Annotated in this window: 45 protein-coding genes; 29 read left to right on the forward strand and 16 right to left on the reverse strand. The window is 67.6% G+C overall.

What is annotated here, in order from left to right; all coding sequences use genetic code 11:
• The 3 genes from NY1_RS38730 to NY1_RS38740 all read left to right on the forward strand — a co-directional run.
• Window positions 1–408 (forward strand): SDR family NAD(P)-dependent oxidoreductase (locus NY1_RS38730; RefSeq protein ID WP_157762764.1); only part of this gene is annotated, 408 nt, incomplete at its 5' end.
• Window positions 409–410: 2 nt separating this feature from the next.
• A complete protein-coding gene (locus NY1_RS38735) occupies window positions 411–1283 on the forward strand; it encodes a UbiA family prenyltransferase (protein WP_067722601.1) in 873 nt (290 codons plus the stop codon).
• A gap of 25 nt (window positions 1284–1308) precedes the next feature.
• Window positions 1309–2661 (forward strand): cytochrome P450, encoded by a 1353-nt coding sequence (locus tag NY1_RS38740; protein ID WP_067722532.1) that lies wholly within the window; start codon window positions 1309–1311, stop codon window positions 2659–2661.
• On the opposite strand, the gene NY1_RS38745 is transcribed toward NY1_RS38740, so the two are convergent.
• The 5 genes from NY1_RS38745 to NY1_RS38765 all read right to left on the reverse strand — a co-directional run bounded on the left by NY1_RS38745 (window position 2646) and on the right by NY1_RS38765 (window position 7510).
• Window positions 2646–3197: a dihydrofolate reductase family protein gene (locus NY1_RS38745; RefSeq protein ID WP_067722534.1), complete on the reverse strand. Its 552-nt coding sequence runs from the start codon at window positions 3195–3197 to the stop codon at window positions 2646–2648. The genes NY1_RS38740 and NY1_RS38745 overlap by 16 nt on opposite strands.
• A 93-nt stretch (window positions 3198–3290) precedes the next feature.
• Window positions 3291–4073, reverse strand: a complete 783-nt coding sequence (locus NY1_RS38750) for a 3-oxoacyl-ACP reductase (protein WP_439956071.1) — start codon at window positions 4071–4073, stop codon at window positions 3291–3293.
• A 2-nt stretch (window positions 4074–4075) separates the two neighbouring features.
• Entirely contained in the window at window positions 4076–5431 is a 1356-nt protein-coding gene (locus NY1_RS38755; RefSeq protein ID WP_067722537.1) for an aldehyde dehydrogenase family protein, read from the reverse strand.
• Window positions 5428–6171: a gamma-glutamyl-gamma-aminobutyrate hydrolase family protein gene (locus NY1_RS38760; RefSeq protein ID WP_369690471.1), complete on the reverse strand. Its 744-nt coding sequence runs from the start codon at window positions 6169–6171 to the stop codon at window positions 5428–5430. The genes NY1_RS38755 and NY1_RS38760 overlap by 4 nt, the downstream gene beginning before the upstream one ends.
• Window positions 6152–7510, reverse strand: coding sequence for a glutamine synthetase family protein (locus NY1_RS38765; RefSeq protein ID WP_067722542.1), 1359 nt, complete (start codon window positions 7508–7510; stop codon window positions 6152–6154). Before NY1_RS38765 ends, NY1_RS38760 begins: the two co-directional genes overlap by 20 nt.
• 374 nt (window positions 7511–7884) lie before the next feature.
• Between NY1_RS38765 and NY1_RS38770 the strand changes: the two genes are divergently transcribed.
• Complete coding sequence (locus NY1_RS38770; protein ID WP_067722544.1) at window positions 7885–8544, forward strand: M23 family metallopeptidase; 660 nt, start codon at window positions 7885–7887, stop codon at window positions 8542–8544.
• A 52-nt stretch (window positions 8545–8596) separates the two neighbouring features.
• On the opposite strand, the gene NY1_RS38775 is transcribed toward NY1_RS38770, so the two are convergent.
• The gene (locus NY1_RS38775; RefSeq protein WP_218028550.1) at window positions 8597–9247 is read right to left on the reverse strand and encodes a class I SAM-dependent methyltransferase; all 651 of its coding nucleotides are present in this window, start codon (window positions 9245–9247) and stop codon (window positions 8597–8599) included.
• Window positions 9248–9381: 134 nt separating this feature from the next.
• Here NY1_RS38775 and NY1_RS38780 point away from each other — a divergent pair, with 134 nt between their 5' ends.
• Window positions 9382–10263 carry an alpha/beta fold hydrolase gene (locus NY1_RS38780; protein ID WP_084536188.1) on the forward strand — a complete coding sequence of 294 codons (882 nt, stop codon included), beginning with the start codon at window positions 9382–9384 and terminating at the stop codon, window positions 10261–10263.
• Here NY1_RS38780 and NY1_RS38785 read toward each other — a convergent pair.
• Both NY1_RS38785 and NY1_RS38790 read right to left on the reverse strand, forming a co-directional pair.
• Window positions 10260–10838 carry a TetR/AcrR family transcriptional regulator gene (locus tag NY1_RS38785; RefSeq protein ID WP_067722548.1) on the reverse strand — a complete coding sequence of 193 codons (579 nt, stop codon included), beginning with the start codon at window positions 10836–10838 and terminating at the stop codon, window positions 10260–10262. The two genes, NY1_RS38780 and NY1_RS38785, sit on opposite strands and share 4 nt — an antisense overlap.
• A 45-nt stretch (window positions 10839–10883) precedes the next feature.
• Window positions 10884–12401, reverse strand: coding sequence for an FAD-dependent oxidoreductase (locus tag NY1_RS38790; protein WP_067722550.1), 1518 nt, complete (start codon window positions 12399–12401; stop codon window positions 10884–10886).
• Window positions 12402–12450: 49 nt separating this feature from the next.
• Here NY1_RS38790 and NY1_RS38795 point away from each other — a divergent pair, with 49 nt between their 5' ends.
• Window positions 12451–13209: a group II truncated hemoglobin gene (locus NY1_RS38795; RefSeq protein ID WP_067722552.1), complete on the forward strand. Its 759-nt coding sequence runs from the start codon at window positions 12451–12453 to the stop codon at window positions 13207–13209.
• Between the two features lie 24 nt (window positions 13210–13233).
• Window positions 13234–13842 (forward strand): TenA family protein, encoded by a 609-nt coding sequence (locus tag NY1_RS38800; RefSeq protein WP_067722554.1) that lies wholly within the window; start codon window positions 13234–13236, stop codon window positions 13840–13842.
• A gap of 5 nt (window positions 13843–13847) precedes the next feature.
• Here NY1_RS38800 and NY1_RS38805 read toward each other — a convergent pair whose 3' ends face one another.
• Window positions 13848–14279 (reverse strand): hypothetical protein, encoded by a 432-nt coding sequence (locus tag NY1_RS38805; protein WP_157762765.1) that lies wholly within the window; start codon window positions 14277–14279, stop codon window positions 13848–13850.
• Between the two features lie 96 nt (window positions 14280–14375).
• The gene (locus NY1_RS38810) at window positions 14376–15272 is read right to left on the reverse strand and encodes an alpha/beta fold hydrolase (protein WP_084536189.1); all 897 of its coding nucleotides are present in this window, start codon (window positions 15270–15272) and stop codon (window positions 14376–14378) included.
• A 292-nt stretch (window positions 15273–15564) separates the two neighbouring features.
• Between NY1_RS38810 and NY1_RS38815 the strand changes: the two genes are divergently transcribed.
• Both NY1_RS38815 and NY1_RS38820 read left to right on the forward strand, forming a co-directional pair.
• Window positions 15565–17781: a SulP family inorganic anion transporter gene (locus NY1_RS38815; RefSeq protein ID WP_067722558.1), complete on the forward strand. Its 2217-nt coding sequence runs from the start codon at window positions 15565–15567 to the stop codon at window positions 17779–17781.
• 224 nt (window positions 17782–18005) lie between these two features.
• Entirely contained in the window at window positions 18006–20213 is a 2208-nt protein-coding gene (locus NY1_RS38820) for a SulP family inorganic anion transporter (protein ID WP_067722560.1), read from the forward strand.
• 62 nt (window positions 20214–20275) lie between these two features.
• Here NY1_RS38820 and NY1_RS38825 read toward each other — a convergent pair whose 3' ends face one another.
• Window positions 20276–21217, reverse strand: a complete 942-nt coding sequence (locus NY1_RS38825) for a hypothetical protein (RefSeq protein ID WP_067722562.1) — start codon at window positions 21215–21217, stop codon at window positions 20276–20278.
• Window positions 21218–21394: 177 nt separating this feature from the next.
• On the opposite strand from NY1_RS38825, the gene NY1_RS38830 reads away from it, so the two are divergent.
• The gene (locus NY1_RS38830) at window positions 21395–22279 is read left to right on the forward strand and encodes an alpha/beta fold hydrolase (protein WP_067722564.1); all 885 of its coding nucleotides are present in this window, start codon (window positions 21395–21397) and stop codon (window positions 22277–22279) included.
• Window position 22280: 1 nt separating this feature from the next.
• On the opposite strand, the gene NY1_RS38835 is transcribed toward NY1_RS38830, so the two are convergent.
• Window positions 22281–22748 carry a hypothetical protein gene (locus tag NY1_RS38835; protein WP_067722566.1) on the reverse strand — a complete coding sequence of 156 codons (468 nt, stop codon included), beginning with the start codon at window positions 22746–22748 and terminating at the stop codon, window positions 22281–22283.
• A 283-nt stretch (window positions 22749–23031) separates the two neighbouring features.
• On the opposite strand from NY1_RS38835, the gene NY1_RS38840 reads away from it, so the two are divergent.
• From NY1_RS38840 to NY1_RS38875, 8 genes are all read left to right on the forward strand, one after another.
• On the forward strand, window positions 23032–23673 hold the full coding sequence (locus tag NY1_RS38840; protein ID WP_233434679.1) for a (2Fe-2S)-binding protein: 642 nt from the start codon (window positions 23032–23034) through the stop codon (window positions 23671–23673).
• Between the two features lie 123 nt (window positions 23674–23796).
• Complete coding sequence (gene thrS, locus NY1_RS38845; RefSeq protein WP_067722568.1) at window positions 23797–25848, forward strand: threonine--tRNA ligase; 2052 nt, start codon at window positions 23797–23799, stop codon at window positions 25846–25848.
• Window positions 25849–25851: 3 nt separating this feature from the next.
• The gene (locus NY1_RS38850) at window positions 25852–26463 is read left to right on the forward strand and encodes an ATP adenylyltransferase (RefSeq protein ID WP_084536193.1); all 612 of its coding nucleotides are present in this window, start codon (window positions 25852–25854) and stop codon (window positions 26461–26463) included.
• 1 nt (window position 26464) lies between these two features.
• Window positions 26465–27136 (forward strand): phosphatidylinositol phosphate synthase, encoded by a 672-nt coding sequence (gene pgsA, locus NY1_RS38855; RefSeq protein WP_067722570.1) that lies wholly within the window; start codon window positions 26465–26467, stop codon window positions 27134–27136.
• Window positions 27133–28140: a phosphatidylinositol mannoside acyltransferase gene (locus tag NY1_RS38860; RefSeq protein ID WP_067722572.1), complete on the forward strand. Its 1008-nt coding sequence runs from the start codon at window positions 27133–27135 to the stop codon at window positions 28138–28140. The genes pgsA and NY1_RS38860 overlap by 4 nt, the downstream gene beginning before the upstream one ends.
• On the forward strand, window positions 28137–29261 hold the full coding sequence (locus NY1_RS38865) for a glycosyltransferase family 4 protein (RefSeq protein ID WP_067722574.1): 1125 nt from the start codon (window positions 28137–28139) through the stop codon (window positions 29259–29261). Before NY1_RS38860 ends, NY1_RS38865 begins: the two co-directional genes overlap by 4 nt.
• A gap of 91 nt (window positions 29262–29352) precedes the next feature.
• Window positions 29353–30393, forward strand: a complete 1041-nt coding sequence (locus NY1_RS38870; RefSeq protein WP_067722612.1) for an NUDIX hydrolase — start codon at window positions 29353–29355, stop codon at window positions 30391–30393.
• Window positions 30394–30410: 17 nt separating this feature from the next.
• Complete coding sequence (locus NY1_RS38875; protein ID WP_233434680.1) at window positions 30411–31163, forward strand: hypothetical protein; 753 nt, start codon at window positions 30411–30413, stop codon at window positions 31161–31163.
• Window positions 31164–31181: 18 nt separating this feature from the next.
• On the opposite strand, the gene NY1_RS38880 is transcribed toward NY1_RS38875, so the two are convergent.
• The 3 genes from NY1_RS38880 to NY1_RS38890 form a co-directional block, all read right to left on the reverse strand.
• Entirely contained in the window at window positions 31182–31943 is a 762-nt protein-coding gene (locus NY1_RS38880) for a dienelactone hydrolase family protein (protein ID WP_067722576.1), read from the reverse strand.
• 203 nt (window positions 31944–32146) lie between these two features.
• Window positions 32147–33421: a tetratricopeptide repeat protein gene (locus tag NY1_RS38885; RefSeq protein ID WP_067722578.1), complete on the reverse strand. Its 1275-nt coding sequence runs from the start codon at window positions 33419–33421 to the stop codon at window positions 32147–32149.
• Window positions 33422–33482: 61 nt separating this feature from the next.
• Window positions 33483–34313 carry a 2OG-Fe(II) oxygenase gene (locus tag NY1_RS38890; RefSeq protein WP_218028551.1) on the reverse strand — a complete coding sequence of 277 codons (831 nt, stop codon included), beginning with the start codon at window positions 34311–34313 and terminating at the stop codon, window positions 33483–33485.
• A 169-nt stretch (window positions 34314–34482) separates the two neighbouring features.
• Between NY1_RS38890 and NY1_RS38895 the strand changes: the two genes are divergently transcribed.
• From NY1_RS38895 to NY1_RS38920, 6 genes are all read left to right on the forward strand, one after another.
• Window positions 34483–37596, forward strand: coding sequence for a non-ribosomal peptide synthetase (locus NY1_RS38895; RefSeq protein ID WP_174567259.1), 3114 nt, complete (start codon window positions 34483–34485; stop codon window positions 37594–37596).
• Complete coding sequence (locus NY1_RS38900) at window positions 37593–38306, forward strand: formyltransferase family protein (protein WP_067722583.1); 714 nt, start codon at window positions 37593–37595, stop codon at window positions 38304–38306. The genes NY1_RS38895 and NY1_RS38900 overlap by 4 nt, the downstream gene beginning before the upstream one ends.
• 285 nt (window positions 38307–38591) lie before the next feature.
• Window positions 38592–39494 carry a pyridoxal 5'-phosphate synthase lyase subunit PdxS gene (pdxS, locus tag NY1_RS38905; protein ID WP_067722585.1) on the forward strand — a complete coding sequence of 301 codons (903 nt, stop codon included), beginning with the start codon at window positions 38592–38594 and terminating at the stop codon, window positions 39492–39494.
• 315 nt (window positions 39495–39809) lie between these two features.
• Window positions 39810–40655, forward strand: a complete 846-nt coding sequence (locus NY1_RS38910) for an MHYT domain-containing protein (RefSeq protein WP_084536194.1) — start codon at window positions 39810–39812, stop codon at window positions 40653–40655.
• Between the two features lie 295 nt (window positions 40656–40950).
• Complete coding sequence (locus NY1_RS38915) at window positions 40951–41559, forward strand: hypothetical protein (protein WP_157762766.1); 609 nt, start codon at window positions 40951–40953, stop codon at window positions 41557–41559.
• The gene (locus NY1_RS38920; protein WP_067722589.1) at window positions 41556–42575 is read left to right on the forward strand and encodes a DUF6545 domain-containing protein; all 1020 of its coding nucleotides are present in this window, start codon (window positions 41556–41558) and stop codon (window positions 42573–42575) included. Before NY1_RS38915 ends, NY1_RS38920 begins: the two co-directional genes overlap by 4 nt.
• 7 nt (window positions 42576–42582) lie before the next feature.
• Here NY1_RS38920 and NY1_RS38925 read toward each other — a convergent pair whose 3' ends face one another.
• Window positions 42583–43014, reverse strand: coding sequence for a helix-turn-helix transcriptional regulator (locus tag NY1_RS38925; RefSeq protein ID WP_067722591.1), 432 nt, complete (start codon window positions 43012–43014; stop codon window positions 42583–42585).
• A 485-nt stretch (window positions 43015–43499) separates the two neighbouring features.
• Between NY1_RS38925 and NY1_RS38930 the strand changes: the two genes are divergently transcribed.
• From NY1_RS38930 to NY1_RS38950, 5 genes are all read left to right on the forward strand, one after another.
• Window positions 43500–44414: a winged helix-turn-helix transcriptional regulator gene (locus NY1_RS38930; RefSeq protein ID WP_084536196.1), complete on the forward strand. Its 915-nt coding sequence runs from the start codon at window positions 43500–43502 to the stop codon at window positions 44412–44414.
• A gap of 109 nt (window positions 44415–44523) precedes the next feature.
• Window positions 44524–45363, forward strand: coding sequence for a crotonase/enoyl-CoA hydratase family protein (locus tag NY1_RS38935; protein WP_067722595.1), 840 nt, complete (start codon window positions 44524–44526; stop codon window positions 45361–45363).
• A gap of 60 nt (window positions 45364–45423) precedes the next feature.
• On the forward strand, window positions 45424–46941 hold the full coding sequence (locus NY1_RS38940; RefSeq protein ID WP_067722597.1) for a DHA2 family efflux MFS transporter permease subunit: 1518 nt from the start codon (window positions 45424–45426) through the stop codon (window positions 46939–46941).
• A gap of 178 nt (window positions 46942–47119) precedes the next feature.
• Window positions 47120–48337 (forward strand): cytochrome P450, encoded by a 1218-nt coding sequence (locus tag NY1_RS38945; RefSeq protein ID WP_067722599.1) that lies wholly within the window; start codon window positions 47120–47122, stop codon window positions 48335–48337.
• A 96-nt stretch (window positions 48338–48433) separates the two neighbouring features.
• Window positions 48434–52926: type I polyketide synthase (locus tag NY1_RS38950; RefSeq protein WP_157762767.1), on the forward strand; the 4493-nt coding region annotated here is incomplete at its 3' end.

Genomic DNA, 52926 nt, shown 5'->3' on the forward strand with positions numbered 1-52926 from the left:
GGGGGTGGGGAGATCGTGTTGTTCGGGTCGATCGGGGGGTGGATTCCGGTGCCCGGGGGTGGGGCTTATGCGGCGGGGAAGGCGGCCGTGCACATGTATGCGGAGGTGCTGGGGCTGGAGTGTGCGGGGATGGGGGTGCGGGTGGTGTGTGCGTGTCCGGGGATGGTCGAGACGCCGATGCTGGCGGCGATTCGGGCGTCGGCGCCGGAATTGTTCGGGAAGCGGAAGGGGGTGGCGCCGGAGGTGGTGCTGGATTCGATCGAGCGGGCTCTGCGGCGAGGGGAGTTGTGGGCGTTTCCGGATCGGGCGACGCGGGCCATCTGGACCGTGCATCGGATGTTTCCGGCCGCTACGCGCGGGCTGGTCGCCAGGAAGGTGCTCGGGGGGCGTCAGGGGAAGCGGGTGTGAGCATGGTTGTCGCCGAGCGAGCAGGGGTTTCGGGGCGGATCGGCGGGGAGATTCGGTTGACCGGTCGGTTCTTGCGATATGACCTGTTCACCGGGGTGGTGCCGCCGTTGTGCATGACGATCGGGGTCGCCGTGTCCTCGGGGCGAACCGAGCGAATCGTCTTGGCCGTGCCCTATTTCCTGCTCTACCTGTACGGGTTCGTGGTCGGGAATCAGCTGGCGGGGGAGGCCGAGGATCGGATCAACAAGCCGGATCGCCCATTGGTGCGGGGACTGGTCTCGCGGCGCGGCGCGTGGATTCGGCTGATCGTGGCGGAGTCGGCCTTCCTGGCTTACGGGCTATGGCTGGGAGTGGGAGTCTGGGCCGCCGTCTGGGTGGCAGTCACCGTGCTGCACAACCAATTTCATTGGGCATGGCATTGGTGCGGCAAGGACCTGATCATGGGTATCGGGACGTTCGTACAGCTGGCCGCCGCATGGGAGATCGTGCGGCCCTTGGACGGAACCGGATGGCTGTGGTGCACGACGTTCGGGCTCGTCATGACCGTGCTTGTGCCCTTGCAGGATCTGCGTGACCAGCCCGGCGACGCCGCGGTGGGACGCCGGACCTTCCCGCTGGTATTCGGTGACCGGGCGACGAGATGGTTTGTGGCGGTGGGGTTCTCGCTCCTGCCTGCAGCAACCGCGGTGACGATCTACCGTGAGGCGTCGCATCCGGTGGCCGGTCTGGGAATTCAAGCGGTGGCCCTGGCGATCTGCGGTGCAATCGCCGTCCGCGTGATCACCTTGCGCCGCAGCCTCCAGGACCATCTGACCTATCGAATGTTCGGGTATTGGTACACCTGGACTCTCGCGTGCTCGTTTCTCGTTCTGTGAAGCAGCCTTGGACCAAGGAGTCGGTATGAGCCTGGCAGCGGTCGACCGGATTCCCCTCGCGGCGGGGGCCCGCCCGCTCGTCGGGCACGGCCTGGAACTGTTCCGAAACCCGGTGGGCCTGTTGTCCGCCCTGGCGAAACAAGGACCGCTGTGCCGGATTCGGGTGGGCCCGCAGCACATCGTGATCGCCACGGATATCGCCGCCGCCTGGCAGGTCTACCGCGATGACCGGACCTTCGACAAGGGCGGCCCGTTCTACGATCGCGCCCGCGAAATCGCCGGAAACGGTTTGGGCACTTGCTCTTACAGCGCACACCGCCGGCAACGCCGATTGTGCCAGCCCGCGTTCAAAGCCGATCGGGTCGGCGCGTACAGCCACCTGATGACCGGACCGATCGAGGAGATGGCCGCCGGCTGGACCGACGGGCAGACCATCGACATCGGCGCGGAACTGTCCGCGATGACGTTCGCGATCATCACCCGCACCATGTTCTCGACTTCCCTGTCCGAGAACGTGACCCGGCAACTGTCCGCCGACCTGCAAGCGCTCGGCAGCGGGCTCTTCCGCCGGATGATCCTGCCGCCCGCACTCACCCGGCTGCCCGTACCACCCAATCGCCGATATGCCGAAGCGGCACAACGAATGCGGCGGACGGCGAGCGAGGTGATCGCTGACCGGCTGCACAGCGGCGAGGATCGCGGCGACCTCATGTCGGCGCTGCTCCAGGCCAGCGCATCCGACCAGCAGGACGGATGGCTGTCCGACGACGAACTGATCGACCAGATCTTCACCTTCTTCCTGGCCGGCGCCGACACCACCGCCGGCACCATGGCCTGGGCATTGCGACTGCTCGACCAGCACCCCGAGGTGCGGCACCGAGTGCACAAGGAAGTCGACCAGGTCCTGGACGGCAAAACCCCTGTGACACAGCAGGTTCTGGCCGATCTACCCGAACTGCACCGCGTCATCGCCGAGACACTCCGGCTGTACCCGCCCGCCTGGCTGGTCACCAGGCTCGTCACCACGGACACCGACCTGGCGGGCTATCGCCTGCCGCCCGGAACCGCGGTCGCCTTGAGCCCATACACGATTCACCGCGACCCCCACCATTACCCGAGCCCCGACGAGTTCGTGCCCGACCGCTGGCGCGACACCGAACCCGGCTCCGGCACCTATCTCCCCTTCGGCGCCGGCGCCCGCAATTGCATAGGCGAACGCTTCGGCCTGCTCGAGGTCGCGATGACCCTGGCGACCGTCACCCGCCGCTGGCGGCTCGCCGCGACGAGCCGCCCCGGCGCGGTCACGCTAGCCCAGATCCACGCCCCGAAAGGCCTGCGCATGCGAGCAACCCGCCGCGCGAATCACTCCACGACGTAGCGCTGCAGCGTCACCGTGCTGAACTGCCTGGTCTCGACCAAGCGCAGCGGAATCCGCTTCTCCAGCGCCGGGAACATCGGCGTGCCACCGCCGAGCAGCACCGGCGCGATATAGACCTGGTACTCGTCGATGAGATCGTGCGGTATCAGCGAGGCCGCCAGATCCGCGCCGCCGACCTCGATGACCCCGTCACCGTCCGCTTTGATGGCCCGTACTTCCTCGACCGCGTTGTCCCGCACCAGCCGGCTGTTCCAGTGCACTTCCGGCAGCGTCCGCGAGAACACCACCTTCGGCTTGTTCGTCCACAGCTCCCCGAACTCCCGCATGATCGGCGAAGCGTCCGCGGGCACCGTCGGCCAGTAGTCGGCCATAAGCTCGTAGAGCCGCCGCCCGTGTATCCCGACCTCGAGTTCGCGATACCTGTCGTTGTGGAACTGGTGCAGTTCGTCATCCGGTTCGGTCCAGTCGATCCGGCCGTCCCGATCGTTGATGTAGCCGTCCAGAGACACGGTTATCCCGTAGATCAGTTTCCTCATGCTGGGTAGACCTCCTGGGCGCGCGAGATTCATCGGTGCGCGATGGGTGAACTCGCCGGCGGCCCACCACCACCGCCGGCGAGCCGAGCCGGATCAGAGCGGGGTGACGTAGGCCCCGGAGATGCCGCCGTCCACCAGGAACTGCGAGGCGGTGATGAAGGAGGAGTCGTCGCTGGCGAGGAAGGCCACGGCGGCGGCGATCTCCTCCGGTTCGGCGAAGCGACCGGTCGGGATGTGAACGAGGCGGCGGGCGGCCCGTTCGGGATCCTTGGCGAAGAGTTCCTGCAGCAGGGGCGTATTGACCGGACCGGGGCACAGAGCATTGACGCGAATGCCCTGCCGCGCGAATTGCACGCCCAGTTCGCGGCTCATGGACAGCACGCCGCCCTTGGACGCGGTGTAGGAGATCTGGGAGGTGGCCGCGCCCATGACAGCCACGAAGGACGCGGTATTGATGATCGAGCCCTTGCCCCGCTCGAGCATGTGCTGAATGGCGTACTTGCTGCACAGGTACACCGACGTGAGATTCACGTCCTGTACGCGCCGCCACGCCTCGAGCCCGGTGGTGAGAATGGAATCGTCGTCGGGCGGCGAGATTCCGGCATTGTTGAAGGCGATGTCGAGGCCGCCGTAAGCGTCCACCGCCGTCTGGAACATCGCCTCCACCTGGGTCTCGTCGGTGACGTCGACCTTGACGTACAAACCGCCGACCTCGGCCGCGGCGGCCTCCCCGGACGTGGCGTCGATATCGGCGACGACGACTTTCGCGCCTTCGGCCGCGAATCGCCGGGCGGTGGCGAGGCCGATGCCGCTGCCGCCGCCGGTGATTACCGCGACCCGATCCTGTAAGCGCTGCAACGTATCTCCTTCTCGGATGGTTAGTCGGTGGCGATGAAGACGTTCTTGGTTTCGGTGAACGCGCGGGCCGCGTCGGGGCCGAGTTCGCGGCCGAGACCGGACTGCTTGTAGCCGCCGAACGGGGTCCAATACCGCACGGAGGAATGCGAATTCACCGACAGATTGCCCGCTTCCACACCGCGCGCGACCCGCAGCGCGCGGCCCACGTCGGAGGTCCAGATGGAGCCGGACAGCCCGTACTCGGAATCGTTGGCGATGCGCAGCGCATCGGCCTCGTCGTCGAACGGCAGGACCGCCACGACCGGGCCGAAGATCTCCTCGGTCAGCACCCGGTCCCGCGGCCCGGACGGCAGCACCACCGTCGGCGGGAACCAGAATCCGGGGCCTTCGGGACGCGTGCCGGTGAAGGCGATCTTCGTCGACGGCTCCAGGAACGAGGCGACCCGTTCGCGGTGCGCCGCGGAGATGAGCGGACCCATCTCGGTGTCCTGATCGCCCGGATCGCCGACCTTGACGCCCTGTACCGCCGGTTCGAGCAGCTCCAGGAAGCGATCGAAAACACTGCGCTGCACCAGGATTCGAGAGCGCGCACAGCAGTCCTGCCCGGCATTGTCGAACACCCCGTACGGCGCGGTGGCGGCGGCCTTCTCGATATCGGCGTCCGCGAACACGATATTGGCGCTCTTGCCGCCCAATTCGAGGGTCACCCGCTTCACCTGTTCGGCGCAGCCGGCCATGATCTGCTTGCCGACCTCGGTGGACCCGGTGAACACCACCTTGCGCACCGCGGGATGGGTGACGAACCGCGCCCCGACCACCGAACCGCGCCCGGGAATCACCTGGAAGACGTGCTCCGGCAGACCCGCTTCCAGGGCCAGCTCACCCAGCCGGATGGCGGTCAGCGGCGTCAGCTCGGCGGGTTTGAGCACCACCGTGTTCCCGGCCGCCAGCGCGGGCCCGAAACCCCACGCCGCGATCGGCATCGGGAAGTTCCAGGGCACGATGATGCCGACCACGCCGAGCGGTTCGCAGAACGTGACGTCCACGCCCCCGGCGACCGGAATCTGATTGCCCAGCAGGCGTTCCGGCATCCCGGCGCTGAAGTGCAGCACATCGCGCACATTGCCCGCCTCCCACCGCGCATTGCCGATGGTGTGGCCGGCGTTGCGCACCTCGAGCTCCGCGAGCCGTTCCAGGTCGGCGTCCACCGCCTCGGCGAACCGCCGCAGCAGCCGCGCCCGATCACCCGGCGCTACGGCCCGCCAGCCCGGCAGCGCCCGCTGCGCCCGTTCGATGGCGGCGTCCGTCGCGGCCGCGTCGGCCGCTTCGACGGTGGCCACCAGCTCTTCGGTCGCCGGATTGAACACCTGCGTCACCGATTCCGCTCCCTTCCATAGTTTTCCGCCTGCTCCACCAGCGCCGACATGAGCCGGTGGTCGGTCGCGTTCTCCTCCGGATGCCATTGCACGCCGACCAGGAACGGTCCCTCGCTGGTTTCGGCGGCTTCGACGGTGCCGTCGGGCGCGTGCGCCGACACCACCAGTCCGGCCGCCAGTTCATCGATCGCCTGATGGTGGTGGCAGTGCGCGTCCAGTTCCGGTCCGGCGATGGCCGCCACCCGGCTGCCCGGCACCGTCGTGACCGTCGTGACCCCGAAGACCCCCGGCGCGCGCCCGTGCCCGGTGTGCCCCAGCACGTCCGGCAGATGCTGCACCAGCGTCCCGCCCAGCGCCACGTTCACCAATTGCAGGCCGCGGCACACCGCCAGCACCGGCATCCTGGCTTTCCGCGCCAGCTCGAACAGCGAGAATTCGAATTCGTCCCGATCCGGCCGGGTGCCTTTGGTCGCCGGATGCGGTTGCGCGTGATACCGCGCCGGTTCCAGATCCGCCCCGCCGGTCAGCACCAGCCCGTCCAGGCGTTCCAGTAATTCCGGCCGCGCAATACCCATGGGCGGCAGCAGTACCGGAATTCCCCCGGCGCGCTCGACCATATCCGGGTAGGTGCGCGGCAGCACCGCCGCGTCCACGTCCCAATGCCCGAACCGGGTGCGTTCGGCATAGGTCGGCAGCCCGATCACCGGCCGCCGCCGCATTTCAGAGTCGTTCGAAGCCACGCACCCGCTCCCAGTCGGTCACCGCGGCGTCGTAGGCATCCAATTCCACCTGCGCCGCATTCCGGTAATGCCGCACCACTTCCTCGCCGAACGCCTTGCGCGCGATCTTGCTCTCGCCGAACAATTCCGCCGCTTCCCGCAGCGTACGCGGGACGCGCGGGCGCTGCGAGCGATAGGCGTTGCCGTGGAATTCCGGTTCCAGCGGCAGCTGTTGCTCGATGCCGTGCAGCCCGGCCGCGATGGTCGCCGCCACCGCCAGATAGGGGTTGACGTCCCCGCCCGGCACCCGGTTCTCCAGCCGCAGCCCCGCCCCGTGCCCGACCACGCGCAGCGCGCAGGTCCGATTGTCCTGTCCCCAGGCGACGGCGGTCGGCGCGAAACTGCCCTCCTGGAAACGTTTGTAGGAATTGATGTTCGGTGCCAGGAAATAGGTGAACTCGCGCAGGCAATCCAGCTGGCCGGCGATGAAATTCCGGAACAGTTCCGAGGGGCCGTCGCCGTCGCTGAACACCGGCTCGCCCGCGGCATTCCGGAAACTCATGTGGATATGACACGAATTGCCCTCACGTTCATTGTATTTCGCCATGAACGTGATGCTGCGACCCTCCTGCGCCGCGATCTCCTTGGCCCCGGTCTTGTAGATACTGTGATTGTCACAGGTGACCAGGGCCTCGTCGTAGCGGAAGGCGATCTCGTGCTGGCCCGGATTGCATTCACCCTTGGCCGATTCCACGTACATGCCCGCGCCGTCCATCTCGTTGCGGATGCGGCGCAGCAACGGCTCGATGCGGGCGGTCCCCAGCATCGAATAGTCGACGTTGTATTGATTGGCCGGCGTCAGCGACCGGTATCCGTCGTTGAACGCCGCCTCGTAACTGTCGTCGAACACCAGGAATTCGAGCTCGGTCCCGACATAGGCGTACAGCCCGTGCTCGGCGAGCCTGTCCAACTGCGCGCGCAGCACCTGCCGCGGCGAGGCCACCACCGGTTTCGCCTCGGCCCCCACCTGTTCCACATCGCACAGCACCAGGGCGGTGCCCGGCCACCACGGCACCAGGCGCAGCGTGCTCACGTCGGGGCGCAGGACGAAGTCCCCGTACCCGGTGTCCCAGGACGACATGGCGAACCCGTCGACGGTGGCCATCTCCACATCCACCGCGAGCAGATAGTTACACGCCTCGGTGGCGTGGTTCAGCACCTCGTCGACGAAAAACCGTGCCGAGCAACGTTTTCCCTGCAATCTGCCCTGCATGTCGGTCATGGCGACCAGGACCGTGTCCAGCATTCCCGCCTCGACCCGCTGCACCAGATCGGCAACGGTCAGCATCCCGGTTCGCATCAAGGGCCCCTCTCGACGGCAACTCGCTCACGCTAAGCGAACTAGGGGCCGCACGTGTCCGAATCGGCCAGGAGTCTCCCGGCGGGTCGCAGTTCCGCTGCCGCGATCCGCGCGCGTGTCGCGCGGCCGGGCGTTCACAGGTTCGGGTGGTAGGGTCCTGCACCCGGATGAGGGCGATCGGTCGGTTGTGCCGGGTGGGCCGCGGGCGATCGCCGGAGAGTGTGGCGTAGGAGGGTTCGGTTCTGTTGCAGGGCAATGCTTTCCGGGATGAGTGGGCTGATGGAGGGGACGATCGGCGCGGGCGCGGGGGTGCGCGCCGCCGGGGCGCGCATCGGCGGCCGTCGGCCCTGAGCCGGTTGCGCGGGCGAGCGGTCATGGCGGCCGTGGCGGCGGGCGCTGCCGTGGCGGCGGTGCAGGCCGGGTTGCAGGAGCAGGCGGCCGAAGCCGAGATCCATACCGCGGCACAGGAGATCGCGGCCATGCCGCAGTCCAGCGCGGCGGGGACCGACGCGCACTTCCCGGAGATCCTCGACGCCGCTCCGGTCGAGGACCTCGCCCAGTTCCAGGACATCCTGCGCAATGGCGAGCATTTCGCCGCCGACGACCAGGCGCGCGCCGAGGCGGGATTGCGCCCGCTGTTCACCAAATTCGCCCAAGGCGTCTTCACCTCGGGTTTCGGAGCCCGCTGGGGCGTGGAACATCTGGGCGTGGATGTGGCCGCCCCGATCGGCACGCCCATCTACGCGGTCGAGGACGGCCGCGTGATCAGCGCCGGACCGGCCTCCGGATTCGGTATGTGGGTGCGGCTGCTGCACGACGACGGCACCATCACCGTCTACGGGCACGTCGATACCGCCACGGTGTCGGTCGGTCAGCGAGTATTGGCGGGCGACCAGATCGCCACGGTCGGCAACCGCGGCTTCTCCACCGGCCCGCACTGCCATTTCGAAGTCTGGCTGAACGGCGCGAACAAGGTCGACCCGCTGCCCTGGCTCGCCAGCCGCGGCATTTCCCTGGGCCCCGAACGGGACTGACCAGCCCGCACCCGTACGACCCAGCCCGGCAACACCTGTCAGGATCGCCCTCTCAGCACGCGTAATGCGCGTTGACGCCATCCTGCCCCGTGTAGTTCGGCCCGGCATGATCGTCCGCGCCCAGGTAGGCGAATTCCCAGTGCGGTACGCCGTGCCCGTCCCGTGCGATGCGCCGGTTCCGGGAGTCGTATCGGAACCCGTTGTCCCGCAGCGCGGCGGTCAGCTTCCGGCCCATCGGCGATCCGTCCGCGCGCAGTACCGAAGCGGTGTCGAAGTTGGCGGTGAACCGGCCGTCAGCGGTCAGCCAGGACGCGATCCGGCTCAGCGCCCCCAGTTTGTCGCCCACGTAATGCAGCACGTGAACGCCGGTCACGAGATCCACCGGCCGGTCCGGCGCATAGTCGAGCACCGATCCGATCACCAGCTCGATGCCCGGCCGCGCCGCCCCACGGAAGTATCCCACCAGATCCAATCCGATGATCTCGGCTCGCCCGGACAGTGTTTCGGCCGCCTCGAACAGCGCCAGCCCGCTGCCGCATCCCACATCCAGCCAGCGCTGCGGTCCCGGGCGCGCGGCCAGCCAGGCCACCGGATCGAATCCCAGCTCGCGCCGGTACCCGGCCAGCCGCCGCTCCCGGTTCATCTCGGAATTGGCCACCACCGCGGACTGTTCCAGACCGGCGTCATCGAGCAATTCGTGCACTCGACCATCCTGCCCGCCGCTCGTCTACGCGCAACGCATCGGGACCCGAAATCACAACAAACCCACCGGTCGGGCGGGTCCGCTCGTACGGTGTCTAGTGCAACTGAACGCTCGTGGCCTCGTAACCTGCTGCCATGACCTCGATTCCACCGTCGATGATCACCCTGCCGGACCGTCCCGTCGGCGTCGCCGAATACGGCAGTATCACCGGTGAACCGGTGATGTTCTGTCATGGATTGCCCGGATCACATGTGGAGGCAGCGGCTTTCGACGAGGCGGCCGCCGCCGCGGATATGCGGATCATCGCGATCGACCGGCCGGGTATCGGCGCGTCGCCGCTGGCGCGGCGGGAACGGGTGGCCGATTGGTCCGGAACGGTCGCGGCGGTGGCCGATCAGCTGGGGCTGGATCGTTTTGCGGTACTGGGTGTTTCCGGCGGCGGCCCGTACGCGCTGGCCTGTGCGCACGGGCTGCCCGCGCGGGTCACGGCGACGGTGCTGGTCAGCGCACCGGCCCCGTTCGATCACGAGGCCGCCGCGTCGGGTGAGAGCGCCCGGCAGCGCGGTATCGGATTGCGCTTGATGCACCGGTTCCCGTTCCTGGCCCGCCCGGTCGCGGCGCGCATGTCCACGCTGGTCCGCAAGCCGAGCGGGCTGGCGGCACTGATCGCCCAGATGGCCCCGGTCGACCGGACCCGGCTCGAAGATCCCGCGCTGGCCGCCGAACTCGAGGCCAATCTGACCCAGGCGTTCGCGAGCGGCAGTCGCGGCGTGGCGGTGGACACGCTGCTGTTGTTCGCGCGCCCGTGGGGCTTCGATCTGGCGGATATCACTGTGCCCGTGCATATCTGGCACGGCGACGCCGACAACAATGTCCCGGTCGCCGACGGCCGGCAGCTGGCGGCGGCGCTGCCGAACCACACCCTGAACATCGTGGCGGGCGCGGGCCATCTGATGTTCGTCGATCATGCCGCCGCCATCCTGAACTCGATCCGCGCCGGCGAGACGCGCGGCTAATCGGAGTAGGCGGGCCAGTCCGACAGCGTGCGATGCAGCGCGTCGACGAGATGCGGCCAGGTGTCGTCGGGGGAACGCGAGTGGGCGAATCCTCCGGCGGCCTCCAGGGTCGCGAATCCGTGAAAGGTGCTGCGCAGCAGGCGCGCCGCGTCCAGGGCCTCGGCGTCGCCCAGGTGATAGCCGCGCAGGATGGCGGTGGTCAATTCGATACTGCGCAACAGCGCGGGCTCCCCGGCCACCTCGGCCGGATCCATCCGAATCTGGGTGGCCGCGTAGCGCTCCGGATACTCCAGGACGTACCCGCGATACGCTCCGGCGAAGGCCACCAGCGCCTCCCGCCCCGACCGCCCCGCCACCGCCGCGCCGATCCGATCGTTGAGTTCCGCGCTCGCCAGCAGTGCCACCTTCACCCGCAGGTCGTGCAGATTCCGGACGTGGACGTACAGGCTCGGATCCTTCACCCCGAACTTGCGGGCGACCGCGGACAGCGTCAGCTTCTCGAAGCCGATCTCGTCGGCCAGCGCGGCCGCGGCGGCGACGACCCGTTCGGTGCTCAAACCTGCCCGGGGCGACATGCCCACCTCCCTGCGATGACTAGGCCGAAACCTAATCATCGTAGGTCATGGCTGCTGTGGCGCCTGGATCTGCTTGTGCAGGAGCGGCAGCGATTCGGTGGCCGGGCCTTCCAGGAGGGTGCCGTCGGCGGCGAACCGGGAACCGTGCAGCGGGCAATCCCAGGACCGCTCGGCGGCGTTCCAGCGGACGATGCCGTACAGGTGCGGGCAGACCGCCGAGAGCTGGGTCGTCACCCCGCCGACCGTGCAGGTCGCGGTGGGCCGCAGCAGGCGGCGTTCGACCCGGCCGCAGCCCTCCGGCGGCGGGACGTCGTCGGCCGCGGTGCGGGCCAGGCGGATCCAGCCGGTCGAAAGACTCTGCGCGACAGCGGCATTGGTGGCCGCGGTGTGGGGGAGGGAAGCCAGATCGGAGCGCCGCCACGAGGCCAGCACCGGTGACCATTCGGGCGGCTTGCCGGTCAGGCGGCCGGACAGCGCGAGGGCGGCGGCGATCGCATTGGTCATGCCCCACTTGGCGTACCCGGTGCCGACCAGAATGCCGTTCACGCCCGGCAGGATCGGGCCGACATAGGGCAGTTCGCCGGTGGGCTCGTAATCCTGGGCCGACCAGTTGGTGATCGGCTCGATCGAGGGGAACCAATGACGCGTCCACTCGATCAGATCGTTCACGCACTCCTCGGTGTGCGTCTCGCGGCCCACCACATGACCGTTGCCGCCGACCAGCAGGATGTCGCCGTCCGGATCGGGGACGTAGCGCAGCGACCGGGTGGGCTCGCCCGCACTGAGGTACATGCCGTGCGGCAGCGGATCGGTGGTGCGGAAGGCGGCCAGATACGACCGCTGCGGAATCAGCCGCGCGAAGAACCCGCCGCGATCCAGAATCGGTGTGCCCGTGGCCAATACGACCGTCTCGGCATGCAGCGGCCCGTGCTCGGTATCGACGACGTGATCGCCGCCCCGGCCGAACCCGACGCCCAGCACCCGGCTCGACTCGTAGATCGGCACGCCCCGGGCCTCGATATCGGCGGCCAGCATGGACAGCAGCCCCATCGGATTCAGCTGGGCCTGCCCGGCCAGCCGGACCGCGCCGAACGACGGGAACGGCGTGTCGATCCGCTCCAGATACTCGACCGGCAGCCCCGCCGCGCGCAGCACCTCGTGCTCGGCGCGCACCGCACCCACCTCGCTCTCGGCCTGCGCGTAGGTGAGCGCATCGGCCAACTGGAAGGGGATGTCGTTCGCCTCGCAGTAGGTGAGCAGCCACTGCTGGGCCGCCGCATTGGCGTCCAGATACTGCCGCAGCGCCGCGCCGGAATGCCGCTCCCGGATCCGCTGAGCGCGAACACCCTGCAGCAGCGACACTTTCGCGGTGGTCGCGCCGGTCGTGCCGTCGCCGATGCGCCGGGCCTCGACCACCGCCACCCGCACCCCGCTCTGGGCCAGCAGCAATGCGGTCGTCAGCCCGGTCAATCCCGCGCCCACCACGACCACGTCGAAACGCAGCCCGGGCGTCACGGGTAGCCGGGCCGGGGTCGGGGTGTCGATCAACCACAGAGATGTCATAGCTCGGCCATAACCATCGCGGTGCGCCCGAAACGCCTACCTTGGTTTCATGATCATCGAATACCTCCGATACCGGATTCCCGCCGACCGGGCCGCCGGCTTCGAAACGGCGTATTCCCGTGCGGCACAGCAGCTCGCGGCGGCGCCCGAATGCGTGGACTACGAGCTGGCGCGTTCGGTGGACGAACCCGGATGTTTCATCCTGCGCATCACCTGGACCTCCGCGCAGGATCATCTGAAGGGTTTCCGGGAAGGGGAGCATTTCCCGCCGTTCCTGGCCGAGATCGAGCCGTACATCGAGAACCTCGAGGAGATGCGGCACTACGAGCGGACCCCGGTGCACGGCAGCGGCGGTTCGGTGCCGACCCTGTATGAATGGGCCGGCGGGGCCGAGGCATTCGATCGCCTGACCGACGTCTTCTATCGCAAGGTGCACGCCGACGAGCTGATCGGGCCGCTGTTCGCGCACATGAACCCGGACCATCCGCACTTCGTGGCGCTGTGGCTCGGCGAGGTGCTGGGCGGCCCGGCCGCCTACAGCGCCGAACGCGGCGATTACCGGCACATGGTCTCCGCGCACCTCGGCAAGCACATCGCCGAACCGCAGCGCCGCCGGTGGATCAACCTGCTCATGGATGCCGCCGACGAGGTGGGACTGCCCGCCGATCCGGAGTTCCGCGCCGCCTTCGCCTCCTATATCGAATGGGGCACCCGGCTGGCCGTGATCAACTCCGCGCCGGGCGTGGAAGCCTACGACGCGCCGATCCCGCACTGGGGCTGGGGCGTGACGCCGCCGTACCGCGGCTGACCCCCCGCCTGCTTGACTCGGGGCATGAGCCTTTCCGCGCACCTCGAGAAACTGGGACGCCCCCTGGTCGATCAGCAGCTCGCCCACCCCACCGTGGCCGGCATCGCCACGGGCGAGCTGCCGGAACCGATCTTCCGGTCCTGGCTGGAACAGGACTACCTGTTCCTGCTCGACTATGTGCGCGTGTTCTCCCGCCTGGCCTGGCAGGCGCCCGCCGCGCACCTGGGCGATCTGGTGGACCTGGCGCACGCCACCTTCCACGACGAGTTGTCGCTGCACCGTTCCCTGGCCGCGGAATTCGGGGCCGACCTGGACGGCGCGGTGAAAGGCGAACCGTGCCGGGCGTATACGGCGTTCCTGCTCGATGCCGCCGCCTCGTACACCGACGGTATCGCCGCTCTGTACCCGTGCATGTGGGGCTATTCCACGCTGGGCAAGCTACTGGCCGAGAACCTTCCCGAGGACCCGCGCTACCGCCGCTGGATCGACACCTATTCCGATCCCGGCTTCGCCGCGCTGACCCGCCGCTGCGCCCAGATGCTCGACGAATCGGACGCCGATCCCGTTCGCGCGGAACGTTTCTTCCTCGCGGGCATGCGCCACGAACTGGCGTTCTGGGATGTGCCCGCCTGATCGAGCTAGCGCGGGCTGACCCGCACGTAGTCGAAGGTGCGGCTCTGCCGATCCAGCGCGGTGAACGAGCTCACCACCGAACTCGGCGCGTCGCAATGGAACGTGGTGCTCTTGAAAGCCTGTGTGGCGCTTTCGGGTTGGGGACCCTCGGTGCCGAAGTCCGACATGGTCACGGCGGACAGGAAACCGCCGGACGGAACCACCGCGTAGGGCCCGGTCCCGGTGCCGTGCTCGGCGCTGCTGAAGGTCAGCCCGCCGTTGCCGTCGAACACCAGCGAATTGGACGGTTCGTTCGGCACGGTGAACTCGCCCCCGAAATCGGTGAGGCTGGTCCCGCAGGTCGCGGCGCTGGACGGGGCCATGCCCGTCACGGCCGCGGCCGCGACGACCACGAAGGCGGTGAGCACGGCGGTTTTCGGCGATGCTGCGGAAAGCATGTGCGTCCCTCCCGGATCCGAACGATGGTCGATGCGGTCGCGCGCACCCACTGAACCGCACCGGGCCCACGCACCGGGAGCCGACACGCCGGACCGTTACCGAGGTGAGGGCGTATCGAGGAACCCGGTGATCAGCGGCAGCAGCAGATCGGGCCGGTACATGAGGTCGTAGTGGGTGGTGCCGGGCACGATCTGCAGCGCGGTCTTGCTGATCCGTGCCGCCAGCTCCTCCGAATGCGGGCGCAGCACGGCATCGTTTTCGGCATTGATCACCAGCGCCCGGGCCTTCACGGCCGCGAGATCCTTTGTCCAGTCGTAGTTCTCGCCCAGCAGCTGGCGCGTCTTGGTGACCAGCGCGGTCCAGCCGGCCGGATCGGGAGCGGTCTGGACGTACATCTCGTGCAAGGGCGTGGCCTGCATGGCGACCGGGTCCATGGCGGCCATGCCCGCGCGTGATTCCGCCGACCAGCCGTCGCTGCGGAAGGGCGCGGACGTGAGGATCAGCCGGTTCACGGCATCCGGATGCCGGGCGCTCAGCTGCAGCGCGACGCCCCCGCCGAGCGAGTAGCCGAAGACGTCCGCTTTACCGAGGTTCAGATGGGTGATCAGGCCGGCGATATCGTCGGCCATCGATTCGAATCGCATCGGGCGGTCGGCGTCCGGGGTGTGGCCGTGCGCCTGCAGATCGACCGTGATGACCTTGCGGGTCTTGGCGAGCTCGGGCACGTACGCGGCGAAGGTGGAATCGGCCGCGACCAGACCGCCGTGCAGCAGGATGATCGGATCGCCGGTGCCCTGGACGGTGTAGAAGAAGCGCACATTGTTGACGTTCGCGTAGAAGCCCTTGCCGTCGGCGCTCGGGGCGTCCGCGGCGGTCGCCTGAATGCTGGAGACGCTCGCCGACTGCTCCTCGGTGCTGCTGCAGCCTGCGCTCAGCAAGCTCGAAACCGCTAGTGCCGCAACAATACTCACTGCCTTGATGGTGTTGTTCATGTCTCCGCCTTCGCGTCTTCGGGGTACGTCCATCCAGACGGCGCAGGCTCGCGGAACTAATCGGGCACTTGACCAAACTACTGTGGGGTAGGTCACAGTTCGATAAGGGTTCGCCTCATCTGTTCCGAAAACCCTTTTCAGATTCTTTGCCGGTTCTTTACGATTACCGACGGTCCGCTACCGCGGATGATCTTCACAGCGTCGTGCTCTCACAGCCTCGCCCGCCGCTCGCTCTCGATGCCAGTACATGTTGACCGATGAACCGGGCGGCTCCGTCCGGCGAAGGAGAGATATGTCCACCGACACCGATCAGCCTCCACGGACGTCGCTTCCCGGACTCCCGGCTCTGGTGCGCCACGATCTGCCCGCCTCGCTCGTGGTCTTCCTGGTTTCTTTACCTTTGTCGATCGGCATCGCCGTGGCTGCCGGAGCGCCGGTCGCCGCGGGGCTGATCGCCGCCGTGGTGGGCGGGGTGGTGGCCGGCCTGCTCGGCGGCTCGACCCTGCAGGTCAGCGGGCCCACCGCCAGCCTCACCGTGGTGGTCGCGGAATCCATCAACCAATTCGGCTGGGCCGCGACCTGTTTCATCACCGTGCTGGCGGGCGGGCTGCAGATCCTGTTCGGGCTGAGCCGGATCGCGCGCGGGGCGCTGGCCATCGCGCCGGTGGTGGTGCACGCCATGCTGGCCGGCATCGGTGTGGTGATCGCGCTGCAGCAGGTGCACGTACTGCTGGGCGGCAATTCGCTCAGCTCCTCGTGGGACAGCATCACCGGCCTGCCGCATCAGCTGGCCTCGGTACGGCCGGGCGACCTGTTCGTCGGGCTGCTGGTGATCGTCATCATGGTCGGCTGGCGGCGGCTGCCCGCGCCGGTGCGCATGGTGCCCGCGGCGCTGGTGGCCGTGCTGGTCGCCACGCTGCTCGCGCTGGTGCTGCCCACCTCGGTCGAGCACATCACCCTGAACGGGTCGCTGCTGGACGAACTTCGGCTGCCGCAGGTGCCCGGCGGCGGCTGGGCGACGGTGGCGCTGATGGCCGTCACCATCGCGCTCATCGCCAGCGTGGAGACCCTACTATCGGCCGTGGCGGTGGACCGGTTGCGCCAGAACTCCGCGCGCCGAACGGATCTGGATCGCGAACTGCTCGCGCAGGGCTCGGCCAACATGGTCTCCGGCCTGATCGGCGGCCTGCCGATCGCGGCGGTCATCGTGCGCAGCATCACCAATGTCAAAGCGGGAGCGCAGGGTAAGGCCTCGACCATGCTGCACGGGTTGTGGATCCTGCTGTTCTCGGTGGCGCTGGTCGGCGTGGTCCGGCAGATCCCGAAGGCGGCGCTGGCGGGGCTGCTCATCGTGGTCGGCATCCAGCTGATCAAGCTCGCGCACATCCGATTGGCAAAGCGCACCGGCGATCTCGTGGTGTACGCCGCCACCATCACCGTGGTGGTGTTCTGGAATCTGTTGCTGGGCATGCTCGTCGGGCTCGCACTGGCCGGCGCGCTGCTGCTGTGGCGGGTGGTGCGGGTGTCGGTGATCGCCGAACCGGTCGAGGCCGGTCGCTGGCGCGTCACCGTCGACGGCACCTGCACTTTCCTTGCGCTGCCGCGACTTTCGGCCGAACTGGCCAAGGTGCCCACCGGCGCGGACGTCACCATCGAGATGACGGTGGACTTCCTCGATCACGCCGCCTGCGACGCCATCGAGGAATGGGTGCGCCAGCATCGCCTCGACGGCGGCGAGGTGCAGTTCGTCGAGATGGGCACCGCGCGCATGGCCGGCGCCGCCGACGCCCCGCCCGCGCGCGGGCACTCCCGGCACCTGCTCGACGAGGTGCTGGGCCCGTGGCGGCGCACCGCCGCGCACGTGGATCCCATCACCGCGGGCATCGCCGCCTATCACCGCAGCCACGCGCACGTCATGCGCCCGCACCTGGGCGTATTGCGCGACGGTCAGGAACCGGATTCGCTCTTCGTCACCTGCGCCGACTCCCGCATCGTGCCGAACGTGATCACCAATTCCGGGCCGGGCGACCTGTTCACCGTGCGCAATGTCGGCAATCTGATTCCCGCCGACCGGCAGGACTCCTCCATGGAGGCCGCGCTCATCTACGCCTTGGACAAGCTGGATGTGCGCTCGGTGGTGGTGTGCGGTCATTCCTCTTGCGGCGCAATGGAAGCCCTGCACGCCGAAGCCGTCACCGGTTCGGGTCTGGACGACTGGCTCGCCCTCGCACGCCCCAGCCTGGAGCGTTTCCGGCTCGGGCATCCGGTGGCGCGGGCGGCCGCGGCGGCCGGATTCGGGCCGGTCGATCAGCTCGGCATGGTGAACGTGGCCGTGCAGCTGGAAACGCTCTACTCGCATCCGGTGGTGCGGCGCGGCGTCGACGAGCGCGGCGTGGTGCTCTCGGGCCTGTTCTTCGATATCGCGACCGCCCGAGTGGTGGAGGTCACTGTGGCCGGAATCGCCGAGATCGATGACGCCCGGCGGCCGGTCGCGGCGCTCCCGGCCTGATGGGGGCGATTTCCTGAGCCTTGTGAAAGATGCTTGGCGAGTCTTTCACCAAGGCGTAACATTCAAGCACGCTTTTTCTCAGCCTTTGCTAAGTCTTTACTCTTAGCCTGGCTCCACTCGTCCGGTGAGTTCTGTGGACAGTGCCGTCCACAGTGTCAATTCGATGCCCGCAGTACATGTTCGACATCTTCCGGAGCCGTCCAACTCCGGAGCAAGGAGCCGAAATGTCTCTCGACACCGATTCACCGCCAGGTAGAGCCAACGGCTGGTCCGCCAATCTCCTGCGCTACGACCTGCCCGCGTCCATCGTGGTGTTCCTGGTCGCCCTACCCCTGTCCCTGGGTATCGCCGTCGCCTCCGGCGCGCCCATCGCCGCCGGGCTCATCGCCGCCGTGATCGGCGGCGTGGTGGTGGGACTGCTCGGCGGATCCCCGCTCCAGGTCAGCGGTCCCGCCGCCGGCCTGACCGTGGTGGTCGCCGAAACCATCAACCAATTCGGCTGGAAGACAGCCTGTTTCATCACCGTGGCCGCGGGCCTGCTGCAGATCGTGTTCGGCCTGAGCCGGATCGCGCGCGCCGCCCTGGCCATCGCACCGGTCGTGGTGCACGCCATGCTCGCCGGTATCGGCGTCACCATCGCGCTGCAGCAGCTGCATGTGCTGCTGGGCGGCGCGTCGCACAGTTCGGCCTGGCAGAACCTGATTCAGCTGCCGAGCGAACTGCTCAACCTGCACGGCGACGACTTCTTCATCGGCCTGCTCGTCATCGTGATCATGCTGAGCTGGAAGTACGTGCCGGGGAAACTGCGGGTGCTGCCCGGGCCGCTGGTCGCCATCGTCACCGCCACGCTGCTGTCGCTGGTGCTGCCGGGCAATCCGGAGCGAATCGTGTTGAGCGGCTCGCTGTTCGACGCCATCGGACTGCCGTCGCTGCCCGACGGCAACTGGGGCGCGGTCGCGCTGGCCGTGCTGACCATCGCGCTCATCGCCAGCGTGGAGAGCCTGCTGTCCGCGGTCGCCGTCGACAAGATGCACACCGGCCCGCGCACCAACTTCGACAAGGAACTGGTCGCCCAGGGCGCGGCCAATATGACCTCCGGCCTGCTCGGCGGCCTGCCCGTCACCGGCGTCATCGTGCGCTCGGCGACCAATGTGCAGGCCGGGGCCAAGTCCCGCGCTTCGGCGTTCCTGCACGGCATCTGGGTGCTGGTGTTCTCGGTCGCGCTGGCCGGACTGGTGCAGCAGATTCCCAAATCGGCGCTGGCCGGCCTGCTCATCGTGATCGGCATCCAGCTGGTCAAGCTGGCGCACATCCGGCTCGCGCAGCGCACGGGCGATCTGCTGGTCTATGTGGCGACCGTGCTCGGCGTGGTCTTCCTGAACCTCCTCGAGGGCGTGCTGCTCGGGCTGCTGCTGGCCTTCGCGCTGCTGCTGTGGCGCGTGGTCCGCGTGGTCATCACGGCCGGGCCGGTGACCGGTACCGATCGCTGGCTGGTCAGCATCGACGGCACCTGCACCTTCCTGGCGCTGCCCAAGTTGTCCAAGGAACTGGGCAAGGTGCCCGCGGGGACCACGGTGCTGGTCGAGATGAGCGTCGACTTCCTCGATCACGCCGCCTACGAGGCCATTCACGATTGGGCGCGCCAGCACGAGAGCACCGGCGGCGCCGTCGAATTCGTCGAACTGGGCACCGCGCCCATGGCCGACGCCGTCACCGGTCCGCCGGTGCGCGGCCGGGCCCGCGGCCTGCTCGACGATGTGCTGAGCCCGTGGAAGGAAGGCGAGAACCCGGTCACCACCGGTGTGGCGGCCTTCCATCGCCGCAACGCGCACGTGGTGCGCCCGCACCTGGACGAGCTACGTGACGGGCAGAACCCGCACTCGCTCTTCCTGACCTGCGCCGACTCCCGCATCGTGCCGAACGTGATCACCAGCTCCGGGCCGGGTGACCTGTTCACGGTCCGCAATGTCGGCAACCTGGTGCCCGAGCAGGGGCGCGACAGCTCGATCGAGGCCGCCATCGCCTTCGCCATCGACGAACTCGGCGTGGATCACGTGGTGGTGTGCGGGCATTCGTCGTGCGGCGCCATGAAGGCGCTGCTGGCCGGACCGCCCAGCGGCCCCGGTCTGGGTGACTGGCTCAAGCACGGGCGTGCGTCCCTGGACGCATTCCGCGGCGGTCATCGCGTCGCGTACGCGGCGGCGCGCGAGGGCTTCGGGGTGCCGGATCAGCTCGCCATGGTGAACGTGGCCATGCAGCTGGAAACCCTGCACGCCCACCCGGTGGTGCGCCGCGCCATGATGGAACGCGGGCTCACCGTGACCGGTCTGTTCTTCGATATCGGCACCGCCCGGGTGCTGGAGGTCAGCATGGACGACCTATCGGAGATCGCGGACGCCGACCTATCGGCCTTGGCGACAGCTCTGCGCTGATCGATATCCGCGAGTGCGCGAAGTCCGGCAACGGGTTTCGCGCACTCGCGCTTTCCGGGGCGCTAGCCGGTGGTCGAACCGCGCCAGGCCAGATGCAGTTCACCCGCGCCCGGTGCGGGCCGGAAGGGGCTCAGGGCCGGACCGCACGCGGTTTCGAAAGCGGCTGCGCGCGTGGGCGATCGCCAGGTCTGCGCACCGTCGAACACCGAGTACCACAGCTCCGGCCCGCTCGCGGATTTCCACGCCAGATGCAGGTTCCCGTCGTACGCGGCGAGCGCCGGGCTCAGTTCGGTGTAGGCGTCCGGGGGACTGGTGCGCGAAGTCCAGGTGACGCCATCGGTGGTGCTCCACAAGCGAATCCAGGTGTCGTCGTCCAGCAGCGCCTTGCGCCCCCGATGCGCGAGATACAGGGTGTCGCCCAACACGGCCACGGCCGGACTGTCGGCGGCGGTCATCCCCGGCAGCGGAGTCGGAGCGCTCCAGCCGTTTTCGCCCCGCACCGCCGTGTACAGGTTCTGGTTCGAGGAGACCAGGCTCTCCCCGCCGCGCCAGAAGACCTGCGGCACGCCCTGGAACACCACCAGGCTGGGCCCGCGCGCCGTCTCCGCCCCGCCCAGCAACTGCTGGTCCTCCCACTTGTGCCCATCGGCCGAACTGGACCAGTAGATGCTCTGATCCCGCCCCGCGCCCTTCCACGCCAGATACAACGTCTCCACCCCGGCCTCCTGCACGGCCGCCAAGCTCGGCCGCTCGGACGTCCCCACATACGGCAGATTCCACGGCGTCGTCCAGGTGTCTCCGTCCCCACTGCTCGCGAACCAAATGCTGTCCGTGCTGTCCTCAGCACGCCAGGCCATCACCAACTGCCGCTGAAACACGGCCAGCGCCGGCCCATCGGGCGAGGTGGCCCCGGGCAGCGGCGCCTGGTCGGACCAGGCCCCGCCGTTAGCCGAGCCGGAGGCCCAGAGCCGGGTATCGGAATTTCGGCGGAGATGAGAAGACATGAGAACGCACCGCGGCTTTCTACGAGACGGCGGGTGGTGCTCAGTGTAGATGCGGAAAATCTTTGATCACCCGAAAATCCTTCGGCCCGAACCTGTTTGGCACAGACGGTCCGTGTTGGTACGTGCATACCACTTAAATGATATGCTCATACCATCAACGGAGATGAAGGGGAGAACATGGGCAAGATCGGGCGATTCAAGAACGACGCCGCGCGCGAGACCTACCTGGCCGCGTATGCCGCACTGGAGCCGTCATGGCCGCTGCCGGCGCGGATCTACGAGGTGCCGACCGCGTTCGGGACCACGCATGTGCGGCAGTCCGGGGTGGGGGACGGGATTCCGCTGGTCCTGCTGCCGTCCCTGGGCGGCAACGGTCTGTACTGGGGCTTCATCGCCGAAGCCCTGGCGCGAGATCGGGTCGTCTACGCGCTGGACATGATTGGCGCAGCGGGGAAGAGTGTGCAGACCGCGCCGCTGGAATCCGAGGCTGATATCGCCGTGTGGTTCAACGAGGTGCTCGCGGGACTCGATGTCGATCGAGTGCACGTGCTGGGCATGTCGCAGGGCGCCTGGCACGCCTCGGTGATCGCGCTGCACGGCCCGGAGCGGCTGGCGAGCGCGACGCTCATCGAACCCAACGCGATCTTCGGGAAGATGAAGTGGCGAGTGCTGTTCAAGATAATGAAGTTCGCCGTGCACCCGTCGGATGCCAACTGGCGCAAGATGACCGCCTGGCTCACCCCGGGCGTCGAGATGAGCGCGGAGCAATTCGCCTGTGCGCGTGCGGCTATGGCGTACCGGACCAGTCTCGGCTGGGCGCGGGTGCTGAAAGATGAGGAACTGCGATCGATCACGACGCCCCTGCTCGCGATCTTCGGCGGCGATTCGGTGGCTTGTGATCCGGTCCGGGACGTCGAGCGCATCACCGCGCATCTGCCGAACGCCCAGACCCGGATCTATCGGGGCATGGGGCACGGCGTTCTCGATCAGATTCCCGAGCGGGTCGTCCCGCGCATTCTGCGATTCCTCGCGGAGCGGGACCGGGCCGGCGTCGTCGGCTGAGTCAGTCGGTGCTGCCGGCCGAGGCGGAGCCGGAGACGGTGCAGTCGGGGGACTGGGCGGCGGGCTGGGCGGCGGTGCCCGGCGCGACGGTGACGGTGATGGATTTCGAGTTGCCGCCGTGGGTGGCGGTGAGGGTGTGCTGGCCTGCGGTGGTGGGGGTCCATTCGACGTGCGCGAGGCCGTTGTTGATCATGGCTGGGCGGGCCTTGCCGATGCAGGCGCCATTGTCGGTGAACACTACCGGGGCCTTGAGGAAGCTCGAGCCGGTGTCGAAGCCGGTGCCGGTGCCCTCGGTCTGGGACAGCAGCTGGAAGGTGCCGCCCACGGTGGGTTCGCCGTTCTTCTTCGACACCGCGATGTTGATGACGTCGGCGGAGGCGGGCGGCGCGGTCAGCCCGACGGCGGCCAGGCCCGCGACTACGCCTGCGCCCCAGGCGATCCGGCGATTCAGGTTGGTTCTCGGCTGCACTCTTCGACTCCCATGCTCGGCCCGCTTCCCGGGGTTCGCCGAACACTATCGTCACGGGAGTGTGAAGTGCTAGGGTTTCACCTCTTTTGGGTATGCCCCGAATCCGTGGGGCGCGGGCGGGCACGGGCGCGCCTGCGGGGCGGGCCGCGGCGGGCGAACTAGCCTGTCCCCGTGCCGCCGCGATCGGTACGGGGGGACGGGGAGCGGCCGGGCGGCGCGGATCGTGACATCGTGGTAGGTACACGCACCCTGTGGTCGGCGGCTGGATCGGAGTGGGATGGAAATGGTTGCGCAGTCCCCGGTTTCGATGAGCGTGGTGCCGGGCACCGTGCTGCTCGATCCGCAGTGGCTCACCGAACGCATCGCCGACATGGGCGTTTCGTGGGGAACCGGGGATTCGCGGGTATCGGGCACGCTGTGGTGGTGCATGGCGGCCTCTTCGCTGGTCGATGCCGTGGTGGGCGCACAGGTGGGGATGCGACCCGAGGTCGACCCGGTGCTGGAGCGGATCACCTGCGAAGTGCGCCCGGACGGCGGCATCGAACGGGTGCTCCCCGTCGACGACGGTGCCGGCGCGGCCGAACCGGTCGGGCACGCCCTGCGTCACACCCTCTCGCGGGTGATCCCGGTGGTGGCCGAGGTGTGCGGAGCCGGCGTCGCCGCGCTCTGGGCGATCGTCGCGGACGCCATCGGAAACCGGGCCCTGGACGCCGGTGACCAGGAAGCGGGCGCACGTCTGGCCCGGGACGTGGCGGGCCGGCTGCCGGTGCCGCGGTTCAGTGATGTCGGCGGCCGCACTTTTGTGCGCCGCATCTCCTGCTGCCTGGTTTTCGAGGTGCCCGGCTGCGAAATGTGCACCAGCTGCCCGAAACGACCTGCGGCGCAGCGCGAGCAGTTGCTGGCGGAGCTCGCCGCGCGGGGCTGACGCCCGCGTGGGCGCAGCGTAGGACCCTCCCGATAGCATGGTCGCGCCGGGGGTATACCGGCACGCGAACCAGAACCGGCGGGTAAGTCGCCCGTCTATGACGATGCCAAGGAGTGTCCAGCCGTGACCACCACAGCCGCGAACAGCCCAGTACCCCTGATCCGGGTGCCCGCTGGGACTACCGCGGGCACTGCGGTGCGCGAGGCGGACCTGCCGAACAAGGGCCCCGCCGCTGTCATCGTCGTCAAGGACGCCGCGGGCGAACTGCGGGACCTGTCCTGGGCGCCCGAGTTCGACACCGAGGTCGAGGTCGTCACCGCGGACTCCCCGGACGGGCGCAATGTGATCCGGCATTCGGCCGCGCACGTACTGGCCCAGGCCGTGCAGCAGGAGTTCCCGAACGCCAAGCTCGGCATCGGCCCGTACATCAAGGACGGCTTCTACTACGACTTCCAGGTGGACAAGCCGTTCACCCCGGAGGATCTGACCAAGCTCGAATCCCGGATGAAGAAGATCATCAAAGGCGCGCAGCGGTTTTCGCGCCGGGTGGTCGATATCGACGAGGCCCGCATCGAGCTGGAGAAGGAGCCGTTCAAACTCGAGCTCATCTCCGACAAGTCCGGCATCGACGATCCGGAGGTCATGGAGGTCGGCGGCAAAGAGCTGACCATCTACGACAACCTGGACCCGCGCTCGGGCGAGAAGATCTGGGGCGATCTGTGCCGCGGCCCGCACTGCCCGACCACCAAGTACATCCCGGCCTTCAAGCTCACCCGCTCCTCGGCCGCCTACTGGCGCGGTGACCAGTCCCGCGAGGACCTGCAGCGCATCTACGGCACCGCCTGGGAATCCACCGAAGCGCAGGACGAATACCTGCGGCTGCTGGAGGAAGCCGAGAAGCGTGACCATCGCAAGCTCGGCCTCGAACTCGACCTGTTCTCCTTCCCGGACGAGCTGGGCTCGGGCCTGCCGGTGTTCCACCCCAAGGGCGGCATCATCCGCAAGGAGCTCGAGGACTACTCGCGCCGCCGCCACATCGCGGCCGGGTACGAGTTCGTGAACACTCCGCACATCACCAAGGGCCACCTGTTCGAGGTCTCCGGCCACCTGGACTGGTACCGCGACGGCATGTTCCCGGCCATGCACCTCGATGCCGAACACAACGAGGACGGCACCGTGCGCAAGCCGGGCCAGGACTACTACGTCAAGCCGATGAACTGCCCGATGCACAACCTGATCTTCCGGTCCCGCGGCCGGTCGTACCGGGAACTGCCGCTGCGCATGTTCGAGTTCGGCTCGGTCTACCGCTACGAGAAGTCCGGCGTCGTACACGGCCTGACCCGGGTGCGCGGCATGACCCAGGACGACGCGCACATCTACTGCACCAAGGAGCAGATGCACGCGGAGCTGACCACCACGCTCCAGTTCGTGCTGTCGCTGCTGCGCGACTACGGTCTCGACGACTTCTACCTGGAGCTGTCCACCAAGGACCCGAAGAAGTTCGTGGGTTCGGACGAGCTGTGGGAGGAGGCCACCGAAACCCTGCGCAAGGTGGCCACCGACTCCGGACTGGACCTGGTGCCGGATCCGGGCGGCGCGGCCTTCTACGGCCCGAAGATCTCCGTGCAGGCCAAGGACGCCCTCGGCCGCACCTGGCAGATGTCGACCATTCAGCTCGACTTCAACCTGCCCGAGCGCTTCGAGCTGGAGTACACCGGCTCCGACGGCGCCAAGCACCGCCCGGTCATGATCCACCGCGCGCTGTTCGGTTCCATCGAGCGCTTCTTCGGCGTGCTCACCGAGCACTACGCGGGCGCGTTCCCGGCCTGGCTGTCGCCGGTGCAGGTGGTCGGCATCCCGGTCGCCGAGGCCTTCGCCGAGCACCTGGACAAGGTGATCGAGCAGTTGCGCGACAACGATATTCGCGCCGAGGTGGATCGCAGCGACGACCGCATGCAGAAGAAGATCTTCAACCAGACCGCGCAGAAGATCCCCTTCATGCTGCTGGCCGGCGCGCGCGACGTGGAGAACGACGCGGTGTCCTTCCGGTTCCGCGACGGCACCCAGGTCAACGGTGTGCCTGTGGCGGAAGCGGTTTCGATCATCACCGATTGGATCAAGCGCCGTGAGAACGCATCTCCGACCGCGGAGCGCTTCGAGAAGACGAACGGGTAGGGCATGACTGAACGTACGGCGTCCGGCGGTCTCACCGAAGCTGCTGCCGGACAAGAGATTCCGGCGCAGCAGATCGTGGACAACGGTGCGGGCGAACCCGATCGCCTGCAGCGGCTGTGGACGCCGTACCGGATGTCCTACATCACCGGCGCGGTCGAGGAGCGGAAGCCGGACGCGCCCAAGACCACCGGACATCCCTTCACCGACATCCCGCTGATGTCGGACGAGGACGGCTTGGTGCTGGCGCGCGGGCAGTGGGTGTACGCGGTGCTGAACCTGTACCCCTACAACCCCGGCCACATGATGGTGGTGCCCTACCGCCGGGTGGCGAACCTGGAGGACCTGACGCCCGAGGAGAGCGCCGAGCTGATGGCGTTCACCCAGCAGGCCATCCGGGTGATGAAAAGCGTTTCGCGGCCCGAGGGATTCAATGTCGGATTGAATCTAGGGGGCGTTGCCGGCGGTTCACTTGCCGATCACCTGCATCAACACATCGTGCCGCGCTGGAGTGGAGACGCGAACTTCATTACCGTCGTCGGCGGAGTGAAGGTGATGCCGCAGCTGCTCCGGGAAACCCGGGCGCTGCTGGCGCAGGCATGGAAGGAATCCGAATAGCGTGCTGAGCTTCTTCGGTCGCGAAACGTTCGCCAAAGCGACTGCGCCCCTGGGCAAAGCGCTGGTGAGCACCGGGCTGACCCCGGACGCGATGACGCTCATCGGCACCACCGCCTCGATCGCCGCGGCGGTGACCCTGTTCCCCACGGATCATCTGTTCTGGGGAACCATGGTGATCTGGCTGTTCGTCATGTTCGACATGCTCGACGGGGCGATGGCGCGGGCGCGCGGCGGCGGCACGAAATACGGTGCGGTGCTGGACGCCACCTGTGACCGGGTGGCCGACGGCGCCATCTTCGGCGGACTGGCCTGGTGGGCGGTCTACCACCAGAACTCCAAGGAGCTGTTCGCGGCGACCCTGGTGGTGCTGGTGACCTCGCAGGTCATCTCCTACGCCAAGGCGCGCGCCGAGGCCAGCGGCCTGTCGGCCGACGGCGGGCTCATCGAACGGCCGGACCGGTTGATCATCGTGCTGGTCGGCGCGGGCTTCACCGGCATCGGCCAGTACTACGGCATCGAATGGCTCTCCTACGCGGTGTACGCGGCCATGTACGCGCTCGCCGTGCTCAGCATCATCACCGTTTTCCAGCGGGTGCTGGCGGTGCGCAATTCCCCGGGTGCGCGCGATGTGCTCGCGCCCGCGGTGAAAGCTCCGGAGGAACCGCAGCGGTGAATACCGATTTCACGTCCGCGTTGACCGACAAGGCGTACGCGGCCGGGTGGGCGCTCGTCCGCGCACTGCCGGAGAAGCTGGCGCGCAAGGCTTTCGACGCCGGGGCCGACGCGGGTGCGCGCAAGGCGAATCGCGCGTCGCACGCGGGGCAGCCGAATCAATTGCGGCGCAATCTGGCCCGGGTGCTCGGCACCACGCCCGAGCAGGTGCCGGACACGCTGATCCAGGCCAGCATGCGGTCCTACGCGCGTTACTGGCGCGAAGCGTTCCGGCTGCCGACCATGGACCATGTGGCACTGGGCAAGTCGCTGCGGGTCGAAGGCACCGAATACCTGGAGGCCGGGCTGGCGGCCGGACGCGGCGTGCTGCTGGTGCTGCCGCATTCCGGGAACTGGGATATGGCCGGGGTCTGGCTGGTGCAGAACCACGGCGGATTGTCCACCGTCGCCGAGCGTTTGAAGCCCGAAGCGCTGTTCAAGCGGTTCATGGCCTACCGCGAGAGCCTCGGGTTCGAGGTCTTCCCGCTCACCGGCGGCGAGCAGCCGCCGTTCCCGCAGCTGGCGGAGCGGCTGCGCGCCAACAAGGTCGTGTGCCTGATGGGCGAGCGCGACCTCACCGGCAAGGGCGTGCCGGTCACCTTCTTCGGCGAGACCACCTGGCTGCCCGCCGGCGCCGCCAAGCTGGCCATCGACACCGGGGCGGTGCTGCTGCCCGTGCACTGCTGGTTCACCGACGAGGCGGGCCGCGAGGACTGGGGTATGCAGGTCTTCGCGCCCATCGACGTTTCCCGGGGCGTGCAACCGGCTACCCAGGCGCTGGCGGATGTCTTCGCGGCCAATATCGCCGCCCATCCCGCCGACTGGCACATGTTGCAACCGCTGTGGGAAGGTGACTTGTCGCAAGCGCGACTGGACCGCATCGCCGCGGCGCAACAGCAACTGGGGTATTCGGACGCGGCGGAGCCTGCCGCGGCCGAGGGGGATACGGGAGACGGCGCACTATGAGAATCGGCATGGTCTGCCCGTATTCGTTCGACGTTCCGGGCGGGGTGCAGTCGCATGTCGTGGAATTGGCGCAGGTATTGATCGAACGCGGGCACAAGGTGAGCGTGCTCGCCCCCGCCGCCGACGACACGCCGCTGCCGGATTTCGTGGTGTCGGCGGGTAAAGCGGTCGCCATTCCCTACAACGGGTCGGTGGCGCGTTTGTCGTTCGGGCCCACCGCCTATACGCGTATTCGGAAGTGGATCGCCGAGAACGATTTCGACGTGCTGCATATTCACGAGCCGAACGCGCCGAGCCTTTCCATGCTGGCGTTGAAGATCGCCGAGGGTCCGATCGTCGCGACCTTCCATACTTCGACGACGAAATCGTTGGTGCTCAGTACTTTCCAGGGCGTGCTGCGGCCGTACCACGAGAAGATCAGCGGGCGGATCGCGGTGAGCGAACTGGCGCGGCGCTGGCAGGTGGAGGCGCTGGGCGGGGACGCGGTGGAGATCCCGAACGGGGTGGACGTGCCGGCGTTCGCGCACGCGCCGCTGCTGGACGGGTACCCGCGCGCCGGGAAAACCGTACTGTTCCTGGGCCGTTTCGACGAACCGCGCAAGGGCATGGACGTGCTGCTGGGCGCACTGCCGGAACTGGTGCGCCATCACCCCGGGCTCGAGGTTCTCATCGTGGGCCGCGGCGACGAGGACCGATTGCGCCGCGAAGCCGGTGCACACGCCTCACACCTGCGATTCCTCGGCCAGGTCACCGATACCGAGAAGGCGTCGGCCATGCGCAGCGCCGACGTGTACTGCGCACCCAACCTCGGCGGCGAAAGCTTCGGCATCGTCCTGGTGGAGGCCATGGCCGCCGGAACCGCCGTCGTGGCGAGCGATCTCGACGCCTTCCGCCGGGTGCTGCGCGACGGCACCGCCGGCATGCTGGTCCCGGTCGGCGACTCCGGCCGCCTCGCCGAGGCCCTGAACACCATGCTCACCGACGACGCCAAGCGCGAGGAATACATCCGCACCGCCAATCAGGTTGTCGGCGAATACGATTGGCCGGTCGTAGCCGAGCAGATCCTGCGCGTCTACGAGACAGTGACGGTCGGCGACGTGCGAGTACGGACCGCCGGATGAGCCGCTGGTCCGCCGCGCCGGCTCGAAACGTCCGCGCGGTTTCGGAATCGGCCGCGACCGCCTGTGATGCCGTCGTGAGGACGATCCGATGATCACCTTTTCCGCGACCACCATTCTGGTGCTCGCGCTCGTCGCCGCCGTAGTCATCACCATCGGCGTCTGGGCCTACACCACGGCGAATCGCTTGGACCGCTTGCATGTTCGCACCGATCAGGCGCGGCACGCCCTGGACGCGGCGCTGGCCCGGCGCGCGGTGGTCGCCCGGTCGGTGGCCACCACGTTGTCCGGTCTCTACGATCCGGCGCTGGTCGAGCAGGCGCGGCGGCTCTCGGCGCTGGCCGATCGGGCCGAACGGTCCAACTGGCGTGACCGGGAGACCATCGAGAATCAGCTCGCTTCGGCGCTGTCCGCGGTCGATATCGGTTTGCTGCCACCGCAATTGGTGGCCGAGCTGGCCGATGCCGAGGCCCGGGTGCTGATCGCCCGCCGCTTCCACAACGACGCGGTCCGCGACACCCTGGCGCTGCGCACCCGCCGCTTGGTGCGCATCCTGCACCTGGGCGGTACCGCGCCGATGCCGACCTATTTCGAGATCGCCGAGCGGGTGACCCCGGCCGCTTCGACGGGGCTGGAAGTGGATACCGTCCGCACTTCCGCGCGGGTGGTGCTGCTCGATGAGCAGGATCGCGTGCTGCTGCTGCGCGGCTGCGACCCCAAGGTCCCCGATGTGCCGTTCTGGTTCACCATCGGCGGCGGCGTGAATCCGGGAGAAACCCTGCGCGAGGCCGCGATCCGTGAACTCTGGGAGGAGACCGGCCTGACCGCCGACTCCTCGCTGCTGCGCGGACCGCTCTGGCGGCGCGTGGCGGTGTTCCCCTTCAACGGTGAACTCATCCGCTCCGAGGAACTGTTCTTCGCCCTGCGCACCAAGAACTTCGAGCCCGAGCCCGGCAATCTCGACTACATCGAGCGCCGCTCCATCAACGGCAACAAGTGGTGCACCCCCACCGATATCGCCCACCTCGACCACTCGGGCGAAACGGTCTACCCCTACCACCTGGACCACCTGCTCGCCGAAGCCGTGGCAGCCGCCGACACCGACACCGACCCCGAAGTGCGCTCCATCCGCTGACCTGTCCGCTGGATGGGATGGAACTGCCGTACCACTCCCAGCCCGGCGGTGACGCCGTTACCGTGGGCCCGTCAACGGCGATCTGCGGCAAGGATTTCGGTATGAAGCTGATGTACGCCCTCTGGGGTGACGGTCTGGACGAGCGACTGCACGACGCGGACCTGCGTGACCGCCTGGCCGCCGCGGGCGCGACCGAACTGCAGGTCAACGTGTGCGACAAGGATGTGGCCGAGGCCCAGGTCAAGCACACCACCTACGACGCCCCGATCGCCGCGATCGTCACCGTGCGTACCGAGGGCGCGCACGAGCCCGTCACCGCCGCCCTCGGCGCGGTGGCCGCCGACGTGAACGGCTGGATCGTGGACGAGCGCACCCCGATCGTGCCGCCCCCGGTCGAGAACGGCGTCCGCACCGAAGCCCTCGCGAACTTCGCCCTGCTGCGCATCCCGGCCGACCTCACCCGCGAGGAATGGCTGCACCGCTGGCACGACCTGCACACCACGGTCGCCATCGAAACCCAGGACACCTTCGGCTACGTCCAGAACACCGTCCGCGCACCGATCACCCCCGGCAATCGCGTCGACGCCCTCGTCGAAGAACTCTTTCCGATGGCGGCCATGTCCAGCCCGCACGCCTTCTACGGCAGCGGCGGCGACGACGCCGAGTTGCAGCGTCGAGTCACCCGCATGATGGAGAGTGTGGTCAGCTTCGGCGCGCACCTCGACCTGGACCTGGTGCCCACCAGCCGCTATGTCTATCGCCTGGCCTGAGCGCCCCGGAGGTCTGCGCTATCCGCGCAGGTTGCGGTCGAACAGGTCCAGCAGTTCGCGATAGTGCCGTTCGGCGGATTCGCGATCGTAGGCGGCGGTATCGGCCTGGGTGTAGCCGTGCTGCGCGCCGGGATACACCTCGGTGCGGAACCGGACTCCCGCTGCCGCCAGGGCCTTGTCGAATTTCTCGATGTGCTCCGGGGTCATGTGGGGATCCTCGCCCGCATGCGCGAAATACAGCTCCGCGGTGATGTTCCCGACCGTCAGATGCGGGCTGTCGGGCGCATCGGTGACGAGCGGCCCGCCATGGAATCCGGCGACCGCTCCGACGCGCTCGGGGAACATGGCGGCGGTGAGGACCGCGAGGCGGGCGCCCATGCAGTAGCCGGTGACGCCGACCTTTCCCGCCGTGACCTGCGGCGCCGCCGCCAGCCAGGCCAGATACGCGCCGGCGTCGGCGCGCAGGGCTTCCGGGGTGAGCGCCCGGATCAACGGGATCACCTGCTGGAAGATCTCCGGGCGGGCGGCGGGATCGATGTACTCCGGCATCTCGACCACCGGGGCGCGGCCGCTGCGGTAGAAAGCGTTCGGCAGGAGCACGGAATAGCCGTGGGCGGCGATCCGGTCCGCCATGGCGCGCAGGCTGGGGCGCACGCCGAAACCGTCCTGGAGCAGCAGCACGCCCGGGTGGGCGGCGCCGTCGTCGGGGTGGGTGAAGTACGAGTCGGCGACGCCGTCGGGGGTCGGAATGTTCACGGAGGTGCCGTGTACTGCGGTCATGGTCGAATCCTTCTGTCGTGGTTGAGGTTCTGTGTTCAACACAACGAAGGTGGCGCTCGCGGAATACCGCGGTGCACTCGAGCCGGCGGCGGGCGGTGTGCTGCCCGCGCGGTGCTCAGCAGCGCACCGGGTAGCCAATCCGTGTGTGGCGCAAAGCCGTCCCGGTAGTCATCGCCTCACACCGTACCCGACGATGCGGCGGGTCAGAAGAATCGGGAGCTGCGGACGGGGCCGGGGGAGCGGGCCGGGCTGCGCGGACCCTGCAGCCAGCTGTCGCGGGTGGCGGTGACGAACGCGGCGAGCGCGCTGTCCGGGTCGTCGGGCGTTGCGCCGTCGCCCGGGTCTGGGGTGGTGTCGGCGGCCACGATCTCGGCGGCCAGTTCGGCTTCGGGGCGGTCGTCGCCGGGGACGTCCTCGGGGCCGTTGTCGCCGATGCGGAAGCGCGGGCCCCACGGTTCGACGACGGTTTGCGCGAGCAGGCCGTGCACATCGGCGCTGACCTGGGTGGGATCGGTCCAGCAGGAGGCGTGTTCGTGCAGGATCTGGCCGTCGGCGCGGTGCAGCAGCGAGGTCTGTAGTTCGCTGGGCAGGGTGTTGAGGTGGTAGGCGATCACCGCGGTGTCGGTGCGGTCGGGGTCGTACTCGACGGTGGGCAGGTCCAGGAGCTGCGCGGCGGCCAGGCCCAGGATGCGGTCGGAACGGTTGGGCAGCAGCGACACCGAGCGCGGGGTGCGGCCGGCGGCGGTGAGGATCAAGGCCAGCCGGTCCAGGCCGCGCCGGCAGTTTTCGACGCTGTCACCCAGATAGGCCCAGCGGCCGGTCATTCCGGCATCGAAACCGTAGGGGGAGTAGGTGGCGAGATAGCCGCCGTTGAGGGCGAAGTGCCAGCCGCGCAGATCCTGGTGATCCAGCGGCGAGACCGTGGCGGCCCGGTCGGCGCGGGACAGCATGCGGCCGACCCGGTCCCGGGCGTAGAACCAGCGCTCGTCCTCCGGATCGGGCAGCGTGTCGAATTCGGTGCGCGCCGCCGCGACCTGGCCCGACAGCAGCAGGTTGTAGGTCAGCAGATAGCGCTCGGGCCACGGCCGCAGGATGGGCGCGTGGGCGGTCAGCGCCGCCACCGCCTCCCCATGCCGGTACTCGTCTTCCAGGGCGGTGGTCAGCTCGTTGAGAGCCAGCTGCGAATCCGGTTGCCGGCGCAGGGCTTCCCGCAGCACCGGCACCGCCAGGAAGGAAATGCCGCGTTCGATGCATTCGTAACCGAACACGACCAGGGCCTGAGCGTCCTCGGGAGCGCCGATGACGGCGCGGGCGGCCTGGACGAGATCGTCGAAATCGACGGCCGCCGCCAATTCCGTGGTGAACGCGGCCAGTTCGGTGATCGGGGCGGTTTCGGCGAGCGGGCGCAGGGCGCGCACCGCGCCGGGCACATCGCCGTCGGTGAGCAGGGTGCGGGCCTGATCGAGTGCATTCATCATCGCCGAAAATCCTGAACCAGGACCGCGCCCGCCGCAAACGAGTTTCGGGCGGGACCGCCGCTTACGGGAAGCGGTAGCGCCGCATCCACTTGGTCATGATCCATTTCTCGCCCGAGAGCACCGGCGCGCCGGCGTGTTTGGTCGCCGGGTCGAGCTGGCCGCGGGCGTTGAAATACCGGAAGTAGACGGCTTGACCACGTCGCGGCGATACGGTCACGCCCGCGTCGGCGAAGACGGTTTCGCCGCCGGCCGCCACATCGTTGAGGTAGACGATTAGGGTCGCGGTGCGCTGGCCGCCGACGGCGATCTGGGTGGTGTGACCGGGCTGGTCGGGCGGGAAATAGTCGAAGTGCGAACGGAATTCCTCGCCGACGCCGTAGCGCAGGATCTGCAGGCCCTCGCCGTTTTCCAGCGGCCAGTTCATCAGCGCCGACAGCCGCCGGTCCAGCCGATCGATCAGCGGGGTCTCGGAAATCCGGAACGAGGTGTTCGCGCTGGAGCGGTGCGCCACGATCGCCGGCTGCCCGGTGTCCGGATCGACGACCGTGGACGGCTGCAATTTGCCCTCGGACAGTGCGATGACCTCGTCGCATTCCGCGGCGGAGAGCACATTGTCGAACAGGATCACCTGTGGGCGCTCGAGCCGCAGCAGCGCATAGACCTCACGGTCGTAGGCCTGCACGACGCGGCCGTCGGCGACCGGCCACGGGTCGTACCGGTACGCCGATTCGGTGGGCAGCTCGCCCGACAGCATGGTCCGCACGGCCGTGGCCGCCGCCTCCGGATCGAAGCCGTCCCCGACCATCGCGGCGACCATCGTCTCGTGCGAGCAGCCGCGCTCGATGTTCTCGTGCAGCCAGGCCCGCCACGAATCATCCAATGCCACAGTCACGTCCATAGAGCCTATTGCGCTGGGGACCGCTCGGCGACTCGTGCGGGCGGGATCGGCGTAACCGGCGCGAAACGTGATCGAGTACTAGACTCGCGGCCAGTCCGGTCGAGCTTGGGGGCCTCCGCCGGGCTTGCGCGTGCGAATGCCCTCTCGAGGAGTTTCGATCCCTTTGAGCAGCGTTTTCCGCCGCATCTCACCTTCCGAGCGGTTGTATCTGGCCGCGCGAGATCTGCAGCCGCACTTCCTGATCCAGATGGTCGTCCAGGGCGTGGGCGCGCTCGATCCGAAACTGTTGCAGGACGCGGTGGATCGCGCCTCGTGGATGAATCCCGGTGCGCGCCTGGTGCGTTCGGGCGAGGACTGGCTGGCGGTCTCGGCGACGCCCCGGGTACGGGTGATCGCGAACGGTGTGCTCGACTACGACCACCTCAGCGACGATGCCGTCCTGAACGGGCCGATCGCCCGGCCGGACTATCTGTCCGAAGCGCTGAATTGCGAAGTGCTGCTGCTGACTTCGGAAACCCCGACGCTGATCTTCCGGGCCTTCCACGGTTCGATGGACGCCAAGGGCTTGCAACTGTGGATCGCGGACGTCTTCCGCGCCTTGCGCGGCGAAGAGCCCGTGGGAGCGGCAGACCCCGTATCGGAACTGGAATTCGCACAGCGCCTGGGCATTCCAGGCAAGGCGACCCTGATGCGCCTGAGCTACCGCACCCCCGTCGGCCGCGGCGCACCGGTGCCGGACCGCCCATATCTGCTCCGGCATCGCACCGTACCCGCCGTCACCAGCGCCGTCGTCGCCCGCATCGGTGAAATCATCACCACCGCGGTCGACGCACCCACCCGGCTCATGTTCCCCGTCGACCTGCGCCGTCACGACGCCTCGGTGCACTCCACCGCCAACCTCACCCTGCCCCTGCACGTCGACGCCGCACCGGGCGAGAACTGGCAGCAGATCAACGGCCGCCTCCTCGCCGGCCTGCTGCGCGGCGACGAACTCAACCAGATCAACGACCTGGTCCTGGCCAAGAGCCCCGCCGCCCTCCAGCGCGCCGTCCTGCGCTTCATCGGCGCCGTCGGCAAACGCACCGACCGAAACCTCTACTCGGCGGTCCTTTCCCACACCGGCAAGATCGACCTCGCCGAATACACCGCCCCCGGTTTCACCCCCACCACAGTCGCCGTGATCCCCGTCCACCTCCCCATCGCGCCACTGAGTTTCGCCATCGTCGAAGCCGGGGGAGCGACCGCGATCACGGTGTCGTGCCGCAATGGCGAAGGCGTCGCCGAACGATTGGAACAGCTGCTCCACAGCATCGTCGACGCGATCGAGGCGGCCGGGATCGAGGCGGTCGCGGTCCAGGAGGCGGAAGCCGGTGCCGAGACCGAGACCGCGGCTGTTCCGGTCGCGGAAGACGATGGCGTCGTAGAGGAACTGATCTCCGGGCCGGGGCAGTTGCCTGGGCATCCGGTCACGCTCGTGGAGCTGTTGCGGGGGCAGGCCGCGCTGCGACCGGAATCGGTGGCGCTCACCGGGCCGGATGGCACGCTCACCTACGCGCAACTGCGGGATCGTGCCGCCGGGATCGCACAGGCGTTGCGTGACAACGGCATTCGCGGCGGCGATACCGTCGCGGTGGTGGCGGGCCGGACCCTGGCCGGGCAGAGCGGGCAGTGGGGCATTCTCACGGCCGGGGCGGCGTTCCTGCCGCTGGATCCGCGGCATCCGCGGGAGCGGATAGGTCAGATTCTGCGGGACTCCGGGGTTCGGCTGTGCCTGGTCGAACGCGAACTGGCCGAATTGGTCGGCGATACCGTGCCGACGCTCGTGCTGGAAGATCTGCCGGAGCGGGGCGGTGACCTCGATGTCGAAGTGGCGGCGGCCGATATCGCCTACGTGATCTACACCTCCGGATCGACCGGGCGGCCCAAAGGCGTTCAGGTCACGCACGACAACGTCATGAACTTCCTGCGCGCGGCGGTGGACTGGTACCTGCTGACCCCGGACACCCGCTACGGGCACTATCACACGCCCGCAGCGGATCTCGCGTGCATGGCCATGGTGACGCCGATGATCGCCGGTGGCGCGGTGGTGCTGGTGCCGGGGGAGATCAACCACCTGTCGCTGACCGAATTGCTGGCCGAGGACGGCGCGAACACCGTGTTCCTGACGCCGAGCCTCGCGGAAGTGATCGTGCGCCAGGGCATTCCGGCCGTCGGCATGCGAGCCGTCGCACTCGGTGGTGAACAGGTCAGCCGTGATCTGGCCCGCCGGGCGCGCAAATACTTCGGCCCGCAGGTGCGGCTGCTCAACAGTTACGGCCCGGCCGAAGTCACCATGGTCTGTGTCTCCCAGGTCCTCACCGACAGCACACCGGCCGGCGCGACCTCGGCCCCGATCGGCTTCCCCGCGCCCGGCACCACCGTGCACCTGCTCGACGAGGCGGGACAGCCCGCCGCCGACGGCGAGAACGGCGAATTGTATTTGGGCGGACCGCAAGTCGCCGCCGGATACCTGGACCGGCCGGAACTGACGGCCGAACGCTTCGTGACCCTGGACGGCGCACGCGTCTACCGCACCGGCGACCTGGTGCGCCGATTGCCCGGCGGCGCACTCGAATTCGTCGGCCGCGTCGACCATCAGGTGAAGATCCGCGGTAACCGGGTGGAACCGGATGAGGTGCGCTGCGTGCTGGAAGCACACCCCGAGATCGCCGCCGCCGCGGTACTGGGCCGCCGCCGCGAAGACCAGGGCGACCACGTGCTCGAGGCGTACATCGTGCCCGCCGCGAGCGCCACGGCCGGGCAGCCCGACGATCGAATCCTGCGCGACTACCTGGCCGACGCGCTGCCGGTGTACATGATCCCCGCCGCCTTCCACCGCATCGCCGAACTGCCGTTGACCGACAACGGGAAGATCGATCGCGTGGCGCTCGCCGAATCCGGTGATGCACAGGCCGCCGAGCCGGAGGCCACGCCCGAAGCCCCGAGCACGACCGACGAAGACGGTGCCGAGGCCGGCGGCGACGTCAAGGACCGGGTGGCCGAGATCTGGGGCCGGGTCCTGCACTGCGACCCGGCCACACTGGTGGCCGACTCCGACTTCTTCGCCCTCGGCGGCGACTCCCTCGCCACCATGGAAATGCTGGCCCAGGTCTCCCGCGACATCGTCGGAAAGCAGGCCGAGCAGGCCTTCGTCGCCCAGCTGGAGGGCCTGCTCCAGCGGCTCACCCTGGACCGCGTGTGCGAGGCCGTGACGGTGGCGCTGGCGGGTACCCGATGATCTTCATCGGTGCCGGCGCCCTGCTCTGGCGCGCGGTCGACTTCACCACCGCCGCAGGCCATCCCGTCGATCTGGTGGTGGTGCCTGCCGGGCAGGAACCAGCCGCCGGTCAGCGGCAAATCCCGCTGCTGGCCACCGCCGACGTGAACGCCGCGGCAGATCGACTGCGAACCGCGTCCACCGACGGCATCGTGTTCTCGCTCAACAACACCACCGTGCTGCGGGAACCTGTGCTGGACAAGGGCTTCCGCATCTACAACATTCACAACGGGTTGCTGCCCCGGCACCGCGGTCTGCCCGAGGCCGCCATCGTCTACGCGATCCTCAACGGCGACAACACCTATGGCGCGACCCTGCACGAGATCGACGCCGGCATCGACACCGGCGCGGTCCTCGACGTCGAGCGGTTCCCCATCACCGCCACCGACGGATTCCAGGACATCATGATGCAGGGCCTGCGATCCTGCGCGCTGCTGTTCGAACGCAACCTCGAACCCATCGCCGCCGGCCGCGCCACCCCGCAACCCCAATCCACCGAAGGCGCTGGATATTACGGCCGCAACGCTCTCCGCGCCCTGCGCGAGCTGACCGGCCATCCCGACTTCGCCCGCGCCACCGCGCTCGGCGTCTTCGCCCCCGTCTATCCGGAACTGTCCGGTGCGATCCGAGATTCTCAACTAGGGTCGGCTACGTTCGCCGATTCTCCGTAGCGGCGGGCATCGTGTGGAATGAAAGGTTCTCGTGTCCTATCTGCTCTACGATTTTCTGCTCCCGTACATGGGTCCCTCCGCGGCCGAATACTGGGCGACCGTGTTCGTGATCGGACCGCTGTAGTAGCGGTGCGGTAGCCCCCCAGCTGTGACGCCCGTCATGCTCCCTTGGGCGGGCAGTCCAGTCGTGTCCAACTGGCTATGAAGTCGGTAGAAGTGGCCGCCTAGAATCAGGGTGTTCGATTCCGAGCGATCCGATTGGCCCACATGACACAGGAGTTTGCCGTGACTACGCCCGAAGCCACCCCCTCGATCGGAACCGCCCGCGTCAAGCGCGGCATGGCCGAGATGCTCAAGGGCGGTGTGATCATGGACGTGGTCACGCCGGAGCAGGCGAAGATCGCCGAGGACGCCGGCGCCGTGGCCGTCATGGCGCTCGAGCGCGTCCCCGCCGACATCCGCGCCCAGGGCGGCGTCTCCCGCATGAGCGACCCGGACATGATCGACGGCATCATCGAGGCCGTCTCCATCCCGGTCATGGCCAAGGCCCGCATCGGCCACTTCGTGGAAGCCCAGATCCTGCAGTCCCTCGGCGTCGACTACATCGACGAATCCGAGGTGCTGACCCCCGCCGACTACGCCAACCACATCGACAAGTGGAACTTCACCGTGCCCTTCGTCTGTGGCGCCACCAACCTCGGCGAGGCCCTGCGCCGCATCACCGAGGGCGCGGCCATGATCCGCTCCAAGGGTGAGGCCGGCACCGGCGACGTCTCCAACGCCACCACCCACATGCGCACCATCCGCGGCGAGATCCGCCGCCTGACCTCGCTGTCCGAGGACGAGCTGTTCGTGGCCGCCAAGGAACTGCAGGCCCCGTACGAACTGGTCCGCGAGGTCGCCGAGACCGGCAAGCTGCCGGTCGTCATGTTCACCGCGGGCGGCATCGCCACCCCCGCCGACGCCGCCATGATGATGCAGCTCGGCGCCGAGGGCGTGTTCGTCGGCTCCGGCATCTTCAAGTCCGGCAACCCGGCCCAGCGCGCCGCCGCCATCGTGAAGGCCACCACCTTCTACGACGACCCGGACGTGCTGGCCAAGGTGTCGCGCGGCCTGGGCGAGGCCATGGTCGGCATCAATGTCGAGGAGATCCCGCAGCCGCACCGCCTCGCCGAGCGCGGCTGGTAATCCCCGGGCGCACCGCCTGAACTCGGACCGCCGGGTGATCCACGTGATCACCCGGCGGTTTTCGTTTGCCCGGGCCCCGGTTTTCGTGTGCGGCAGGGACTTTCGGCCCTGTCCGTCAAGGGTGGAATACACGAATGCTGGAGTGCGAGTCGGCGTGTCCGCACCACCGGCTACCTGCGCGCATCCGCTCCAGCAAACTTGGCAACATTTCCCGGAATGTAATGCGGCAAATTTACTACCTGGTGGTTTGTCGCTAGTGTTCGGCTCAACCACCGGTGGGAACAGTCGAATCACGCGTTCTGGCAAGGAGTCCGCATGCTGGAAATAGACCAGTTCACCTATGGGTGGTTAACCCCGGCGCTGGCCTACGTCATGTCCGTCACCGGGTCACTGCTGGCCCTGCGCTGCATGGTGCGGGCCCGCAGTCAGAACGGGCATCGGGGGTGGATCGCGACCGGGGCCATCGCGCTGGGCGGCACCGGGATCTGGGTCATGCATTTCATTGCGATGCTGGGGTTTTCGGTGCACGACGCCACCATCCGCTACAACGTGCCCATCACCGTCTTGTCGGCGGTCATCGCCATGGGGGTGGTGTGGCTCGGGCTTTCGATCGTGGTGCATCAGCACGGTGAGGCGTTCGCGCTGATCACCGGCGGCACGATCACCGGGCTCGGGGTCGGGGCCATGCACTATTCGGGCATGTACGCCATGAAAACCGATGCGGCCGTGCGCTACGACGCCTGGGTGGTGCTGCTGTCCATCGTGATCGCCGTGGTGGCGGCCACCGCGGCGCTGTGGTTCGCGCTGCACGTGCAGGGCATCGTGTCGACCGTGGGCGCGGCGCTGATCATGGGAATCGCGGTGTGCGGCATGCACTACACGGGCATGTTCTCCATGCGCGCCCACGTCTCCGACCACCTGCACGTTCCCGCCGGGGCGCAGGCGGGCGAGCTGCTCACCCCGTTGATCGTCGCGGTCAGCATGGTCACCATGCTCATGCTCTTCCAGGTCGGCATCACCGATGTCGAAGAGCCCGATCTGAGCCGGATTCGCGGCCAGTACGCGAGCCGCTTCTGGCCCAGCCGCGGCGCCGGCGAACCGCACATCCCGCCCGACGATTTCCCCACCGAAACCTTCCAGGCCCATCCTCGCCGCTGGTAGCCGCTACTACCGGATCGAACGTGTTGTCGCTGAACCGCAATCGGGTGATATCGCCGGTGTACAGCTGGGTGCACACCGGCAGGCCCTTTCGGCCACGGCAATCCGACGTAGCAGCACACGTTCGAAACCCAGCTCGCGGACGATGGCCGGATCGGGCTGCACGGGCGGCTGATTCGCCGGATACCGCCCGGGCGAACTTGGTTCGCAGTCTCGGCCGGGAACGCGAGATGTGAGTTGCGGCAACAAATTAGGACATGACACAGGCATCTCGCCCAGGGCACTGGGCAATGCTACTGTGGCGAGCGTATGGAGTTGGATAGAGGGGGTGGCCACTATCCGTCTGCGTGGACGTGGTTCCGAACATGGTGTGAAGTCCGCCGGGTGTGTGGCTGGCCGCGTCTCGCGACGCACGGTGCGGACAGTGCAGTGGCATATCGCACGCCTGCAACCTTTCAACCTTCCGGCGTTCGGCAGAATCCTGTCCACCGCGAGCGGAATACCGGTGCGGATCGAGGCGAGCTCGGCACTGCCACCGGGGGTCGCGGGCCGGTGGTTCCGGCTCCGATCCGGCGATCTGATCGAATACGATGCCGAACTGCCCGAGATCGCCCGCATCAACACCGTGCTGCACGAAGCCGGGCACATTCTGTTCGGCCATGCCAGCGCCGCCTATCAACTCGGTGCGGACGAAGCGATGTGCTCGGTGCTCGATTCCTCGGCGGTCGAACATTTCACGCGCGTCAGATACCGGTCGGGGAACTACACCGACAGTGAGCACGAGGCAGAGGCCTTCGCGCGGCAGACGCTCCGGGCAATCCTGTGGAGCGATATCGAGACCAGCGAAGCCGCGGAACTGCGTGCGGCGCTGGGCGTTCCGCGCTTTCGTATCGGTCGGCGGCGATGATCGCCTTCGATTCGGCGGTAGCGGTGCTCATCCTCGCCGGCGCCGCGGCGCTGGTCCGGCAGCGTCTGATGCAAGGGGTGCGCGGGCGCTGGAACCCCGTCGCGGTGCTGACTCTGCTCGCTCTCAGCTTCCTGTTGCAGACTCCGGTCGTCGCGGAGGCACTGGCGGGCATTCGTACCAATATCGGGTATCTGGCCGCTCATCTATGCGCACTGATCGCGATCATGGTGACGACGTTGCACTGGCGTTGCTACCTTTCGCCCGATCCTCCCGGACGCTGGCGCCTGCTGGTGATCAACGCGTTCTACGTGTCCGTGCTTGCGGTCCTGATCTACCTGTTCATGACATCTCGGCAGCGGCCGCATGGGATCGGTTTCGCGCGTGAGTTCGCCGGTAGCACACGCATGCAGGCCTACTGGATCGTGCAGGCGATGGTGGTCATTCCCGTGGTGTCCACGCTCGCGGTGGTGGCGGCGAAAGCTACGGCGCAGGAAAGACGCTGGCGGCGAACCCTTTTCGGCTTGCTGGTCGGGTCCGCGCTGGCATTCACCGTGTACGAGGCGTGGGTGGTCGTCGTAGTCATCGACTGGCCCGCCATGCCCCCCGCGTGGGCGCAGCGGGTCACCCTGGGCTTGCAGGTGACGACCAGCTCGCTGCTGGTCGGTGGCACGATCGGTCCGGTGGTACTGGGCTCCGTACGCAGCGCTCGCCTGGCCTATTTCTACATCGAAGAACTTGCACCGCTGCATCATTGGTTGACTTCGAGATATCCGCAGGTACGCTTCCGCGGCGACCGGATCAGGCGGGCCGAGACCCGGGTCACCGACATGCTGGTCGAGATCAGTGACGGGCTGCGTCTGCTGCAACGCGAGGACCCCGCCCTGGCGTGCGAAAAACTGCTGGATGACGAGACCATCATCGCGGCGCTGGACGACGGCGCGCACCATATCGCCTATGAACTGGCGGCCGCGCGAAGCTTCCGTGCCGCCGGACGACGGGTGCCGGCCGACCGGTAGTGCGCCCTCATGCGTGGGGTTCGGGTAGGTCCGGGACGTCGGCCGGTAGACCTTCCTTGACGCGTAAGAACTTCATGTAGTCGATGAGCGATGCCAGGGATTGCTGGGACAGATCCATCGCCCGGAATGCCACGGCATCGATGCCCGGGGTGTTGCGCAATCGCAGGTACTCGATCTCCTGCTGGCCTCGTCGCCACACTTCGTCGTCGGTGAAGAACCGGATGTCGATGCCGAACGCGGCGGCGATGCCTGTCGCGTGTTTGAGTGACGGATTCTGCTTGATGCCCGAACGTAGTTGCGCGACATACACTGTCGAGATCGGATAGCCACGTTCGGTGGAACGTCGTGCGATCTCCTCCGCGGTATATCGCCGGCCTTCGGGGTTGGGCATGGTCCGGAACAGATACTCGACCCGGTCGGAGAAGGGGGTGCCGCCCATGTCACTCCTTGCCAAGGGGGCGCTGCTGTGGTGGAGCGAATGCTACAGCATACACATCTTCTCCCCGTGTGCGGGTGTCGATCGAGTCCGCCTGCAGTGAGGTCTTGTGAGCTGGAGCACAGTTCGTAACCAAGCCGTGTCCTATGCCACAGCATCATTGTTATGCTGTGGCATATCCGGAAGGGCGGGAGTGCGCCTGCTCTTCGGTTGACAGGGGCCTGAAAACCCAACCGCTCCTGTCTATTCGGGCTGATGCGCACCCAGCCGCACCCCTGCTGACGCGCATCGAGTTTCTGCTGCATTCGAAAGGTGGACCAGTGGCGGCCTGCATATTCGTTGAGACTCGGCTGTGAACCATGTCGTCGCCTACAGGAGAGTGGCTGAACAGCATCGCATCCGGTCCGGTCGAGATGGTGCCGGTGCACCTGATAGTTCCTGGGACATCGCCCCGAGCGGCTTTCGAGCGCAGTGCGGAATACGTGCGCATGCTCGTGGAGACCGATAACGCGCTGCCGCCGATCATCGTGCACCGCGCCACGATGGGCGTCATCGACGGCAACCTCCGCCTGCGTGCGGCGGTGGAGATGTGCGAACGCAACATCGGCGTGCGGTTCTTCGATGGCAGCATCGAGGACGCGTTCGCCTTGTCGGTGTATGTCAATGTGCGGCACGGAGTTCCGTTGTCGCTGGCGGAGCGGAAGGCCGCGGCGGGCCGACTCGTTGTGACGCACCCCGAATGGTCGGATCGCTCGATCGCGGCGACGACCGGGCTGTCGCACAAAACGGTCAGCTCCGAGCGCCGTCGTGCAAGTGGGGAAAACGCGCAGTCGCACACGCGGTTGGGTAAGGACGGCAGGCTGCGGCCCGCCGATACGGCCGAGGGGCGCATGGCCGCGGCGGCGATTCTGCGTGAAAACCCCGGAGCCTCCCTGCGGCAGGTGTCCAAGATCGTCGGAATATCACCGGGGACGGTGCGTGACGTCCGCGAGCGATTGAAACGGGCCGAGCACCCGATACCGCAGGCGGTGCGAAACCGATTGGCTCCGAGTGCGTCTCGGGACGGCGGTGCGGCGAACACGGACGCGGTGGCGATCGCCGGCCAGGTCGAGGACCGCGGGGCGGCCGCCATTCCGATCCAGCACGTCCTGCTGCAGAACCTCCGCAACGACCCGGCGTTGAAATTCAACGAACGCGGGCGACTGCTGCTGCGTAGCCTGGCCTCCTCGACCATCGAGGTCGGCCAGTGGATAAAGCTGACCGAGGATGCGCCGGAGCACTGCCGATCCTCGCTCGCCAAGCTGGCCAGGGCGAATGCCGAATCCTGGAGTGCGCTCGCGGTCCGCCTCGAAGTGCGGAGCGGAATCGGGTCCGAAGGCCGTGCCTCACGGGCGAACGGCTGACGCGCGGCGCCCGGCCTTGTTGCCGGTCCGAACTCCTCGATCTGGTCCACCACAGCCCTTTGTCGTTCTGGCGTACCGAATCAATGTTTCTATCAGGAGAGTTGCAGTTATGAGCGAGCCAGTGGGTGCGGTCGACCGCCGTGCTCTGAGGGTCACCGTCGCCGACGAGGTGGCCGAAGTGACATTGCTGGGGCCAGGGAAACACAACGCGATGGGCCCGGACTTCTGGCGTGAACTACCCGAGGTCTTCGCCGAACTCGATGCCGATCCGGCGGTGCGCGCCGTGGTTGTCACCGGTTCGGGTTCGAATTTTTCGGTAGGACTGGATATTCCGGAGATGCGCGGCCTGTTCGACGTGGTGCTGGGTGAGCGCGCGCTGGCCGCTGCGCGCGCCGACCTGCATCGGGAGATCGTGCGCATGCAGGCATCCATCAATGCGGTCGCCGACTGCCGCAAGCCGGTGATCGCCGCCGTACACGGGGTGTGTTACGGAGGCGGCGTGGATCTCATTGCCGCGGCGGACATCCGGTACGCCTGCTCCGGCGCGAAATTCAGCGTTCGGGAGACGAGGATCGCGATAGTCGCCGATGTCGGTGCCCTGCAACGACTTCCCGCTCTCATCGGTGATGGGCATGTGCGCGAACTCGCGTTCACCGGCCGCGATATCGACGCCGCGCGGGCGCAGTCCATCGGTCTGGTCAACGACGTCTTCCCCGACCAGCGTTCGACACTGCGCGCAGCACGTGCCACCGCCCGGGAAATCGCCGGGAATCCACCCCTGGTGGTGCACGGCGTGAAAGAAGTGCTCGGGCGTCATCGGGCGGCCACGATCGACGAGGGTCTGCGGTACGTCGCGGCCTGGAATGCGGCGTTCCTGCCGTCCGAGGACCTGTCCGAAGCGTTGCGCGCGCTCGACGAAGGGCGTCCAGCACGGTTCACCGGGCAGTAGCCGTGGAACGAAAACATATGTGCGCTAGTCAGTTTGAGCCTCCGATGGGAGACTGTCGCGGTGTCCTCACCAGTTGAGCTGAACAAAGAGACATCCAGCGCCCCCGAGCGGGGGCTGGATGCGAACGTCCTGAAGATCGCGCTGGTTCTCGTTCTCGGCACGATCATGGCCATCCTCGACATGACGGTCGTGAATGTCGCGTTGTCGACCTTCCAGCGGGAGTTCGATACGTCCTACGCGATCGCGGCGTGGACGATGACCGGCTATACGCTCGCGCTGGCCGCGGTCATCCCGCTGGCGGGCTGGGCGGCCGATCGCTTCGGTGCGCGACGGCTCTACCTGTTCGCGCTGTCGCTGTTCATCCTCGGCTCGGTGCTGTGCAGTCTCGCCTGGAATATCGAGTCGCTCATCGCTTTTCGCGTCGTACAGGGCTTCGGCGGCGGCATGATCATGCCGCTGGGCATGACGATCCTGACGCGGGCGGCCGGCCCGGACCGGATCGGCCGGGTAATGGCCATTCTCGGGATACCGATGCTGCTGGGCCCCATCTGCGGTCCGATCCTGGGCGGATGGCTGATCGGCTCGGCGAGCTGGCACTGGATCTTCCTCATCAACGTCCCGGTCGGCCTGCTGGCCATCCTCGCCGGTGCGGTCGTGCTGCCCCGGGACGGGGCCTCCACGCGGGAGCCCTTCGACTTCCTGGGAATGGTGCTCGCTTCGCCGGGCCTGGGTCTGCTGCTGTTCGGCTTCTCGTCGATTCCCCAAGCGGGGACGGTGGTTTCGGCGCGGGTACTGGTTCCGATCGGGATCGGGGCCCTGCTCCTGATCGGGTTCGTCGTGCATGCGATCAGGGCGACGCACCCCCTGATCGACCTGAGCCTGTTCCGGAATCGGCAGCTGTTGCTGGCGGCGCTGATCATGCTGTTGTTCGGCGCGGCATTCTTCGGTTGCACACTGCTGATGCCCACCTACTACCTGCAACTGCGTGGGGAATCGACCCTGCGCACCGGTGTCCTGCTGATCCCGCAGGGCATCGGGGCGATGCTGGCGATGCCGGTGGCTGGGAAGCTGGCGGACCGAATCGGCGCGGGCCGGATCATCGTGGCCGGCATCGTGCTGCTCGCGATCGCCATGGCCTCGTTCACTCAGATCGGCTGGGACACGCCGTACGCGCAGATCATCGCCGGGCAACTCGTGATGGGAGCCGGCCTCGGCTGCACGATGATGCCCACCATGGGTGCTGCGTTGAAGACGCTGTCGCACGAGCAGACGGCCCGCGGATCGACGTTGATGAATATCGTCAATCAGGTCGCCGGTTCCATCGGAACCGCCACGATTTCGATAACCCTGACCAAGCTGATCCAGCAGCACGAACTTGCCACGGCGGTCATCGCCGCCAGGTTGTCGCAGGGCCTGGCACCGGGACCGGCACTGCGTCCGGATCAAGTGGAATCGGGCATGCGGCAAGCAGGTGAGGCATTCGGGCACACCTATCTCGTCGGGCTTGGATTGATCGTCCTCGCACTTGTTCCGGCTGTGCTACTGGCCCGTCGGCCGGCCGCTGAAAGCAATGCTTGACAATTTCGGCTCGAATGCCCTGTGGCGTCACTCTTTCGAGTGGCGCCACATTTTTTCGTGCTGGGATCGCATTTCGTGCAGCGCGTAACGAAGCCATTCAATTGGTCTGGTGCACAACAGGATTCCGGCGGTAACGTGACGGTCTAGAACAACACGGTTCTTCGCTAGGAGTGTCGCCGTGACCGATGTATCCGAAGTTTCTTTCAACCCTTTCGCGCCTGGATTCACGGATGATCCGTATCCGCAATACGCCGCTCTGCGTACGGCAGTTCCAGCCTATGAACACGCACTCGGATTCTGGTTTCTCTCACGCTATTCGGATGTGCAAGCTCTTTTGCGCTCGAATGCTTCCGTGGATTTGAACAATCTCGGGCCGGGGCGTTATCGGCAGATGACCGAGCAGTTGTACGGCGAGGTCATGACCCCGCGCCTGGGCGGACTGTCGATGCTCGATCGCGACGCGCCGGATCACACCAGACTGCGGAAGCTCGTGACGAAGGCGTTCACGCCCAGGGCCGTGGCCGGCCTGGAGTCCAAGATCCGGTCACTGGTTGAGGGGAAGCTCGATGCGATCGGCCGTGCCGGCCGGGGGGACGTAGTGGCCGACTTGGCCTTCCCGCTCCCATTCGAGGTGATCTCCGAGCTACTCGGTATGCCCGAGACCGATAACGACCGCGTCCGGGAGCTCTCCGGAGTGCTGGCGCGCTCGTTCGAGCCGGGGGTGACTCCGGACGCCATGTGTGAGATCGTCGCTGCGGACACCGAGCTGGCCGAGATCATCGCGGCGGTTGTCGCGTGGAAGCGGAAGCATCCCGCCGACGACCTGATGTCGGAGCTCATCGTCGCCGAGGACGAAGGCGATGTGCTCAGCGATGCCGAATTGGTGGCGCAGGTGGAGCTCATCTATTTGGCGGGATACCACAATACGGTCAATATGATCGCGAATGGCGTGCATGCGCTGCTGCGGCATCCGGACCAACTGGAGCTGCTGCGGCGCGATAGCGATCTGATCGACAACGCGGTCGACGAATTGATGCGATTCGACACGCCGACACAGTTTTTGCGTCGAATCACGCTGGAGCCGTATCGAGTCGGTGACGTAGAGCTTGCCCCCGGTTCTTTCGTATTGTTGAGCATCGGTTCGGCGAATCGCGACGAAACATTCTGGGGCGCAACAGCGGACACCGTGATCGTGAATCGTGAGAATGCGCGCGCGCACCTGTCGTTCGGTGCGGGTTCGCGTTTCTGCCTGGGATCGGCGCTCGCACGAATGGAGGCGAGAGCGGCGATCGGCGGCCTGGTGAACCGATTCCCGAAACTCGCCGCCGACGGCGACGTTCGGTGGAACGGCCGCATCAATCTGCGTGGTCCGGAGTTTCTGCCGATCTCCGTCTGACCCCCGGACGCCATTAGAGGTTCTTTTTGCCCGCGATCTCCCCAAGCCGCGGGTCGGTTCGTTGTGCGCCCGCTGCGGCGGGAAGGAGTTCGGAGCATGATGCAGTCCAATCCCCATGGCGCGGAGGCGATCCGCGACATCGCGATCGTCGGTATCGCATGCCGGGTCCCCGGCGCGGACGATCACCGGACGTTCTGGAACCTGTTGCACGAAGGGCGGACCCGGGCGAAGGCATTGGACGCGGCCGCCTTCGACGCCGAGTTCTTCGATATTTCCCCGGCCGAAGCCGGGCGAATGGATCCGCAGCAACGACTCGCGCTGGAGCTGGGCTGGGAGGTCTGCGAGAGCGGCAGGCTTTCGGCCGACGAGCTGTGCGGAACCGGCGTCGGCGTGTTCATCGGCGTGATGGCGGACGACTACGCAGGACTCACGCGCGAGGCCGGCACGCCCAATCGGTTCACCAAGACGGGACTGGGCAGAAGTCTTGTCGCAAATCGGATCTCGCGCTTCATGGACTGGCACGGGCCGAGCCTGTCGATCGATACGGGCCAGTCGTCGTCCCTGGTCGCGGTCCACCTGGCGTGCGAGAGCCTGCGCCGCGGGGAATCGGAACTGGCTGTCGCCGGCGGTGTGCAACTCAACCTCGACACGTTCGGGGCCACCGTCATGTCCGAGTTCGGCGCGGTCTCGCCCGACGGCAAGGTATACGCCTTCGACAGCCGGGCCAACGGCACAGTACGAGGCGAGGGCGGTGCGCTGATCGCCCTCAAACCACTGGCGCGGGCCCTTGCCGACGAGGACGAGATCTTCGCGATCATCCGTGGCTCGGCGGTGAACAACGACGGTGCGACCGAGTCGGTCGCGGTGCCGAGCGCCGCCGCGCAGGAAGCGGTGATCCGCCAGGCGTGCCAGAACGCCGCGGTCGACCCCGGAGATATTCAGTACGTCGAATTGCACGGCACCGGAACGGTGGTCGGCGATCGCATCGAAGCCACCGCCCTGGCCGCGGCGTACGGTGCGCGACGGACGTCCGAGACGCCGCTGCTGGTCGGTTCGGTGAAAACGAACCTGGGGCATCTCGAAGCGGCAGCCGGAATCGTCGGACTGCTCAAGGTTGCTCTGGCACTGCGTAATCAGACGATTCCGGCGAGCTTGAACTACGAGTCAGCCGCACTGGGACTGCCGATGGATCGATTGCGGGTAGTCGACAGCCTGTCGCTGTGGCAGGAGCAGCCGTGTGGCCGCCTCGCGGGAGTCAGCGCGTTCGGCATGGGCGGCACGAACGCTCACGTCATTCTCGCCGAAGCTCCCCCGCTCACCGAACGAGCTGCGGCACCGGTGATCTCACGCGGGGCGCCCCTGCCGTGGGTGTTCTCGGGGAAGACCCACGCGGCGTTGGCGGCCCAAGCCGAGCGGCTCGGCGCCTTCGTGGCAGCGACCGGCGCCTCCTGCGCGGATATCGCCGCGTCCCTGGCTGCGCGCAGTGTTTTCGATCACCGCGCTGTCGTATTCGGCACCGAGGACGCGGACATAGTGTCCTGTCTGGCGGCGGTTCGCGACGGGCAGCCGCGGCCGGGTGTGATCACCGGAGCAACGATCCCCGGCGGCACAGCACTGGTTTTCGCCGGCCAGGGCGCGCAGCGACTCGGCATGGGGCAGGAACTGGCCGTCACGTTCCCCGGCTTCGCTGCGACGTTGGACGAAGTCGTCGCCGAACTCGATCGATGGCTGGATCGCCCACTGCGCGAAGTGATGTGGGGAGGCGACTCCGAGCTGCTCGATTCGACCTGCTACGCGCAACCCGCGCTCTTCGCGATCGAGGTGGCGCTGTTCGGCCTGCTGGTGTCGTGGGGCGTGCGCGTGGACGCTGTGGCCGGACATTCCGTGGGGGAGATCGCGGCGGCCTACGCGGCGGGGATGCTGTCGCTGCCGGACGCGGCGCGGCTGGTCGTGGCGCGGGGGCGCTCGATGCAGGCACTGCCGCCGGGCGGCGCCATGGCTGCGATCGAAGCCGACGCGGTCGAGGTTGGTGAATACCTCTCACCCGAACTCAGTCTGGCCGCGGTGAACGGACCGGCATCGGTGGTGATCTCAGGGGCTGCCGGCGCGGTGGACTCGGTAGCGTCGGCCTTCTCGGAAAAGGGGCGCAAGACAACGCGATTGCGGGTCTCGCACGCATTCCACTCCGCGTTGATGGAACCCATGTTGGCGGACTTCGCGGCGGAGATCGCGGACCTCACGGTGTCGCCACCCCGGATCCCGGTGGTGTCGACGATGACCGGGCAGCATGCCGGGGCAGAGTACGCCCAGCCCGGCTATTGGGTGGAGCACGTACGCCGCCCGGTGCTGTTCTCCGACGGCGTGGCCACCTTGGCCGCGGCCGGGGTGACGCGGTTCCTGGAAGTCGGCCCGGACACGACGCTGGCGGCGATGATCGCGCAGAGCGTCGATCCCGAGCACAGCCGGGTGATGGCCACCGCGCACCGTGAGTCCGGCGGGCCGGCCGCGCTGATCGCGGGGCTGGCGGAACTGTTCGTCGCGGGTGGGCCGGTGGATTGGCCAGCCGTCACCGCGGGCCACGGCGGCCGCCGGATATCGCTGCCGCCGTACCCGTTCCAGCGTCGGCGATTCTGGTTCGACGCTATGTCGGAGCAGCCGGTCCACGCGCATCCCGAGCCTCGGATCCGATTCTCCGGGGAGAACGACGATCAACGGTACGCCACCTTGTTCGAGCTGGTACGCGAGCACACCGCCGCGCTGCTCGAATATCCGGCCGGTGAGGCCGTGCCATCGGACAGGTCGTTCAAGGCTCTCGGGTTCGATTCGCTCGGAGCGGTCCGGTTCCGCAACGCGCTCGCCACCGCGACCGGTCTGCGACTGCCGGCGAGCCTGATCTTCGACCATCCGACTCCCGGAGCACTGGCTCGATTTCTGGTGTCCGAGCTGAACACCGAACCAGATCACGCGACGCGGCCGACACGGCGGGTGGCGGTGAGTTCCGACGAGCCGTTGGCGATCGTCGGCATGGCATGTCGTTATCCGGGTGGGGTGGACGGCCCGGCGAGCCTGTGGAGGCTGGTCGACGGGGGCATCGACGGAATCGGCGAGTTCCCGGTGGACCGGGGATGGGATGCGGGCCGCTGGTACGACCCCGAGCCGGGCGTGGAGGGCAAGTCGTACACCCGCCGGGGTGGATTTCTGAGCGCTGCGGGAGACTTCGATCCGGACTTCTTCGGCATCAGCCCGAGGGAAGCGCTGGGGATGGACCCGCAGCAGCGATTGCTGCTGGAAGTATCGTGGGAAGCGCTGGAGGACGCCGGAATCGACCCGCTTTCACTGCGGGGCAGCGGGACCGGCGTCTACACCGGCCTCATGTCCTACGGCGGCTCGATGGCCGGTGACATCACGGCCAACGGGCTTCCGTCCGCCGCCGCGAGTGTGGCGTCCGGTCGTGTTTCCTACACTTTGGGCCTGGAAGGTCCGGCCGTGACCGTGGACACCGCGTGTTCATCGTCGCTGGTGGCCTTGCACCTGGCTGGTCAAGCGGTACGGTCGGGCGAGTGCGAATTGGCCCTCGTCGGGGGTGCCACGGTGATGACCACTCCCGAGATGTTCGTGGAATTCTCTCGGCAGCAGGGTCTTTCGGCGGACGGCCGCTGTCGTTCGTTCTCCGCTACCGCTGACGGCACCGGGTGGGCCGAGGGTGTCGGCGTGCTGGTGGTCGAACGGTTGTCCCGGGCACAAGAATTGGGTCATCGGGTGTTGGCGTTGGTAGCCGGTTCGGCGGTGAATCAGGATGGTGCCTCCAATGGTTTGACCGCGCCGAACGGCCCCTCCCAGCAACGAGTGATCCGGCAGGCCCTGGCCAATGCCGGGCTGAGTGTTGATGAGATCGACCTGGTCGAAGCACACGGCACCGGGACCAAACTGGGTGATCCCATCGAAGCCCAAGCGCTGCTGGCCACCTACGGCCGGCGACAGCACACTGAGCCGCTGTGGTTGGGTTCGATCAAATCGAATATCGGCCATGCGCAAGCCGCGGCGGGTGTGGCGGGTGTGATCAAGATGGTGCAGGCGATGCGTTTCGGGCGGATGCCCGCGACGCTTCATGTGAATGAGCCGACCCCGCATGTGGATTGGTCTGCGGGTCGGGTGGAGTTGCTGACCGAGGCGCGGGAGTGGCCGCGTACTGGTCGTCCGCGGCGGGCGGCGGTGTCGTCGTTCGGTATCTCGGGTACCAATGCCCACGTCATCCTCGAAGAAGCACCCGCGAAAGCCGGAAGTGCCGAGGCTGGAATTGTCGAAGCCCCGCGCCCTCCCGCTACCGCGCCGCTGCCCTGGATATTGTCCGCGAAATCCGCTGCATCCCTTACCTTCCAGGCACGCAGACTACTCGACCACCTAGCGGTGCATGACATTCCGATCGCTGACACGGCGGTCGCCCTGGCGCAACGCTCGCGGTTCGAACACCAAGCAGTCGTACTCGGAACACAGCACGAGGAAATGCTCGCGGGCCTCGAATCGCTCGGGTCCGGGGAGGTCGTCTCGGCGAACAGTGTGGTGGCGGGTGTAGCCCGGTTGTCCGATGG

It is taken from the genome of Nocardia yamanashiensis NBRC 100130 (assembly GCF_001613325.1).
Classification (GTDB): domain Bacteria; phylum Actinomycetota; class Actinomycetes; order Mycobacteriales; family Mycobacteriaceae; genus Nocardia; species Nocardia yamanashiensis.

Bases quoted from the DNA above. Each gene is read 5' to 3' on its own strand.
- NY1_RS38745 (WP_067722534.1), bottom strand. From the start codon at position 3,197: ATGAGGAAACTGATCTACGGGATAACCGTGTCTCTGGACGGCTACATC.
- NY1_RS38820 (WP_067722560.1), top strand. From the start codon at position 18,006: ATGTCTCTCGACACCGATTCACCGCCAGGTAGAGCCAACGGCTGGTCC.
- NY1_RS38780 (WP_084536188.1), top strand. From the start codon at position 9,382: ATGACCTCGATTCCACCGTCGATGATCACCCTGCCGGACCGTCCCGTC.
- NY1_RS38885 (WP_067722578.1), bottom strand. From the start codon at position 33,421: ATGATGAATGCACTCGATCAGGCCCGCACCCTGCTCACCGACGGCGAT.
- NY1_RS38865 (WP_067722574.1), top strand. From the start codon at position 28,137: ATGAGAATCGGCATGGTCTGCCCGTATTCGTTCGACGTTCCGGGCGGG.
- NY1_RS38825 (WP_067722562.1), bottom strand. From the start codon at position 21,217: ATGTCTTCTCATCTCCGCCGAAATTCCGATACCCGGCTCTGGGCCTCC.
- NY1_RS38805 (WP_157762765.1), bottom strand. From the start codon at position 14,279: ATGCTTTCCGCAGCATCGCCGAAAACCGCCGTGCTCACCGCCTTCGTG.
- NY1_RS38795 (WP_067722552.1), top strand. From the start codon at position 12,451: ATGATCATCGAATACCTCCGATACCGGATTCCCGCCGACCGGGCCGCC.
- NY1_RS38800 (WP_067722554.1), top strand. From the start codon at position 13,234: ATGAGCCTTTCCGCGCACCTCGAGAAACTGGGACGCCCCCTGGTCGAT.
- NY1_RS38770 (WP_067722544.1), top strand. From the start codon at position 7,885: ATGGCGGCCGTGGCGGCGGGCGCTGCCGTGGCGGCGGTGCAGGCCGGG.
- NY1_RS38850 (WP_084536193.1), top strand. From the start codon at position 25,852: ATGACTGAACGTACGGCGTCCGGCGGTCTCACCGAAGCTGCTGCCGGA.
- NY1_RS38810 (WP_084536189.1), bottom strand. From the start codon at position 15,272: ATGAACAACACCATCAAGGCAGTGAGTATTGTTGCGGCACTAGCGGTT.
- NY1_RS38935 (WP_067722595.1), top strand. From the start codon at position 44,524: ATGAGCGAGCCAGTGGGTGCGGTCGACCGCCGTGCTCTGAGGGTCACC.
- NY1_RS38930 (WP_084536196.1), top strand. From the start codon at position 43,500: ATGCTCGTGGAGACCGATAACGCGCTGCCGCCGATCATCGTGCACCGC.
- NY1_RS38790 (WP_067722550.1), bottom strand. From the start codon at position 12,401: ATGACATCTCTGTGGTTGATCGACACCCCGACCCCGGCCCGGCTACCC.
- NY1_RS38875 (WP_233434680.1), top strand. From the start codon at position 30,411: ATGGAACTGCCGTACCACTCCCAGCCCGGCGGTGACGCCGTTACCGTG.
- NY1_RS38900 (WP_067722583.1), top strand. From the start codon at position 37,593: ATGATCTTCATCGGTGCCGGCGCCCTGCTCTGGCGCGCGGTCGACTTC.
- NY1_RS38735 (WP_067722601.1), top strand. From the start codon at position 411: ATGGTTGTCGCCGAGCGAGCAGGGGTTTCGGGGCGGATCGGCGGGGAG.
- NY1_RS38880 (WP_067722576.1), bottom strand. From the start codon at position 31,943: ATGACCGCAGTACACGGCACCTCCGTGAACATTCCGACCCCCGACGGC.
- NY1_RS38765 (WP_067722542.1), bottom strand. From the start codon at position 7,510: ATGCGAACCGGGATGCTGACCGTTGCCGATCTGGTGCAGCGGGTCGAG.
- NY1_RS38910 (WP_084536194.1), top strand. From the start codon at position 39,810: ATGCTGGAAATAGACCAGTTCACCTATGGGTGGTTAACCCCGGCGCTG.
- NY1_RS38925 (WP_067722591.1), bottom strand. From the start codon at position 43,014: ATGGGCGGCACCCCCTTCTCCGACCGGGTCGAGTATCTGTTCCGGACC.
- NY1_RS38785 (WP_067722548.1), bottom strand. From the start codon at position 10,838: ATGTCGCCCCGGGCAGGTTTGAGCACCGAACGGGTCGTCGCCGCCGCG.
- NY1_RS38740 (WP_067722532.1), top strand. From the start codon at position 1,309: ATGAGCCTGGCAGCGGTCGACCGGATTCCCCTCGCGGCGGGGGCCCGC.
- NY1_RS38830 (WP_067722564.1), top strand. From the start codon at position 21,395: ATGGGCAAGATCGGGCGATTCAAGAACGACGCCGCGCGCGAGACCTAC.
- NY1_RS38840 (WP_233434679.1), top strand. From the start codon at position 23,032: ATGGTTGCGCAGTCCCCGGTTTCGATGAGCGTGGTGCCGGGCACCGTG.
- NY1_RS38815 (WP_067722558.1), top strand. From the start codon at position 15,565: ATGTCCACCGACACCGATCAGCCTCCACGGACGTCGCTTCCCGGACTC.
- NY1_RS38920 (WP_067722589.1), top strand. From the start codon at position 41,556: ATGATCGCCTTCGATTCGGCGGTAGCGGTGCTCATCCTCGCCGGCGCC.